The organism is Actinoplanes sp. NPDC000266 (assembly GCF_042899005.1).
Lineage (GTDB): Bacteria > Actinomycetota > Actinomycetes > Mycobacteriales > Micromonosporaceae > Actinoplanes.
The window spans coordinates 1-55,450 of the sequence record NZ_JBIAZI010000024.1 but is presented as its reverse complement, the minus strand read 5'-3'; the positions used below and the strand labels follow the sequence as shown (position 1 = coordinate 55,450).

At 70.8% G+C, this 55,450-nt stretch carries 53 protein-coding genes and 1 pseudogene (1 of these 54 cut by a window edge); 25 read left to right on the top strand and 29 right to left on the bottom strand.

The window, feature by feature from the left end; all coding sequences use genetic code 11:
- Positions 1 to 123, top strand: the end of a protein-coding gene (locus ACFY36_RS50945; RefSeq protein WP_499753168.1) for a flavodoxin family protein. It extends 450 nt beyond the left edge of the window; 123 of the gene's 573 nt are visible here — the last part of the coding sequence; its start codon lies off the left edge, out of view; it ends in the stop codon at positions 121 to 123.
- Here the strand turns inward: ACFY36_RS50945 and ACFY36_RS50940 are convergent.
- From ACFY36_RS50940 to ACFY36_RS50925, 4 genes are all read right to left on the bottom strand, one after another.
- On the bottom strand, positions 120 to 731 hold the full coding sequence (locus ACFY36_RS50940) for a DUF2461 domain-containing protein (RefSeq protein ID WP_499753167.1): 612 nt from the start codon (positions 729 to 731) through the stop codon (positions 120 to 122). The genes ACFY36_RS50945 and ACFY36_RS50940 overlap by 4 nt on opposite strands.
- 12 nt (positions 732 to 743) lie before the next feature.
- The gene (locus tag ACFY36_RS50935) at positions 744 to 1,157 is read right to left on the bottom strand and encodes a hypothetical protein (RefSeq protein ID WP_499753166.1); all 414 of its coding nucleotides are present in this window, start codon (positions 1,155 to 1,157) and stop codon (positions 744 to 746) included.
- Positions 1,158 to 1,188: 31 nt separating this feature from the next.
- Entirely contained in the window at positions 1,189 to 2,094 is a 906-nt protein-coding gene (locus tag ACFY36_RS50930; protein ID WP_499753165.1) for a M48 family metalloprotease, read from the bottom strand.
- Positions 2,095 to 2,228: 134 nt separating this feature from the next.
- The gene (locus tag ACFY36_RS50925; RefSeq protein WP_499753164.1) at positions 2,229 to 3,113 is read right to left on the bottom strand and encodes a hypothetical protein; all 885 of its coding nucleotides are present in this window, start codon (positions 3,111 to 3,113) and stop codon (positions 2,229 to 2,231) included.
- A 114-nt stretch (positions 3,114 to 3,227) separates the two neighbouring features.
- Here ACFY36_RS50925 and ACFY36_RS50920 point away from each other — a divergent pair, with 114 nt between their 5' ends.
- From ACFY36_RS50920 to mctP, 3 genes are all read left to right on the top strand, one after another.
- Entirely contained in the window at positions 3,228 to 4,691 is a 1,464-nt protein-coding gene (locus tag ACFY36_RS50920) for an arabinofuranosidase catalytic domain-containing protein (protein ID WP_499753163.1), read from the top strand.
- Between the two features lie 117 nt (positions 4,692 to 4,808).
- Complete coding sequence (locus ACFY36_RS50915; RefSeq protein WP_499753162.1) at positions 4,809 to 5,042, top strand: DUF3311 domain-containing protein; 234 nt, start codon at positions 4,809 to 4,811, stop codon at positions 5,040 to 5,042.
- The gene (gene mctP / locus ACFY36_RS50910; protein ID WP_499753161.1) at positions 5,039 to 6,664 is read left to right on the top strand and encodes a monocarboxylate uptake permease MctP; all 1,626 of its coding nucleotides are present in this window, start codon (positions 5,039 to 5,041) and stop codon (positions 6,662 to 6,664) included. Before ACFY36_RS50915 ends, mctP begins: the two co-directional genes overlap by 4 nt.
- Positions 6,665 to 6,666: 2 nt before the next feature.
- Here the strand turns inward: mctP and ACFY36_RS50905 are convergent, their stop codons facing one another.
- Positions 6,667 to 8,562, bottom strand: coding sequence for a GAF domain-containing protein (locus tag ACFY36_RS50905; RefSeq protein ID WP_499753181.1), 1,896 nt, complete (start codon positions 8,560 to 8,562; stop codon positions 6,667 to 6,669).
- A 116-nt stretch (positions 8,563 to 8,678) separates the two neighbouring features.
- On the opposite strand from ACFY36_RS50905, the gene ACFY36_RS50900 reads away from it, so the two are divergent.
- Positions 8,679 to 11,720 carry an ATP-binding protein gene (locus tag ACFY36_RS50900; protein ID WP_499753160.1) on the top strand — a complete coding sequence of 1,014 codons (3,042 nt, stop codon included), beginning with the start codon at positions 8,679 to 8,681 and terminating at the stop codon, positions 11,718 to 11,720.
- A 4-nt stretch (positions 11,721 to 11,724) separates the two neighbouring features.
- Here the strand turns inward: ACFY36_RS50900 and ACFY36_RS50895 are convergent, their stop codons facing one another.
- Positions 11,725 to 12,423, bottom strand: a complete 699-nt coding sequence (locus ACFY36_RS50895) for an anti-sigma factor family protein (protein WP_499753159.1) — start codon at positions 12,421 to 12,423, stop codon at positions 11,725 to 11,727.
- A gap of 50 nt (positions 12,424 to 12,473) precedes the next feature.
- Positions 12,474 to 13,421 carry a DUF1996 domain-containing protein gene (locus ACFY36_RS50890; protein WP_499753158.1) on the bottom strand — a complete coding sequence of 316 codons (948 nt, stop codon included), beginning with the start codon at positions 13,419 to 13,421 and terminating at the stop codon, positions 12,474 to 12,476.
- Between the two features lie 135 nt (positions 13,422 to 13,556).
- Here ACFY36_RS50890 and ACFY36_RS50885 point away from each other — a divergent pair, with 135 nt between their 5' ends.
- Together ACFY36_RS50885 and ACFY36_RS50880 are read left to right on the top strand one after the other, a co-directional pair.
- Positions 13,557 to 14,024: a MarR family winged helix-turn-helix transcriptional regulator gene (locus ACFY36_RS50885; RefSeq protein ID WP_499753157.1), complete on the top strand. Its 468-nt coding sequence runs from the start codon at positions 13,557 to 13,559 to the stop codon at positions 14,022 to 14,024.
- Positions 14,021 to 15,625 carry an MFS transporter gene (locus ACFY36_RS50880; protein ID WP_499753156.1) on the top strand — a complete coding sequence of 535 codons (1,605 nt, stop codon included), beginning with the start codon at positions 14,021 to 14,023 and terminating at the stop codon, positions 15,623 to 15,625. The genes ACFY36_RS50885 and ACFY36_RS50880 overlap by 4 nt, the downstream gene beginning before the upstream one ends.
- Before the next feature lies 1 nt (position 15,626).
- Here ACFY36_RS50880 and ACFY36_RS50875 read toward each other — a convergent pair whose 3' ends face one another.
- The 6 genes from ACFY36_RS50875 to ACFY36_RS50850 all read right to left on the bottom strand — a co-directional run bounded on the left by ACFY36_RS50875 (position 15,627) and on the right by ACFY36_RS50850 (position 21,031).
- Positions 15,627 to 16,418, bottom strand: coding sequence for an SDR family NAD(P)-dependent oxidoreductase (locus tag ACFY36_RS50875; protein WP_499753155.1), 792 nt, complete (start codon positions 16,416 to 16,418; stop codon positions 15,627 to 15,629).
- Positions 16,419 to 16,490: 72 nt separating this feature from the next.
- Positions 16,491 to 16,922, bottom strand: coding sequence for a hypothetical protein (locus tag ACFY36_RS50870; protein WP_499753154.1), 432 nt, complete (start codon positions 16,920 to 16,922; stop codon positions 16,491 to 16,493).
- On the bottom strand, positions 16,919 to 18,157 hold the full coding sequence (locus ACFY36_RS50865) for an MFS transporter (RefSeq protein WP_499753153.1): 1,239 nt from the start codon (positions 18,155 to 18,157) through the stop codon (positions 16,919 to 16,921). The genes ACFY36_RS50870 and ACFY36_RS50865 overlap by 4 nt, the downstream gene beginning before the upstream one ends.
- 3 nt (positions 18,158 to 18,160) lie before the next feature.
- Positions 18,161 to 19,573 carry an NAD(P)-binding domain-containing protein gene (locus ACFY36_RS50860; protein ID WP_499753152.1) on the bottom strand — a complete coding sequence of 471 codons (1,413 nt, stop codon included), beginning with the start codon at positions 19,571 to 19,573 and terminating at the stop codon, positions 18,161 to 18,163.
- Positions 19,574 to 19,613: 40 nt separating this feature from the next.
- Positions 19,614 to 20,738: a M28 family metallopeptidase gene (locus ACFY36_RS50855; protein ID WP_499753151.1), complete on the bottom strand. Its 1,125-nt coding sequence runs from the start codon at positions 20,736 to 20,738 to the stop codon at positions 19,614 to 19,616.
- The gene (locus tag ACFY36_RS50850; protein ID WP_499753150.1) at positions 20,735 to 21,031 is read right to left on the bottom strand and encodes a hypothetical protein; all 297 of its coding nucleotides are present in this window, start codon (positions 21,029 to 21,031) and stop codon (positions 20,735 to 20,737) included. Before ACFY36_RS50850 ends, ACFY36_RS50855 begins: the two co-directional genes overlap by 4 nt.
- A 91-nt stretch (positions 21,032 to 21,122) precedes the next feature.
- Here ACFY36_RS50850 and ACFY36_RS50845 point away from each other — a divergent pair, with 91 nt between their 5' ends.
- From ACFY36_RS50845 to ACFY36_RS50830, 4 genes are read left to right on the top strand one after another with little or no spacing between them, the layout of a single operon-like run.
- On the top strand, positions 21,123 to 21,482 hold the full coding sequence (locus ACFY36_RS50845) for an ArsR/SmtB family transcription factor (protein WP_499753149.1): 360 nt from the start codon (positions 21,123 to 21,125) through the stop codon (positions 21,480 to 21,482).
- 22 nt (positions 21,483 to 21,504) lie between these two features.
- Positions 21,505 to 22,170 carry an arsenate reductase/protein-tyrosine-phosphatase family protein gene (locus ACFY36_RS50840; protein ID WP_499753148.1) on the top strand — a complete coding sequence of 222 codons (666 nt, stop codon included), beginning with the start codon at positions 21,505 to 21,507 and terminating at the stop codon, positions 22,168 to 22,170.
- Between the two features lie 8 nt (positions 22,171 to 22,178).
- On the top strand, positions 22,179 to 22,883 hold the full coding sequence (locus ACFY36_RS50835; RefSeq protein WP_499753147.1) for an aquaporin: 705 nt from the start codon (positions 22,179 to 22,181) through the stop codon (positions 22,881 to 22,883).
- Positions 22,880 to 23,281, top strand: coding sequence for an arsenate reductase ArsC (locus ACFY36_RS50830; protein WP_499753146.1), 402 nt, complete (start codon positions 22,880 to 22,882; stop codon positions 23,279 to 23,281). The genes ACFY36_RS50835 and ACFY36_RS50830 overlap by 4 nt, the downstream gene beginning before the upstream one ends.
- A 128-nt stretch (positions 23,282 to 23,409) precedes the next feature.
- On the opposite strand, the gene ACFY36_RS50825 is transcribed toward ACFY36_RS50830, so the two are convergent.
- A complete protein-coding gene (locus tag ACFY36_RS50825; protein WP_499753145.1) occupies positions 23,410 to 24,624 on the bottom strand; it encodes a beta family protein in 1,215 nt (404 codons plus the stop codon).
- Between ACFY36_RS50825 and ACFY36_RS50820 the strand changes: the two are divergent.
- Positions 24,578 to 24,688 (top strand): annotated as a pseudogene (locus tag ACFY36_RS50820) (inositol monophosphatase family protein); the annotation flags it as partial. The gene ACFY36_RS50825 and the pseudogene ACFY36_RS50820 sit on opposite strands and share 47 nt — an antisense overlap.
- Before the next feature lie 127 nt (positions 24,689 to 24,815).
- Here ACFY36_RS50820 and ACFY36_RS50815 read toward each other — a convergent pair.
- Positions 24,816 to 25,247, bottom strand: coding sequence for a MarR family winged helix-turn-helix transcriptional regulator (locus ACFY36_RS50815; RefSeq protein WP_499753144.1), 432 nt, complete (start codon positions 25,245 to 25,247; stop codon positions 24,816 to 24,818).
- A gap of 26 nt (positions 25,248 to 25,273) precedes the next feature.
- Positions 25,274 to 25,699 (bottom strand): universal stress protein, encoded by a 426-nt coding sequence (locus ACFY36_RS50810; protein ID WP_499753143.1) that lies wholly within the window; start codon positions 25,697 to 25,699, stop codon positions 25,274 to 25,276.
- A 74-nt stretch (positions 25,700 to 25,773) separates the two neighbouring features.
- On the opposite strand from ACFY36_RS50810, the gene ACFY36_RS50805 reads away from it, so the two are divergent.
- Entirely contained in the window at positions 25,774 to 26,382 is a 609-nt protein-coding gene (locus ACFY36_RS50805) for a TetR/AcrR family transcriptional regulator (protein ID WP_499753142.1), read from the top strand.
- Positions 26,379 to 27,410: an MBL fold metallo-hydrolase gene (locus ACFY36_RS50800; RefSeq protein WP_499753141.1), complete on the top strand. Its 1,032-nt coding sequence runs from the start codon at positions 26,379 to 26,381 to the stop codon at positions 27,408 to 27,410. Before ACFY36_RS50805 ends, ACFY36_RS50800 begins: the two co-directional genes overlap by 4 nt.
- Here the strand turns inward: ACFY36_RS50800 and ACFY36_RS50795 are convergent.
- Together ACFY36_RS50795 and ACFY36_RS50790 are read right to left on the bottom strand one after the other, a co-directional pair.
- Positions 27,407 to 28,468, bottom strand: a complete 1,062-nt coding sequence (locus ACFY36_RS50795; RefSeq protein ID WP_499753140.1) for a M64 family metallopeptidase — start codon at positions 28,466 to 28,468, stop codon at positions 27,407 to 27,409. The two genes, ACFY36_RS50800 and ACFY36_RS50795, sit on opposite strands and share 4 nt — an antisense overlap.
- On the bottom strand, positions 28,465 to 28,845 hold the full coding sequence (locus ACFY36_RS50790; RefSeq protein WP_499753139.1) for a hypothetical protein: 381 nt from the start codon (positions 28,843 to 28,845) through the stop codon (positions 28,465 to 28,467). Before ACFY36_RS50790 ends, ACFY36_RS50795 begins: the two co-directional genes overlap by 4 nt.
- Before the next feature lie 258 nt (positions 28,846 to 29,103).
- Between ACFY36_RS50790 and ACFY36_RS50785 the strand changes: the two genes are divergently transcribed.
- Both ACFY36_RS50785 and ACFY36_RS50780 read left to right on the top strand, forming a co-directional pair.
- Positions 29,104 to 29,907 (top strand): hypothetical protein, encoded by an 804-nt coding sequence (locus tag ACFY36_RS50785; protein WP_499753138.1) that lies wholly within the window; start codon positions 29,104 to 29,106, stop codon positions 29,905 to 29,907.
- Positions 29,908 to 29,933: 26 nt separating this feature from the next.
- Positions 29,934 to 31,085, top strand: a complete 1,152-nt coding sequence (locus tag ACFY36_RS50780; RefSeq protein WP_499753137.1) for a class I SAM-dependent methyltransferase — start codon at positions 29,934 to 29,936, stop codon at positions 31,083 to 31,085.
- Here the strand turns inward: ACFY36_RS50780 and ACFY36_RS50775 are convergent.
- From ACFY36_RS50775 to ACFY36_RS50760, 4 genes are read right to left on the bottom strand one after another with little or no spacing between them, the layout of a single operon-like run.
- On the bottom strand, positions 31,071 to 31,856 hold the full coding sequence (locus ACFY36_RS50775; protein WP_499753136.1) for a MerR family transcriptional regulator: 786 nt from the start codon (positions 31,854 to 31,856) through the stop codon (positions 31,071 to 31,073). The two genes, ACFY36_RS50780 and ACFY36_RS50775, sit on opposite strands and share 15 nt — an antisense overlap.
- Positions 31,857 to 31,860: 4 nt before the next feature.
- Entirely contained in the window at positions 31,861 to 32,604 is a 744-nt protein-coding gene (locus tag ACFY36_RS50770; RefSeq protein WP_499753135.1) for an ABC transporter permease, read from the bottom strand.
- Between the two features lie 6 nt (positions 32,605 to 32,610).
- Complete coding sequence (locus tag ACFY36_RS50765; protein WP_499753134.1) at positions 32,611 to 33,330, bottom strand: ABC transporter ATP-binding protein; 720 nt, start codon at positions 33,328 to 33,330, stop codon at positions 32,611 to 32,613.
- Between the two features lie 34 nt (positions 33,331 to 33,364).
- Positions 33,365 to 33,820 (bottom strand): MarR family winged helix-turn-helix transcriptional regulator, encoded by a 456-nt coding sequence (locus ACFY36_RS50760; protein ID WP_499753133.1) that lies wholly within the window; start codon positions 33,818 to 33,820, stop codon positions 33,365 to 33,367.
- Between the two features lie 71 nt (positions 33,821 to 33,891).
- On the opposite strand from ACFY36_RS50760, the gene ACFY36_RS50755 reads away from it, so the two are divergent.
- The 6 genes from ACFY36_RS50755 (at position 33,892) to ACFY36_RS50730 (ending at position 42,751) form a co-directional block, all read left to right on the top strand.
- Entirely contained in the window at positions 33,892 to 34,902 is a 1,011-nt protein-coding gene (locus ACFY36_RS50755; protein ID WP_499753132.1) for an LLM class flavin-dependent oxidoreductase, read from the top strand.
- Positions 34,902 to 35,573 (top strand): NADPH-dependent F420 reductase, encoded by a 672-nt coding sequence (locus ACFY36_RS50750; protein ID WP_499753131.1) that lies wholly within the window; start codon positions 34,902 to 34,904, stop codon positions 35,571 to 35,573. The genes ACFY36_RS50755 and ACFY36_RS50750 overlap by 1 nt, the downstream gene beginning before the upstream one ends.
- A 32-nt stretch (positions 35,574 to 35,605) precedes the next feature.
- Positions 35,606 to 36,601, top strand: a complete 996-nt coding sequence (locus ACFY36_RS50745) for a LacI family DNA-binding transcriptional regulator (protein ID WP_499753130.1) — start codon at positions 35,606 to 35,608, stop codon at positions 36,599 to 36,601.
- A 52-nt stretch (positions 36,602 to 36,653) separates the two neighbouring features.
- Entirely contained in the window at positions 36,654 to 38,618 is a 1,965-nt protein-coding gene (locus tag ACFY36_RS50740) for a right-handed parallel beta-helix repeat-containing protein (RefSeq protein ID WP_499753129.1), read from the top strand.
- Positions 38,619 to 38,729: 111 nt separating this feature from the next.
- On the top strand, positions 38,730 to 40,325 hold the full coding sequence (locus tag ACFY36_RS50735) for a protein kinase domain-containing protein (protein ID WP_499753128.1): 1,596 nt from the start codon (positions 38,730 to 38,732) through the stop codon (positions 40,323 to 40,325).
- 71 nt (positions 40,326 to 40,396) lie between these two features.
- Positions 40,397 to 42,751 (top strand): hypothetical protein, encoded by a 2,355-nt coding sequence (locus ACFY36_RS50730; RefSeq protein WP_499753127.1) that lies wholly within the window; start codon positions 40,397 to 40,399, stop codon positions 42,749 to 42,751.
- On the opposite strand, the gene ACFY36_RS50725 is transcribed toward ACFY36_RS50730, so the two are convergent.
- Both ACFY36_RS50725 and ACFY36_RS50720 read right to left on the bottom strand, forming a co-directional pair.
- On the bottom strand, positions 42,736 to 45,471 hold the full coding sequence (locus ACFY36_RS50725; RefSeq protein WP_499753126.1) for a helix-turn-helix transcriptional regulator: 2,736 nt from the start codon (positions 45,469 to 45,471) through the stop codon (positions 42,736 to 42,738). The two genes, ACFY36_RS50730 and ACFY36_RS50725, sit on opposite strands and share 16 nt — an antisense overlap.
- A 52-nt stretch (positions 45,472 to 45,523) precedes the next feature.
- Entirely contained in the window at positions 45,524 to 46,960 is a 1,437-nt protein-coding gene (locus ACFY36_RS50720; RefSeq protein ID WP_499753125.1) for a diguanylate cyclase domain-containing protein, read from the bottom strand.
- A gap of 129 nt (positions 46,961 to 47,089) precedes the next feature.
- Here ACFY36_RS50720 and ACFY36_RS50715 point away from each other — a divergent pair, with 129 nt between their 5' ends.
- Entirely contained in the window at positions 47,090 to 48,313 is a 1,224-nt protein-coding gene (locus ACFY36_RS50715; RefSeq protein WP_499753124.1) for an aminotransferase class I/II-fold pyridoxal phosphate-dependent enzyme, read from the top strand.
- 18 nt (positions 48,314 to 48,331) lie between these two features.
- Complete coding sequence (locus ACFY36_RS50710; RefSeq protein ID WP_499753123.1) at positions 48,332 to 48,982, top strand: pentapeptide repeat-containing protein; 651 nt, start codon at positions 48,332 to 48,334, stop codon at positions 48,980 to 48,982.
- On the opposite strand, the gene ACFY36_RS50705 is transcribed toward ACFY36_RS50710, so the two are convergent.
- The 5 genes from ACFY36_RS50705 to ACFY36_RS50685 form a co-directional block, all read right to left on the bottom strand.
- Positions 48,972 to 49,505 (bottom strand): DUF1269 domain-containing protein, encoded by a 534-nt coding sequence (locus ACFY36_RS50705; RefSeq protein WP_499753122.1) that lies wholly within the window; start codon positions 49,503 to 49,505, stop codon positions 48,972 to 48,974. The two genes, ACFY36_RS50710 and ACFY36_RS50705, sit on opposite strands and share 11 nt — an antisense overlap.
- Positions 49,506 to 49,585: 80 nt before the next feature.
- Positions 49,586 to 52,303, bottom strand: coding sequence for an HD domain-containing protein (locus ACFY36_RS50700; RefSeq protein WP_499753121.1), 2,718 nt, complete (start codon positions 52,301 to 52,303; stop codon positions 49,586 to 49,588).
- A 162-nt stretch (positions 52,304 to 52,465) separates the two neighbouring features.
- Entirely contained in the window at positions 52,466 to 53,182 is a 717-nt protein-coding gene (locus ACFY36_RS50695) for an alpha/beta fold hydrolase (RefSeq protein ID WP_499753180.1), read from the bottom strand.
- A gap of 11 nt (positions 53,183 to 53,193) precedes the next feature.
- Positions 53,194 to 54,000: an SAM-dependent methyltransferase gene (locus ACFY36_RS50690; protein WP_499753120.1), complete on the bottom strand. Its 807-nt coding sequence runs from the start codon at positions 53,998 to 54,000 to the stop codon at positions 53,194 to 53,196.
- Between the two features lie 14 nt (positions 54,001 to 54,014).
- Positions 54,015 to 54,836, bottom strand: coding sequence for an endo alpha-1,4 polygalactosaminidase (locus ACFY36_RS50685; protein WP_499753119.1), 822 nt, complete (start codon positions 54,834 to 54,836; stop codon positions 54,015 to 54,017).
- 31 nt (positions 54,837 to 54,867) lie between these two features.
- On the opposite strand from ACFY36_RS50685, the gene ACFY36_RS50680 reads away from it, so the two are divergent.
- Positions 54,868 to 55,450, top strand: a 583-nt coding sequence (locus ACFY36_RS50680) for an RNA polymerase sigma factor (protein ID WP_499753118.1), incomplete at its 3' end; no start/stop codon positions are given.

Here is a 55,450-nt window from a genome sequence, read left to right as displayed (position 1 = left end):
GCCATGGGAAAGGTCGACTACAAGGACGCCGGCCCGAAGCCGGACACGACCGGCGCCTCCACCAAGTCCCTCGCGGCGAACGTGGCCCACGTGGCCCGGCTGCTGATGGATTCGCCGTATTAGCGGACGTTTCCGTTGAGCCACTCCCGTAACGGCTCGCTGGCGCGGAAGAAGTCGGCGACGCGCTTCTTGGCGGCGGCGGTGCCGAGCCAGGGCGCGGGCTCCCAGTCCTTCCAGGTGGAGAGTCCCTTGTGGCGCAGCAGCTCGATGCGCGGGTGGTCCTTCGGGTAGCCGCGCGGCGCCGTCTTGAGGCTGTCGTGCCCGACGACGCCGACCTTGCCGTTCGCGATGATCTTCGCGAGCTCGGGCCCGGTCAGGTCGTTGGCCACGGCCCGCCGGTAGCGGTCGAGCTGCTCGGGCTCCATGTGGTAGATCCCCGAACCGGCGGCCAGCCCGTCCGCCGACAGCTGGACATACCCGCCGAACTCGAGCCAGGCCCCAAGATGCGTCTTGTACGGGGTTTTGTCCTTACTGAACCGCACATCCCGATAGGGCCGGAAAATCTTGCCCGGGCCGAACTCCGGCTCCAGCTCGTCCAGCAGATCCCGCATGGGACCGCGCACCTGCTGCTCGTAGAACTCCAGGTGCGTGGTCCAGTAGGTCTTGGAGTTGTCGGCGCTCAGCCCGTCGTAGAACTCGAGCGCCTCACTCGGCCAGCCGTGGAAACTCACGGCCCCATTTTTTCACTGAACGAATTTCAAGTGGAAGCTGGGCGCGGTGGTCGTGCCGGCGGCCTCGAAGGAGACCGGCCGCGGGTCGGCGGTCGCACCACCGTTGACGAGGGCCGCGTCGCCCCACGGGCTCACGTTGAAGCCCTTGTGGCTCACGTTGTAGAGACCGAAGAGCCAGATCTTGTACGAGCCCGAGTCGAGCAGGATGCTGTCGGTCCAGCACTGGCCCTGCGGCACCTGGGTGAGCTTGATCGAGCTACCGGTGCTGGTGACCACCTTGGCGTACGCGGTGTAGTTGCCGTGCGCGCACACCTGAATCTTCGCCCGGAGCGTGGCGGTCGCGGCATCCGCCGGTGGCGCGGCGGCGAGCGCCCCGCCGAACAGGGCCGTGGCTACGCCGAGTGAGGCAGTGAGGGAGGTTCGCATACCTTCCCCCACGCAGCGCGAGGGGCGGGGTTCACCGGGCGGCGCTGACGAACAGCTCCACGAGGTCGAGAGTTGCCTCACCCGTCCAGACGATCGAGGCCACGGCGAGGGCGATCGGCACCGCGTAGAGGACGCGCGGCGCCTTTCCCGTGCTCGGCTGCAGAAGCCGCGCGACCCGGCGCGGAATCACCCCACCGGCCGCGGCCGCGTGCAGATGCGCAGGTGTGCGCGGAGACGTCCCGGCCAGGGCGGCGGCCCCGATCGCCCGGGCCACGACATTGCGGCTTCCCAGCTCGGCCGCGGCCCGCTCGTCGGCCGCCCGCTCGATCAGATAGTCGACGTGCCGCCCGACCCACCACAGGGCCGGATGCGCCGCCACCGCCAGATCGGCCGCCCGCGCGAGCCGGTGGTGCCGCTCGGCCAGGTGCGCGTTCTCGTGCGCGAGCAGCGCCTCGAACTGCCGCTCGGTAAGCGCCTCCCGCATACCGGTCGTGACGACCACTCGTCCCGGCCCCGGCCGCCCCGGCACCGCGAACGCCCGCGCCTCGTCGTCGTCGACCATGATCAGCCCACCGGCGCCGCCCCCGGCCGGGATCATGGCCAGCACCCGCCGGTGGCGCCTCAGCCGCCAGACCAGCGCGACGACGGCGTACGCCAGAAGCCCGATGCTCAGCCACGGCACGAAGGGCACCCGCTCGGTGTCCTCGTAGACGACCCGCGTCGACCACCCGAGGGCCGAACCGACCACCGGGATCTCGGCCACCGCGTGCAGCGCGAACAGCACCAGGTTGAACGTGCTGGCCGCCGCCACAGCGAGGGCCGACCAGGCCACGGCACGCGCGGCCGCGAAGGGCGCCAGCCGGTCGGCCAGCCACCGCACCGCCAGCACCACCAGCGGCGGCACGACGATCACGGACCAGATGAAGTGGTCCAACATGACTCCGACTCTACGAGACGCGTCCAGGATCGCGCCCGCGCCCGCCCGGGTAGGCGTGCCAGGAAAGGGCGTTGCCACCCGCCCTCGGCCTGGGCTCCAGCGTCCTGGGCGGAAAGCGGGACGGCCGGGACGCCCTAGCGATCCTCACCTACCGCCTGGACCGCCTGTTCCACCCGTGAGCGGATCCCGGTCATGAACGCGAGGTAATGGTCGCCGCCGTGCACGACCGCCGCCGACTCCACGGCCAGCACGGCCGCGACCAGCGGGTCGGCCGACGAGACGGCGTTGAGCGCGGCCAGCGCGGTCACCTCCTGGACCGGTTCCTCCAGGATGGCGTCGTCGTCGGGGTCACCATCCGGCGCGAAGGCGGGCAGGTGCGGGACGTGGGTCCGGGTGGTCATCTCGTCGGCCACCGAGAACCAGCCGCAGTCCTCGTCGAACGGCGCCGGAAGCGGCCCACCGGCCCGCAGAGCCCTCACGGCCGGCGCGACCGCGGGATGACCGGTCACCCCGGCCCGGGTCACGGCCTGGAGCGCCGCCCCGCGGGCGATGTCGCGCAGGGTGTCGTCGTCGAGCTCGGACAGCGCGACGACCAGGTCGCGGTCGAGAAGGACCAGGCTGGTGGTGTAGCTGTCGGCGGCCCGCAGCCGGGTGTCGGCACCCTCGTCGAGCTGGTCGGTGTCACGGCCGTCGTCCATGCCGCGTGCGCAGTAGCGGACGCGATAGGAGCCGGGCGGCACCGGCAGTTCGACGCCGTCACTCTCCCAGCCGGCCAGCCGGACCCCGTCGGGCGGGGCGGTGAAGGAGACCTCGACGGCTTCCTCCCACTCCTCCCCCAGCGTCGGCTCCGTGGTGTGGACCTCCACGTTCAGGCCCACCTCGCCGAAGCGCAGGCCGGTGACGAGGAACAGCGCTCCGGGTGCGGCCGCGCCGCAGAGGCCGTTGGTCTGGCCGGTGAACCCTCGCCGCTGAGGACGTACATCTGGGCGTAGTCGACTCGCTCCCGATGATCTTGCCATGGAGGCATGGTATTGACATGTATGAATTCAAGGCGTAAACCGTTGTTAACGTTCACAGCCGCGTGACTCCCCGGGTGGCGAGAGCCGCTCCGCGCGTACGCGAAAGGGGTTTCCATGAAACTGTGGCGAACGGTCGCGGTGCTCCTGCTCACCGCCGGTGGGCTGGTGGCCGGGGGTGGCCCGGCCAGCGCGGCCGGCACCGGGCCGTGTGACATCTACGCCGGCGGGGGCACTCCCTGCGTGGCCGCGCACAGCACCACGCGGGCGCTTTTCGGGTCGTACGGCGGATCGCTCTATCAGGTCCGCCGGTGGTCGGACGGCGCCACCTCGAACATCGGGGTGCTCAGCGCCGGCGGCTACGCCAACGCCGCCGCCCAGGACTCGTTCTGCTCCGGGACCTACTGCACGATCGTGCGGATCTACGACCAGACCTCCCGGCACAACGACCTCACCATCGCCCCCGGCGGCGGCGCCAACCCCACCCCGGACCAGGGCGCCAACGCCGCCGCCCTGCCCGTGACCGCCGGCGGGCACAAGGTCTACGGCGTCTACATCTCGGCCGGCAACGGCTACCGCAACAACGCCACCAACGGCATCGCCACCGGCAGCGCGCCCGAGGGTATGTACATGGTGACCGAGGGCACCCATGTCAACGACCGCTGCTGCTTCGACTACGGCAACGCCGAGACCAACAACATGGACACCGGCAACGGCGACATGGACGCCATCTACTTCGGCAATCTCTGCTGGTTCTCGCCCTGCTCGGCCGGGCCGCGGGTCGCCGCCGATCTGGAGAACGGCCTCTTCGCCGGCGGTAACGGGTCGTGGACGGCCAATACCGGGCGGGCCAGCGCCTTCGTCACGGCCGTTCTCAAGAACAACGGCACTTCGACGTACGCCATCAAGGACGGCAACGCCCAGTCGGGCGGCCTGAAGACGCAGTACAACGGCGCGCTGCCGACGCAGTCCGGATACAACCCGATGACCAAGCAGGGCGCGATCATCCTGGGCATCGGCGGCGACAACAGCAACGGCTCGGTCGGCTCGTTCTTCGAAGGTGTCATGACCAGTGGCTATCCCTCGGACGCGACCGAGAACTCCGTACAGGCCAATATCGTCTCCGCCGGTTACAGCAAGAGCGTCACGTTCCCGGTCAACGGGGCCACCTATCGCCTGACCAACCTCGCCGCCGGCAAGGTTCTCGACGCGGTCAACTGCGGCACCGCCAACGGCACCGGCGTGCAGGTGTGGCAGTCGCTGGGCAATACCTGCCAGCAGTGGCGCTTCACCAGTGTGGGCGCTAACAAATGGACGATCACGAATGTGAACAGCGGCAAGGTGCTCGACGCCGTGAACTGCGGCCAGGCCCTGGGTACCGCGGTCAACCTGTGGCAGCCGCTGGGCAACACGTGTCAGCAGTGGGCGGTCATCCCGGCCGGCAACGGGCGGTACGAGCTGGTCGTGGAGAACAGCGGCATGGTTCTCGACGATCAGAACTGCGGCACCGCCAACGGCACGAAGGCCCAGCTCTGGATGTGGCTCAACAACACCTGTCAGCTCTGGGCCATCGCGCCCTGAAATGCCGATCGGTGTGGCGGCGGCGCGGGCCGCGGCCACACCGGTCCGCGCGACGATCCCGGTCGGCGCCCGTGGCAAGATCGCCTCTGAACCAGCATCGACGAGGGGGTTCGGGCGATGGCGGAGCCGGAGACCAGACCGGGGAGCGGGCCGCGCGATGATCGCAGCCCCTGGAACTGGTTGCTTCTCATCCCGATCGTCGTGCCGCTCCTGACCTTTCTCTACAACCGGGACGAACCGCGCCTGTTCGGCTTCCCCGCGTTCTACTGGATCCAGCTCCTCTTCATCCTCCTGGGCGTCGTGGCGACCACTGTCGTCTACCGGGTGACGAAGCGGAGACGGCGCCCATGAGCGACCACATCACCGAGATCGTCATCTTCACCACCCTGTTCCTGCTGGTCAGCGGCATCGGTTTCGTGGCCGCCCGCTGGCGCGCCCCCAAGGACATGGCGCACCTCGACGAGTGGGGCCTGGGCGGGCGCAACTTCGGCGGCTGGATCACCTGGTTCCTCGTCGGCGGTGACCTCTACACGGCGTACACCTTCGTCGCCGTACCCGCGCTGATCTTCGGCGCCGGCGCGGCCGGGTTCTTCGCCATCCCGGACACGATCATCACTTATCCGCTGTTCTTCCTGATCCTCATCCGGCTCTGGTCGGTCTCGCACCGGCACGGCTTCGTGACCCCCGCCGACTTCGTGCGCAGCCGGTTCGACTCCCCCACGCTGGCCCTGCTCGTTGCGATCACCGGCATCGTCGCCACCATGCCGTACATCGCCCTCCAGCTCGTCGGGCTCGAAGCGGTCCTCAAGACCATGGGCGTCACCGGCGACAGCCTCCTCGCCCGGCACGCGCCGATCATCATCGCCTTCGCCATCCTGGCCGCGTACACCTATCAGTCCGGTCTGCGGGCGCCGGCGCTGATCGCCTTTGTCAAGGACGCGCTGATCTACATCGTGATCTTGGCGGCGGTCATCTACCTGCCGTTCAAGCTGGGCGGCTGGGGTGACATCTTCGACGCCGCCGAGGCCAAGTTCACGGCCAGCCCGAACCCCAACGACGGGATCCTCCTCAACGTCAACAATCAGTTGCAGTACGTGACCCTCGCGGTCGGCTCCGGGCTGGCGCTGTTCCTCTACCCGCACAGCATCACCGGCGTGCTGGCCAGCAAGAACCGCAACGTCATCAAGCGGAACATGTCGGCCCTGCCGGCCTACACCTTCCTGCTCGGCCTGCTCGCCCTGCTCGGATACGCGGCCATCGCCTCCAACGTGAAGCCGCTCCCGGGCGCCACCGCCGGCACCGTCGACAGCAACACCGTCGTGCCGCTGCTGTTCGACATGCAGTTCCCGGCCTGGTTCGCCGGCATCGCCTTCGCCGCCATCGGCATCGGCGCGCTCGTCCCGGCCGCCATCATGTCGATCGCCGCGGCCAACCTGTTCACCCGCAACATCTACAAGGAATACCTGCGCAAGGACGCGTCACACGCCGACCAGGCCCGTGCCGCGAAAATCGCCTCGCTGGCCGTGAAGATCGGCGCCGTCGCCTGCATCGCCTTCCTCGATCCGCAGTTCTCCATCGACCTCCAGCTCATCGGCGGCGTGATCATCCTGCAGACCGCCCCCGCGGTGGCCCTGGGCCTGTTCACCCGGTGGCTGCACCGGGGCGCCCTGATCGCCGGCTGGGTGGCCGGCATGAGCCTGTCGATGTGGATGCTGTGGCAGATCCCGAACCCGGCCACCAACCACGCCCACTTCGGCGGATCGGCGTTCCCGCTCGCTCAGTTCGGCCTCGACACCAAGGTGACCATCTACGTCGGCTTCGTCACCGTGATCGTCAACCTGCTCGTCGCGGTCATCGTCACGCTGATCCTCCGGGCCACCAGGACCCCGGCCGGCGTCGACGGCACCACCAAGGACGACTACTTCGCCGACGAGGGCGACCCCACGGCCGTCGAGTCGCTCACGTCCCCATGAAGTCAGGCCGGCGGGTCGAACCGGAACGGCAGATCGGCCACGATCCGCGTGCCCAGACCGGGCGGACTGTGCACGGACAGGGCACCGCCCAGCGCCTCGACGCGGTCCCGAAGGCCGAGCAGCCCCGATCCGCGGACGTCGGCCCCGCCGGCGCCGTCGTCGCGCACTGACAAGTGCAGCGTCTGATCGCGGCGCTCGACCCACACCTCGATCCGCGTGGCCGCCGAGTGTTTGACCGCGTTGGCCAGGGCCTCCGAGACGACGAAATAGGCGGCCGCCTCGATCGGCTCGGCCGGCCGCTCGTCGAGGGCGAGCTTCACGTCGACCGGGATCGCCGAGCGCCCGGCCAGGCCGCGCAGAGCCGCGCTCAGACCGCCACGGGCGAGGACGGCCGGGTGGATGCCGCGCGCCAGCTCCCGCAGTTCGCCGACCGCGGCGGCGAGGCCGGCGGCCACGTTCGCGAGGTCGTCGCGCAGACCGCTCAGCGACGCGGGCAGGGAGGACTGGGCCGACCGCACGGCCAGGGCGAGCGAGACCAGACGTTGCTGGGTGCCGTCGTGCAGGTTCCGCTCGATGGTGCGCCGGGCCTCGTCGGCCGCGGCCACGATCCGCCGCCGCGAGGCCGCCAGCTGCTCGTGGGCCTGGGTGTTGGCCACCGCGGTCGCGACCAGGTCGGTGAAGGTGGCCAGCCGCTCCTCGGTGTCGGCCCGGAAGGGCTCGTCGCCGCGGGTGGCGATGAGCAGCATGCCCCAGGTGTGCCCCTCGACGAGGATCGGCGCCGCGATCGCGGACCTCCAGCCCTCCCGCTTGGCGATCTCGGCCGGATTCCCGGTGGTGGTGTCGTCGTAGCTGGCCACGCGGGCCGGCCGGCCGGTGCGGACCACGGCGCTCACGGCGTTGTGGCCGCCGAGCGTGACCCGGGTGCCGACCGGGAGGCTGTCGGCGTAGGTGCTCCAGCTACCGAGCACCACAGCGGTGCCGTCGCCGTGGCAGCCGGCCACTATCGAGATGTCGGTGCCCAGCAACGTGCCCGCCTCGGCGGCCACGGCGGCGAAGACCTCGCCGGGCGCGGCGCTGTGCGCCACCAGCATCGCGACCCGGCGCAGCGCCGCCCGCTCCTCGGCCATCCGGGCCAGCGCGTGCCGCGCCTCGGCGCCGGCGATCGCTGTCGACATCACATCGGCGAACTGCCCCAGCGACTTCTCGGCGTACGGCGGCAGTGTCCGGCCCGGGGCGGCCGCGGCGGTGAGGATCCCCCACAGCGCACCCTCGGCGAAGACAGGGATGGCCAGCGTCGTGGCGTCGGCCGACGTCTCCGCCCGGCCGCTCCGGGCTACCACGGGAAGGAGCTCCGCACCCAGTGGAGAGCTCGACGAGCCCGAGTGGCCCACGACGGTCGCGCTCTGGTCGCCGGTGAGGCGGGACAGCCGGGTCTCGGCCGCGTCGAGCAGGCGCCCGGCCTCCTCGGCGATGAGGCCGAACAACGCCGAGCGCGGTGGCACCTCGGCCACCAGCGTGGCGATCCGCTGGATGGCGGCCTGCTCCCGCTCGGCTCGGCGCCGATCCGTGACGTCCCGGCCGATGCCGTACGTCTCGTTCCGGCCCGGAAACGGCGTGATGATCCACTCGACGAGGCGGAACGACCCGTCCTTGTGCCGCATCCGGCATTCGCAGGTGAATGAGGCGTCGCGCGGCCGGGCCCGTACGACCTGCTCACGATCGTCCGGGTGGACGAGTTCCAGGTAGGGGCGGGCCAGGGCTTCGGCCGGCGAATAGCCGAGGATGGTCCGCACGGCGGGGCTGACCCGCTTGAAGTAACCGTTGTGACCGGCCAGGACCACCATGTCGGGTGAGAGCTCGGCGAAGCGTTCGTACTCGCGGACCACCCGCCGCGCCATCCAAGTCACGACTCTCTCTACGCAGCCAGGCCCGCCAGGTTCAGACGGCGCCGCCGGAAGGCTGACTACCGGCTGGCAGGAATGCGCCGCTCGTCCGCGACTGACACTCTTGTCGGGTGAATTTGCGCTGCCTGCTCGTCGACGACAACCGGCAATTCCTCATGGCCGCCCGTGACCTGCTGCAACGCGAAGGCTTGACGGTCGTGGGCACGGCCGAGACGATCGCCGGCGCTCTCGAGCGGACGGCGGAGCTGGGCCCCGATGTGGCGCTGGTCGACATCAACCTGGGCAGCGAGAGCGGCTTCGACCTGGCCGCCCGGCTGGCGCCGACCCCAGTGATCATGATCTCCACCCATTCCGGCGAGGACTACGCCGACCTCATCGCGGCCAGCCCGGCGATCGGATTCCTGTCGAAGATCGAGCTGTCCGCGCGGGCGGTCGCGGAACTCGTCGAGGCCGTCGACAAGACCGATCTGGTGGGTCGCCACCGCGAGCAGGACGAGCTCGACGCGCTGCTGGGCGCGGTCCGCTCCGGGCAGAGCCGCGCGCTGGTGCTGCGGGGGCCGGCCGGCGGCGGCAAGACCGCGCTGCTGGAGGTGCTGACCGGCCGGGCCGGCCCGGTCCGCGTGCTGCGCGCGGTCGGCGTCGAGTCCGAGTCGGAGATCGCCTATTCGGCGCTGCTCCAGCTCTGCATGCCGCTGCTCGACCATCTCGACCGGCTCGCGGTCCCCCAGCGCAAGGCCCTGAGCACGGCCTTCGGGCTGGCCGAGGGCCCCGCGCCGGAGCGGCTGCTGGTCGGCGTGGCGGTGCTCGGGCTGCTGGCCGAGGCGGCGGCCGACCAGCCGCTGCTGTGCGTGGTCGACGACGCCCAGTGGATCGACCGGGCGTCCGCGGTGACGCTCGGCTTCGTGGCCCGCCGGCTGTCGGGCGAGTCGGTCGGGCTGGTGCTCGCGGCCCGCGACGCCGCCGGCTTCGAGGGCATCCCCGAGCTGCCGGTCGAGGGCCTGGCCGAGCCGGACGCCCGGGCCCTGCTCGACTCGGTGCTGATCGGGCCGGTCGATCCCCGCGTCCGCGACCGGATCGTGGCCGAGACCCGCGGCAATCCCCTCGCGATCCTCGAGCTGCCGCGCGGGCTCACCCCGGCCGAGTTGGCCTTCGGCTTCGACGGCTACAGCCGGGCGCCGCTGGAGAACCGGGTCGAGGAGGGCTTCCGCCGGCGGATCGCGGCCCTGCCGGCCGAGACCCGCACGGTCCTGCTGGCCGCCGCGGTCGAGCCGGTCGGCGACGCCCAGCTGCTGTGGCGGGCCCTCGACCGGCTCGGTGTCGGCGCCCGGGCGGCCGCGCCGGCCCAGCGCGAGCGGCTCCTCGAGGTCGGCACCCGGGTCCGGTTCCGCCACCCGCTCGTCCGGGCCGCCGCCTGGCATTCCGGCGAGCCGGCCGAGCTGCGCCAGGTCCACGCCGCCCTGGCCGAGGTGACCGACCCGGCCCTCGACCCCGACCGCCGGGCCTGGCACCGCGCCCAGGCCGTGCTCGGGAAGGACGACGAGGTCGCGGCCGAGCTCGAGGGCTCGGCCGACCGGGCCCGGGCCCGCGGCGGCTGGTCGGCCGCCTCGGCCTTCCTCGAACGGGCCGCGTCGCTGGCCACCGACCCGGCCCGGCGCGGGAGCCTGCTCGTGTCGGCGGCCGAGGCGGCGGCGTACGCCGGCTCCTACGACCGGGTGACCGGGCTCCTGTCGGCGGCCGAGATGGCGCCGCTCGACGGCCTGCGGCAGACGCTGGTCTCGCGGCTGCGGGCCGAGGTCGACTTCGCGCTGCGCTCCAAGCGGGAGGCCTTCGCGCCCCTGCTGGCCGCGGCGCAGCGGCTTGCCGCCGCCGACCCGCAGGCCTGCAGGGACACGTTCCTGCTGGCCGTGACGGCCGCCATGCACACCGGCCGGTTCGGCGGCGACGACCTGCGCCGGGCCGCCCTCTCGGCCCGCGAGCTGGCCCCGGCCGGCGAGACGTTTCCCGATCTACTGTTGGCCGGGCTCGTCTCGTGGGTGCTGGACGGGCGTACGCAGTCGCTACCGCTGCTGCACCGTGCCCTCGCCGTCGCCGACTCCCGTTTCATCTGGCTCACCTCGCAGGTCGGTTACGAGGTCTACCGGCTCGACCTGGTCAAGGAGATGAGCGAGGCCGCGATCCGGGCCGCCGTCGAGAGCGGAGCGCTCTCCCTGCTGCCCAACGCGCTCGGGATCCGGGCCAACATCATGATCTACGGCGGCCGGCTGGCCGAGGCGGCCGGCATGATGGACGAGATCGACGAGGTCCTCCGGGCCACCGGGGCGTCGGTCTACCAGTTCGCCCCGCTCGTCCTCGCGGCGTACAAGGGACCGGTCGAAGCGGCCACCGCGCTGTTCGACGAACGCAAGCGCGAGGCGGCCGTCAGCGGCGACGGCCGGCTGCACGCGGTGGCCTGCCACGCGCTCGCCATCCTGCACAACGGAAGCGGCGATCACCGGGCGGCGCTGGCCGCGGCCGAGGAAGCCGTCGCCCACGGCGACTTCGCGCTCGGCAACTGGCCGCTGCACGAGCTCATCGAGGCGGCCGCCCTGGCCGGCCTGCCCGAGGTGGCCGTCGCCGCCCGCGACCGGCTGGCCGCGATCACGGCCGAGACGCCGACCCCGGTGGCGCTGGGCGTTCAGGCCCTCATGGACGCTCTGACGTCGCCCGCGCCGGAGGCCGAGAAGCACTACCGCACCGCGATCGAGCGTCTCACCGCCCAGGAGATGACCGCCGCGGTCGCCCGCTCGCACCTGCTCCTCGGCTCCTACCTGCGCCGCGAGCAGCGCTTCGACGAGGCCCGGGCCGAGCTGCGCGCCGCCCATCACGCCTTCACCGCGATGGGCGCCCCCGGCTACGCCGAGCGGGCCGCCCGCGAACTCGCCCTGATGGGCCAGGCCGTGATCAAGGAGCGGCCTCTCGGCGTACGAGAGCAGTTGACCCCTCAGGAGGCGGCCGTCGCGCAGCTGGCCGCCACCGGCCGGACCAACTCGGAGATCGCCGCCGAGCTGTTCCTGAGCCCCCGCACCGTCGAGTGGCACCTGCGCAAGGTCTTCACCAAGGTCGGCATCACGTCCCGCCGCGACCTGGCCCGGGCATTGCCCCCGGGCCGGTGAGCCGTCAGACGTCGACGCTGGTGAACTGCTTCCCGGCCGTGTTGACGACCCGCACCGACGCGACGTCGGCCGGATCGATCAGCGCACTGCCGTTGAGCGTCGTGCCGCCGGACTCGCCGGCCGGCGACACGATCCAGCTACCGGCCTGGACGGCGTACCCGTCCTTGGCCACCACCTCGAGAACGCACCGCTCACCGGCCGGAATGCCGGACACCGCGGCCGTGACCCGCACCCATCCGGGCGCGGGGGCCACCGCCGCGGTGATCCGGGCTCCGGTGGTGGGGTCCACCGCCGTCCCGGTACGCGTCCCGGGAACGTCGGTGGGAAGAGTGGACGCGATCGGCGGCTGCGCGGTGGGGGTCTCGGGAGCCGTGGCGCGACCGGCGAGCACCCCGGCCCCGATGACCGCGACAGCGACGACCGCGGCGGCCGACGCGAGCAGCGCCGTGTAACGGTGGCGCTGCCCGGACGACTCCTGGCGGACTTGCCGCAGCGTGCGCTGCAACAGGAGGTCACCGCCGTCGGGCGGCCCCTCCATCAGCATGGCCTCGGGCACCGACTCCAGCGCCGTCCGCCAGCCCCGCAACGATTCGACCTCGTCACGACACTGGCCACAGCCGGACAGATGCTCCTCGACCTCCCGGCGCTGCTCCGGGTTGAGCGTCTCGACAAGGTAGCCGGCGAGATCGACGTGCTCGCTCATGTTTCACCTCCCTACAGACGCTAGAGACACGACGTGCGTGCGGCGGAGGTTCATCCTGATCTCGAACCGGTGGTGTCGTCGCACGCCTGTCCCGCGTTCAGGCAGGTCACGACCCTTTTCATCAGGGCGTCGGGCATGAGGTTGACCATGAAACCGTGGTCGGTGAGCGGGCTGTAGCGCTGGCCGTCGAAGGCGTCGACGCGGTAGCGGCGGCCGGCCGGCACCGCGTACGTCATGGAGATCTCGAGGTGGGGAACCGCGAACGTGCCGGCCGGGCATCCGCCGCCGGCGGCCGGGAAGACCATCTGCTGCCGGTGGTTGGGGCTGTCCAGCTGACGGCCGTCCCAGCAGCTCGGGAAATCGAAGATCCTGACCACCTCGGCGCCGTCGTCGCAGATCGGGTACTTCATGGTCGTCCGGCCCGGCGTGTTCGAGCAAGACCAAGAGGACCGGGCAGGACCATTTTTATTGGTGTACGCGTACGCGTCGCCCACAGCCGCAACGAGCAGGCGCGGCATCGCCACGACCGGCCCGCGCGGGTTACCCAGATATCGCATGGTCAGCGAGGTCGGCACCAGCGCCGGGCCGTGGTGGTCCCGGGAGCCGCCGAGCCGCAGCACGGGCCAGAAGTACGTGGACGCGTCGCCGTTCGTACAGCTGGTGGGCTGGCCCGGAAGATCCTCGACGCTGGAGGCGGGCGCGACGGCGAGGTTGCCGACGAAGTCGTGCTCGTGATGGGCCGGGCCGGCGACGCCGGGCGAGACGACCGGATTGCCGGTGTTGCGGTGACCGTTCTCGTTGCGGCCGCAATCCCAGGCGTACGACCCGGTGGAGGCGCCGCTGACCGGCTTCGCCGCCGCCGGCACGCGCGCGGCGTCCGACATGGACGTGTAAAAGGCGCGGTCCTCATCCCGTACGCCCAGAAAAGCCACCGAAACGCTCAGAACGACCACTGCCAGTACGGCCTCGACCGCGAGCCAAGGCCGTCCCATCGACATGTCTCTACGGTACGCAGCGCGCCGTCATGGTCACTGTCCGATGCAGAATTTTCTCGTTGGGAAAACTTGCGCGTTGGGCACGTATTGAGGAAACTTGTCTGTGGCATTCATCGAATCCCCAGAAAGGCTCGTGCCATGGACGGCGCCACGCAGGCGGTAGCCGAACGCCTGCAGGACCTGCTCAAGGTCACCCGGCTGCTCAAGCACCAGCGGTCGGCGGAACGGCCGGCGATCCCGGCCGGACTGGTCGGGCTGCTCGCGCAGATCGACCGCACACCCACCGGCTGTCACGCCCGCGAGCTGGCCATCCACGCCGCGCTCGACCCGTCGACGATCAGCCGGGCCGTGGCCACCCTCGTCACCGACGGCCTGGTGGCCCGCGAACCCGACCCCCACGACGGGCGGGCCAGCGTCCTGGTCGTGACCGAGAAGGGCCACACCGCGATGGAGGAGGCCATGCGGTGGTACGGCAGCCGGATCGAACAGGCACTGGCCGACTGGACCCCGGACGAGATCGCGACGTTCAGCCACGGACTCGAACGCTTCACCAAGGCGCTCGGCGGCGCCACCACCTCGCACGTCACCACGGAGGCCGCGGCATGACCACAGCACCACCCGCACCGTCGAACCACCGGCAGACCCTCGAGGCCCTCAGCGGCCTGCTGCTGGTGCTGTTCGTCGCGATGCTCAGCAGCACGGTCGTCTCGACCGCGCTGCCGAAGATCATCGGCTCGCTCAACGGGTCGCAGACCCAGTACACCTGGGTGGTCACGGCCACCCTGCTCACGGCCACCGCCACCACGCCCATCTGGGGCAAGCTGGCCGACCTGTTCAGCAAGAAGCTGCTGATCCAGCTCTCCATCGTCATCTTCGTGGCCGGCTCGGTGGTGGCCGGCTTCAGCCAGTCGGCCGGCGCGCTGATCGGCGCCCGCGCCTTCCAGGGCATCGGCGTCGGCGGCCTCCAGGCCCTGGTCCAGGTGGCCATCGCCGCGATGATCCCGCCCCGCGAGCGCGGCCGCTACAACGGCTATCTGGGCGGCGTCATGGCCCTGGCCACGGTCGGCGGCCCGCTGCTGGGCGGCCTGATCGTCGACACTTCCTGGCTGGGCTGGCGCTGGTGCTTCTTCATCGGCGTCCCGGTCGCGGTCATCGCGCTGGCGCTGCTCCAGTTCACCCTGAACCTGCCGGTCATCCGCCGCGAGAACGTGAAGATCGACTACCTGGGCGCGACCCTGATCGCGGCCGGCGTGAGCCTGCTGCTCATCTGGATCTCGTTCGTGGACAGCTCGTTCGCCTGGCTCTCGTGGCAGACGTACACCATGGTCGGTGGAACGATCGTGCTGCTCGGCCTGGCCGTGCTCGTGGAGTCGCGGGCCAAGGAGCCGATCGTGCCGCTGCCGATCATCCGCGAGCGCAACACGGCCCTGGCCATCCTGGCCAGCCTCGCGGTCGGCATGGCGATGTTCGGCGGCGCGGTCTTCCTGGGCCAGTACTTCCAGATCGGCCGCGGCTACAGCCCGACCGAGGCCGGCCTGCTGACCATCCCGCTGATGGCCGGCGTGCTCGTCACCTCGATCATCTCGGGCCGCCTCATCACCGCCAGCGGCAAGATCAAGCCGTACATCGTGGCCGGCGCGATCGCGCTGGTCGGCGGCTTCGTGGTGCTCTCCCCCATCGATCACGAGACCCCGCTGTGGTACATGGGTGTCGGCATGTTCCTCGTCGGCGCGGGCGTCGGCATGAGCATGCAGAACCTGGTGCTGGCGGTGCAGAACAGCGTCTCGCTCAAGGACATCGGCGCGGCCAGCTCGACGGTGGCGTTCTTCCGTTCCCTGGGCGGCACGATCGGCGTCTCGGTGCTGGGCGCGGTCCTGGCCCGCCGGGTGACCGACCAGATCACCGAGGGGCTGACGGCGGCCGGCATCCCGGCCGGCGGAAGCGGTGACGGCAGCAGCAGCCTCAACCTGGCCGCTCTGCCCGATCCCATCGTGACCATCGTGCGCGCGGCCTACGGCGACGCCACCGGCCACATCTTCCTGATCTCGGCCGTCATCGGGGTTGTCGGTGTCATCGCCGCCCTCGCCCTGCGCCCGGTCATGCTCCGCACGAGCATCGACCTGCCGGACGAACTGAAGTCGGCCGCGGTGGCCGCGGACGCCATCGACGGCGCGGGCATCGACATCGCCCGCACCCCCGGTCGTTAGTTCACAGAACGGTGGTGAGCACGCCACCGTCGACACGCATGGACGACCCGTTGATCGCGGACGCGACAGGACTGGCCAGGAAGGTCACCGCGTCCGCGATCTCGGCCGGCTCGATGAAACGCCCCAGCAGCGACGTCGGATTGGCCCCGATGATCGCTGCTTTCATCTGCTCCTCGGGAATCGCCTGCCCGCCGGCCAGCGCCTGCACCGTCCCGGCGACGCCGTCGGAGTAGGTGGGGCCGCCCAGCACCGAGTTGACGGTCACGGCGGTGCCCTTGGTGAGCTTGGCCAGTCCGTTGCCCACAGCGAGCATCGCGGTCTTGGACGCGCCGTAGTGGATCATGTCGGCCGGGACGTTGACTCCCGACTCGCTGCTGACGAACACGATCCGGCCCCACCCCCGCTCGAGCATGCCCGGCAGGAGCCGCCGGGCGAGCCGGACCCCGCTGAGCACGTTGACCTCGTGGTAGAGCCGCCAGTCGTCGTCGGAGACGAGCTCGAACGGCTTGAGCTCGAAGAGCCCGACGTTGTTGATCAGAATGTCGACGCTCGGGAGCCGCTCGCACAGCCGGTCGACGTCCTCGCGCACCGCGAAGTCGGCGGCGACGCCGCTGACGGACACCCCGGGCACCTCGAGGCGCAGCGCGTCGACGGCCTTGTCCAACTTCGCCGGGTCGCGTCCGTTGAGAACAACGTCGACGCCTTCACCGGCCAGCGCCTTCGCGGTCGCGTATCCGATGCCCTGGCTGGATCCGCTGATGAAAGCGGTCCGGCCCGCGAGTCGCAGGTCCATTCGTCCTCCTCGTGACTGACCGCGGGCCGTCCGGCCGCGGCAGATTCGATGCTGCCGCCGCCGGATGAGCGTTCAATGAGCGGAGAACCATCCCGGCCCCGGCTCCGTGTCACGGCCGTGACGGCGGTACGCCGGTTCCGTGAACGGCAGGACGAACTGCTGACCCGGCAGGCGCACGGTCACCGGCTGGGCGACGGCGTGCCACTCGCAGGCCCACACCCGGCCGAGAACACGCACCGGTGGGCGGCTGCCGTCCGTCAGCACGACATCGGGCGCCTCCTCGCCGGGAAGCTCTCCGTAGACCATCCACCAGGCGGCGCCGTCCCAGTCGCCCCCGCGTGCATGCGGTTGGGCGGTACCGGTCCACACGGCCCAGTCGTCCTCGTCTCCGCGCTCTGTTTCGCTGAGCTCGCGCCAGAAACCGTCACTCCGCCACTGCAGCAGACGCCCGATCCCCGGCAGCGGCAGCGTACTGATCTGCGGATCGCCCACTGACCCAGTCACGATGCCTCCTCCGGCCGTTTTCGATACGCCCTATTTTGGGCTATTCGCGGCGATCGTGCGGGTCCGTGAACCGCGGCCAGGGCGGCACCGGCGACGAGGCAGACGACCGCGGTCGCGAAGAACACCGGGCCGTATCCGTGGGCCGCGGTGTGGAGGACGGCGGCCGCCAGCGGGGCGGTGGCTTTGGCGATGGTCATGGGGACGACCAGGATGCCGGCGATGGTGGCGTAGCGGCGGGTGTCGTAGCGCTCGGCCAGCAGCATCGGCTTGGCGATGCTGCCGACGCCGAAGCCGAGCCCGAAGCCGATGACGGCGACGACCGCCGGAATCGCATCGTGGCCGACCAGGGGTAGTGCCGCCACGGCGAGGCCCTGGACCGCGAAGATGGCGGTGACGACGCTCGTCGTGCCGAAGCGGCGTTGCAGCCCCGTAGTGACCAGGCGGCCGGTCACCGACAGGACGCCGAACAGGCCGGCGGTGGTGGCGGCGAACGCGGCCGAGTGCCCCCAGCTGATGAGGGCGGCGATCAGATGGACACCGACGACGGCGACGGCGGCGGTATGGGCGGTGAAGCCGGCGCACAGCAGCCAGAAACCACGATCGGCCTTCAGACGTACGGGCTCTGGCCGTTCCCCGGACGACGCGGTCGCGGCTCGCAGGACGAACGCGTGCAGCGGAACGGTGAGCGATGCCTGGATCGCGGCGAGCAAAAGAAGGGCGGTACGCCAGCCGTACGTCTCGACGAGCAGCCCGGTCAGCGGCAGGAAGATCGTGCTGGCGAAGCCGGCCACCACGGTCAGGGCGAGCAGCGCCGACGAGCGGCGCCGCGGGCTGTGCCAGGCGATGATGACCGCGAACGCCGCCTCGTACAGGCACGCCGAGGCGGCGGCGCCGATGCCGATCTGCACGGCGTAGAGCTGCCACAGGCTGCTCACCTGCGACCAGGCGACCAGCAGCAGCGCCCCGGCGGCAGATCCGGCGGTCATCAGGGCCCGGCCGCCGTGCCGGTCGAGCCACCGGCCGACCGGCACGGCCAGCGCGGCCGAGGAGAGCACCGAGGCGGTGAAGCTGCCGGTGACCGCGGTGGTGGAGGCGTGCAGGTCGGCCGAGAGCGGGACGAGGAAGACGGCGAAGGCGTAGTAGAGCGTCCCGTAGCCGACGGTCTGGGTGACCGCGAGCGCGGCGACGATCGCCGTGGCTCGCGGGTCGGCGGCCACCGTCCGGGATGAGGCCACTGCTCAGCCGCAGCAGCCGCCGGGCTGCTCGCCGGACTCCGACGGCACCGTGATCAGGGTCAGCGGGGTGCGCGGCAGGCCGCCCTCGATACCGGTCGCGAGTCCCCGTCCGGCGGGTTCGGCGACGGCCGGCGTGCCGCAGCAGCCTCCGCCGGCGGCGATGGTGTCGTCGCCGATGACGGGGTTGCTGTTGCAGACGCCAGTTTCGGGCAGGTCGAGCTGGACGTCGCGGGCGGCTTCCCAGTCGCCGTCGAGGGCGGCGACGACCGAGCGGGCCTGCTCGTAGCCGGTGGCGAGCAGGAAGGTCGGGGCGCGGCCGTACGACTTGACGCCGATGGCGTAGTAGCCGGGCTCGGGGTGGGCGAGCTCGCCGGCACCGTGCGGCGGGACGGTGCCGCAGGAGTGCTCGTTGGGGTCGATGAGCGGGGCCAGGGCACGGCTGGAACCCATGATCGGGTCGAGGTCGAGGCGCAGCTCGGAGACGAAACTGTGGTCGGGCCGGAACCCGGTCGCCGCGACGACGCGGTCGGCGGTGACGGTGCGGGTGCCGTCGGAGACCGCGATGCCGCCGTCGGCCTCGGGGGTGAGGGCGTCCACGGCGAAGCCGGTGAGCAGCTCGATGCGGCCGGATTCGACGTGCTCACGCAGGCGGCTGCCCAGGGCGCCGCGGGCGGGCAGCGCGTCGGCGGTCTCCCCGCCGTAGCTGCGGGCGGGAGAGGCGGCCCGGATGACCCAGGTGATCGTGGTGCCGGGGGCCTGTTCGGCGAGTTCGGCCAGGGCCAGCAGGGTGTTGGCGGCGGAGTGCCCGGCGCCGGCGACGAGGGTGCGCCGGCCGGCGAACCGGTCGCGGTCCAGGCCCAGGACGTCGGGCAGGGCGTGCTCGAGGTGCTTCGCGGCCTGGGTCTCGCCGTGGGCCGGGATGCCGGAGGCGCCGAGCACGTTGGGGGTGTTCCAGGTGCCGGAGGCGTCGATGACCGCGCGGGCGAGGAGGTCTTCGCCGTCGGCGAGGCGGATCAGGTAAGGGGTGTCCGCGCGGCCGGCGGTACGCAGCCGGTCGAGGCCCTGCCGGGTGACGGCGATGACGCGGGCGTCGTAGCGGACGTGTGCCTTGATGGCGGGCAGGTCGGCGAGCGGCTGGAGGTAGTCGGTGACGAGCTGGCCGCCGGTGGGCAGCTTGTCGTCGTCGGGTCGGACCCAGCCGGCGTCGGTGAGCATGCGGGCGGCCGCGGCGTCGATGTTGAACCGCCATGGCGAGAACAGCCGGACGTGGCCCCACTGGCGAATCGCGGCGGCGGGTCCGTCACCGGCCTCCAGGACCGTGAACGGGATGCCGCGGCCGGCGAGGTGGGCGGCGGCGGCCAGGCCCACGGGCCCGGCGCCGATGACGACGACGGGCAACTGGTCGAGCTGGGTCATGAGTGGACTCCTGTCTGAGATGAAAACGACGTCGCGCCGGTCATTCGCAGCTCCCGATCGCCGCGAGCCAGGCGGTGGCCACGACGAGCTTCGCGACGGCTTGCAGGGTGGCCGCCTCCACACGGTCCGGGGTGTCGGAGGGACTGTGGTAGCCGCCCATACCGGCGCCGACTCCGACCGCGGCGAGCCCGGCGGCCGCGTAACGGCGGTTGTCCGAGGCCACCGGGCCGGCGGCCAGGGGCAGGCCGGTGTGCCGCCCGGCCTGGTCGAGGGCGGCGAGCAGCCGGTGCGCCGGACCGCCCGCTTCCACGGCCGCCGCTTCCCGCCGCACGCCGGCCCCGTCGACGTTGATGACCAGCGGCGCCGCACGGTCGGCGCGTAGCCGCCCGGCGTGGCGGGCGGAGCCGAGCGCGCCGGCCTCCTCGGCGTCGAGCAGGGCCACGGCGAGGCCGGGAAGAACCGGCGCGAGGATCCGGGCCGCCTCCATGACGACGGCCACGCCACTGGCGTTGTCGGCCGCCGAGGGCTGCCGCAGACCGGGCAGGTCGCCGACGCCGTCGTAGTGGGCGGTCAGCAGGATCTCCGGCGTGGCGCCGCCCCAGCGGGCGTGCACGTTGCCGGCCGACGCGTCCAGCCGCCTGATCGGCGCGGTCGCGGCCAAGGAGCCGCCGCCGCGCGGCATCGCGTCGTGGATGTCCGGAGCGAGAACGAGGACGGGCCGAGGACCGGGCGCCGAGCCGGCCAGCATCGTGTAGTGCCAGCCGTCGCCGTCGACGGCCCGGCTGATCAGAAGCCCGAGAGCACCACCGGCCCTTCCGTACGCCTCGAACAGGCTCATCGGCTCGGGGACGAGGAGCCATCGGCCGCCCTGGTCGCCGGCTCCCACGAGGGCTGTCTCGCCGCGCTGAACGAGTGGCTGCTCGGCCGATGCCATGTGCAACGCGAGGTCGCGGCCGAACTCGAGCCGCCGAGGCGTTGCGCCGTCGTGCCAGTCGGCCACCGGAGCGGCGTACACCTCAGGCACCGACGGCACCGTGAACCCGTCGAACCGTACGGCCGCACCCAGATCCGCGAGAGTCTGGCCGAGCCAGGACCTGGCGGCCGCGCCGCCGACCTCCGCCAGGAGCGGGTCGAGGCCGTCACGCGCGACGGTCGGCGTGCTCATCCGCAACATCCCTGACCGGCGGCCGCGGCATCGGCCTTGGCGGAACTGCCGCAGCACGAACCCTCCGCGGCCGCTTCGGCCGCCGTTCCGCAACAAGGCGCCGGCTCGGGAAGCGTCAGGGGCGCCGGCTCGGGAAGCGTCAGGGGCGCCGGCTCGGGAAGCGTCAGGGGCGCCGGCTCGGGAAGCGTCAGGGTGGCGCGCGCCGGGTTGCCGCAACAGCCGCTCGTGCCGGCGACAGCAAGCGCGTCAGCCGGATCGCCGGCGAAGCCGCCGCGGGTGTTCTGGTCGCTCATGGCTCCTCCTCGAGGCCCCGATCGGACTTTGATTCGACGTTTGTCTAAACCGAGACTTGCACACGGTTTCGACATCTGTCAATCTCGAAGAATGTCGAAATCGAGTCAGCCTCTCGCCGTCGCCGATCTGTCCGCGGCGGCGTGCTGCGCCCCGATCGCGCAGGCGCGGATTCCGTCCGAGGCGGCCACAGCGCTGGCGCAGGCGTTCAAGGCGCTCGGCGACCCGATCCGGCTGCAGCTGATGTCGATGATTTCGTCCGCGCCCGGCGGGGAGATCTGCGTCTGTGATCTCACTCCGGCGTTCGACATCTCCGGGCCGACGATCTCCCACCACCTGAAGGTGCTCAAGGAGTCCGGCCTGGTCACCGCACAGCGCCGCGCCAGCTGGGTGTATTACCGGGCCCAGCCCGAGCTCATGCGCCGGCTGTCGGGCCTGCTTGACGCCGGATAAAGGCTCAGTAACTATTGACTCAATGACTGACGAGGTTTCTTCCCTCCAGGCGCGAGCGCGTATCCACGCCGCGCTGGGCGATCCCGCACGGCTGGCGATCGTCGACGCGCTGACCCTCGGCGACGCCTCCCCCGGCGAGATCGGCCACGACCTCGGCCTGCCGACCAACCTGGTCGCCCACCACCTGAAGGTGCTGCAGGCGGCGGGGCTGATCGTGCGTACCCGCTCCGAGGGCGACCGCCGCCGCACCTACCTGCGCCTGCGACCCGAGGCTCTCGCTTCCCTGGCACCGCCGGCGTTGCCGGACGCGGAACGCGTGGTGTTCGTCTGCACCCACAACTCGGCCCGCTCGCAACTGGCCGCGGCCCTGTGGCGCGACCGCGTCGGCGGCCCGGTCGCCTCGGCCGGCACCGAGCCCGCCGCCCGGGTCCACCCGCGGGCGGTCAGGGTCGCCCACCGGCACGGCCTGACCATCGACGCGACCGGCACCGCGGACGTCGCCGACGTCGTCCACGACGGCGACCTCGTCATCGCGGTCTGCGACAACGCGCACGAGGCCGGGCCCGTCCGTCCCCGCCTGCACTGGTCGATCCCCGACCCCGTCCGCGTCGACACCGACGCGGCGTTCGAGGCCGCCTACGCCGATCTGGCCCAGCGCATCGACCGCGTGGCGCCGGCCGTTTCATGACCGCGTCCGTGCGACCCATCGCCGCCGGGCGCCGCCTGCTGGCCGAGTTCGCCGGTACGGCCTTGCTGGTCACCGCCGTCGTCGGCTCCGGCATCATGGCCACCACGTTGTCGCCCGGCGACGTCGGCCTGCAACTGCTGGAGAACTCGGTCGCCACCGCGTTCGCGCTCGGCGCCCTGATCCTGACCTTCGGCCCGGTCTCCGGCGCCCACTTCAACCCGGTCGTCTCGGCCGCCGACTGGTTCCTCGGCCGCCGGACCGGCACCGGGCTGTCCGGCACCGACCTCGCGGGCTACGTGCTCGCGCAGATCCTGGGCGCGATCGCCGGCTCGGTGCTGGCCAACCTGATGTTCGATCTGGACCCGGTCACCCTTTCCGGCAAGGAACGGTCCGCCGGTCACCTGTGGCTGGGCGAGATCGTCGCCACCACCGGCCTCCTTCTGCTGATCTTCGCGCTGGCCCGCTCGGGCCGTGCCGCCGTCGCGCCGGCCGCGGTCGGCGCCTACATCGGCGCCGCGTACTGGTTCACCAGCAGCACCAGCTTCGCCAACCCGGCCGTCACCATCGGCCGCGCCTTCACCGACACCTTCGCCGGCATCGCACCCGCCTCCGTGCCCGGCTTCGTCGTCGCCCAGTTCATCGGCCTGCTCATCGGCATCGGCCTGCTGCTCGTCCTCTATCCCGGCGTGGAACAAGAAGGAAGACCGTCATGAGCGACAAGCCCAGCGTCCTGTTCGTCTGCGTGCACAACGCCGGCCGCTCCCAGATGGCCGCCGGCTGGCTGCGCCACCTCGCCGGTGACGCCGTCGAGGTCCGCTCGGCCGGCTCCGCCCCGGCCGATCAGATCAACCCGGCCGCCGTCGAGGCCATGCGCGAGGTCGGCATCGACATCACCGGCCAGAAACCCAAGATCCTCGAGTACGACACCGCGCAGTCCTCCGACGTCATAGTCACCATGGGCTGCGGCGACGCCTGCCCGTACTTCCCCGGAAAGCGTTACGAGGACTGGAAGCTCGAAGACCCGGCCGGCAAGGGCGTCGAGTCCGTCCGCCCGATCCGCGACGAGATCAAAGCCCGCGTCGAGGCGCTGCTGGCCCGCCTGGCCCTCTGATCCGAAGTCAAATGACTGGCAGTCATTCGCACACTGAGCGACTGTCCGGTTCACACCACAAGCGGCAATCTGGATGGCCGTTGGTCAGCAGCGATGGGGGGACGATTGGCGAAGCGCGGCCGAAGGAGTCAGCCGCCGAGCTCATCAGGCGAATCTTCGAGCATCCTCAGCACGTGGGTCAGATGGTGTGCTGTACCCCAGGCCCGCCATCCTGCCGCGTTCCCGGGGCCTCCGACCATGGCGGCCCGTTGCGCGATCTCGGCATCACCCCAGGAGTACGAGGGGCCTTCTGCCGGCCAGTGGTCCGCCGCCACCAGCGAAGCGCAAAGGTCGTACATACTCCCGTAGCCGTTGCCGTCTCGCGCCCATCGGTATATCCACCACACGTCCTTGTCGGTGTACCGAAGGTTGGGAGGCGGAGGCCACCCCTTGACGTTCATCTTGGGATGGGCGATGCCGTAGTCCCCGAAGACGATGTCAGGTTCTCGAAGGCGTCTCCAGAGAGCCAGGTCGCGTCTAGGCACGGGGGTCGCAATGTTGTACGGAATGTCGCCGATCGATTCCGGCATTGCGCCTGAAACCACCGTGATGGCTTCCCACGGGTAGCGCCGTGCCCAGACCAGGCACTTTCGTGCCAGCGCTTCGATTCTGCCGATGTCGCGTTCTGAGCGAACGTCGAAAAAATCAAGAATAAGTACTGACTTCTCGATGGTCGCCCCAGCCCGTCGGCAGAGCTTGGCCAGCGACGCTTCGGCTTCATCCTCGTCAGGATCGGAGATGTCGCCGCCGAGCCGGATGACCGCCCGCCCATCATGCAGCTCCGCAGCCTGTCGCGCCTCGGTCAAACGGCGCGCGGAGTCACTCAAATGCAGAACCGGCCGGATAGGGACACCCCAGTCGGCGAAATCGTCGGCGATAGCCCGCAGCGGCCCTCGCCAGGCTCCGTCCGGATCCTCCAGGTAGCGAGCGTCGACCGCTACGGACATACCCCGCGGTATTACGTTACGGGCTCTCTCGGCGAAGCTGTGGGCATCCTTGATCGGATCTCCCCTCGTGGGCGGGACCTCAAAGACCGGCATCACCCTTGCTGCCAGCACTTCTGGCAGATGGTCGATGGCTTTGAGTTCACCCTCCCGGCCTTTGAGTATGGGCATGTAGACCACGGCACACCCTTCGCTGGCCATCCACGCTTGTCGCTCAATAATGCACTCTAGGTAGCGATGCAACAACATTGAGTACTCGTACCGCAGCGCGGACGGTAGCCAATGGCGCGTTCGCATGCACGGGTCGGCTGCCATCGACCTGGCGTGGCTGGCCGCCGGCAAAATCGACGCCGTCGTCATGCTGGCCAACAAACCCTGGGACACCGCGGCCGGAGTCGTCATCGCCCGCGAAACAGGCGCGCTGATGGTCGACCGCGACGGATCAGCTCACACCTTCAAGTCATCCGCCACCATCACGGCGAGCCGAACCTTCTTTCCGCGATCACGATCTCATTCGCGAAGCGGCATAGGTCGGAGGCACGGAACCGTGGTCAGAAGCGGTGGGTCGACTCGGCCAGGCGGGTCAAGGCCGGCAAGGCCTGGACGATGGCGTCGCGGTCGGGCTTGTCCAAGTCGTCGAAGAGCTTGTCGATGGTGGCGGCGTAGTGGGCGTGGGTGCGCTCGACCAGCTCTCGGCCGGCCGTCGTGGTCTCGACCAGGACGCCTCGGCCGTCGGTGGGGTCGGGGACTCGCTTGACCAGGGCGGCCCGCTCCATGCGGCCGACCAGCTGGGTCATGCCGGGCTGGGAGGCGCGCTCCTGGCGGGCCAGGTCGGTCAGGCGGATCGGGCCCTCGCGGCCCAGCCGCCGCAGCACGGAGAGCGCCACCGGGCTGGGGTTGTCCGGTCCTTCGAGCTGGCGCAGGAAGCGCACCAGCTGGCCGAGCACCGGCAGCAACTGGGATCCGCGGCTGGGAGATTCCATAACTACATTATGCACGGCGTGTCGAATCAGGGGACGACCGTGACGGGCCAGCGCCCACAGCGTACGAGCTTGACGGCCAGCGAGCCCGCGATGCGATGCAGCACCTTAGCCGACCTGCCCACGATCACGGCGTCGGCCCTGACCTCCCTGGCGGCGGCGATCAACTCCGCGTACGGCTCGCCCGTGCGCACCATGAAGCTCGCCTCGACGCCGAGCTCGGGCAGATGGGCCCGGAAGGCCGCCCGCAGCTCGCGCTCGATCTCGTCCTGGGCCTCGAAAGCGGTGGCCGCGGCGGCGCCGCTGTCGTCGCCGAGCGGGATCATCGCGGGCGGGCCCTTGCGCACGTAGACCGCGAGGAGACGGCTCCCCTGACGCCGGGCCAGTCCGGCCGCGTAGGCGGCGGCACGCAGGGACGACGTCGACCCGTCGACGCCGACCAGGATCGCACTCATCTCAGCTCCTGGGACGGTGAACACCGGCAAGGTTATCCTGACGGAAACCGTTCAGCAATGAGCCGGGGAGTGACGTGACCACCTCTTCTTCGCCGGGGCGCCCCCGCGACCCCGAGGTCGACCGCCGGATCGCCCGCGCCGCGCTCGACGTCTTCGGCGACACCGGCTGGGCCGGCTTCGCCATGGAGACCGTGGCCCGCCGCGCCGGGGTCGGCAAAGCCTCGCTCTATCTGCGCTGGAGCAGCAAACAGGCGCTGCTCACGGACGCGCTGGGCGAGGGCCTGCCCCGGATCAGCGATGTCGACACCGGCACGCTGCACGGTGACCTGGTCGAGCTGGCCACCCAGATGCTCGGCCTCTACGCGGGACCGTCGAGCCGGGCCGCGCTGCGCCTGTCGGTCGAGGCCGGAACGATCCCCGGCGTGGCCGAGCACTATGAGGCGCTGCGGCAGGCACAGATCCTGGCCGCGCGGGCCGTCGTGCGGCGGGGCATCGCCCGGGGCGAGCTGCCGGCCACCGCTTCGGTCTCGATGCTGCTCGAGACGCTGCTGGGCGGGGCGATGATGCACGCGCTGACCACGCCGCCGGAGAGGCGGGCCGCGCTGGCGAAGGACACGGCGGCGCACGCCCGGCGGCTGGTCGACTTCCTGATGCACTCGGTGACCGCGGGCGTCCGCGCATGATCGTCACCGGAACCGCCCAGCACCGGGCGTGGCAGGAGCGCGTCCTTCCGCCGGTCGAGCAGGTGCGCCCGGGCCTGTGGTCGATCCCGGTGCCGATCCCGGACAACCCGCTGCGCTACACGATCAGTTACGCCTTCACCGGCGAGGACGACGGTGTCCTGCTGATCGACCCGGGCTGGGACTCATCCTCGGGCCGCGCCGCGCTCACCGCGGGGCTGGGCGAGGCCGGCGCCGGCATCGGCGAGGTGACCGGCGTCGTCGTGACCCACGTGCATCCCGATCACCACGGGCTCAGCGGCTGGCTGCGTACACAAGGGGCCTGGATCGGCATGCACCCGGCCGAGGCGGCCACGCTGCCCAGCCGCTTGTGGAGCGACCGCCGCCCCGAGCAGGACCGGGCGTGGCTGCGGCGCAACGGCGTGCCCGCGGCCGAGGTCGCCGGGCTGGCTGTCAGCCCGGAGCGCATGCGCGGCCTGCTGTCCATGGCCGAGCCCGACCGCGCGATCGAGGACGGCGACCTGCTGCCGCTGACCCGCCGCTCGGTGCGGGCGGTGTGGACACCCGGGCACACGCCCGGCCACCTGTGCCTGCACGACGCGGCCGCCGGCGTCCTGCTCACCGGCGATCACCTGCTCCCCCGGATCAGTCCCACGGTCGCGGTGCATCCGGCGAACGAGGGCGATCCGCTGACCCCGTACCTGGAATCGCTGGAACAGACCGGCAAGTTCGCCGCCGAGGAGGCTCTGCCCGCCCACGAATACCGCTTCCGGGGCATCGACGCCCGGGCCGCGGCGATGATCGGGCATCACGGCGACCGCAACCGGGAGATCCTGCGCGCCCTCGACACCCAGGGGACGGCCACCGCCTGGGAGATCGCGGCCGCCCTGACCTGGTCGCGTGGCTGGGACAGCCTGCGCGGCCTGATGCGCCGGATGGCCCTGGGCGAGACCCTGGCCCACCTGCACCACCTGGCCACCGTGGGCGCCGTTCGCCGCGCGGCGGAAGAGCCGACGAGGTGGGCCCGCTAAGGGATCGGGCCGGTTCGCAGCTGCATGGTGACCTCACTGCCGTAACGGACCGTGCGGCCCGCGGCCGGGGACTGTCGCCACACCCAGGCCGACGGGCCGGTCGGGCCGGTGAACCTCGGCACCAGGCCGGCGGCCACGACGCGCTGGTGGGCGATGGTGCGGCGCGCCTCCTGGACGAACGGAACCGTGACCGGGGTGAAGGGCAGCAGGACGCGGCGGATCTGCTGGGCGCAGACCGCGCAGAACTCCTGGTCGATGTCGCGCATCCGGCAGTCGAACTGCGGGCGGAAGGCGCCGCAGTGGTAGTAGTGCGCGCCCTCGTACAGGCCGACGGTCGCGGCCGGGAGCGGGTTCGGCTGCGGGTCGCACTGCGAGCAGTCGGCGTTGCGGGTGGTCGGTATCGGCGTCGCCGCCGCGACCAGCGACCGCCACTTCAGCGTGGCCCGGTTGGTGTTCACGGTGACGTTCGGCTCGCCCGGCTCCACCGCCGGATGCCGGTTGCGGTCGGTGTCCACGCCGCAGCCGAGGTAGTACTCGTACTCGTCGGCCAGGCCGAACGCCCCGTGGCCCATCTCGTGCAGGGCGATCTGCTCGGCCCCCGTGGCCAGGGAATATGCGGCCGCGGCGCCACCCGAACCGCCGTACACCTGGGAATTGACGATGACCACGACGGCGTGGAACTGCGGCACCTGCTGTCCCGCGACGGAGAGCGCGGTCCCCTGATTGACGGTGAGCAGGCGGCGGGTGCCGTTGTTGCAGAAGGCGGCGTCGAAGTACGTCCGGGCGGTGGTGCCCGGCCCTCCGCACGCGGCCGGGTCGTCGGCGCCGCTGTCGGTGGAGGTCACGTCGACGCGGTAGAGGTTAAGGCCGGACCAGACGCTGTCGAAGGGGCGGGTGCCCTCGAGCCGGACGCAGAGGCGGTTGGCGTCCTGGTGGTACTGGGTGATCTGGTTGGCGCGGTAGCCGTCGCCGAGGATGACCAGGTTCCAGCGCTCGGTGGGCGGGCCATGATCGATGATGCGGGTGACGCCGAGCACCTGACCGTCGGCGGTGGTCATGACTCGTCCCGCACCGGCACCCGCGCGATCTCGCGCACCCGCCGCGTCTCGTCCGGGCCGCCGGGATCGTCGACCAGGGCCAGATGATCGGCCTCGGGCAGATCGGGGACGAGAACGGTGAAGACGCCGGTGGGCCGCTCGACCGCCATCCGCTCGACCGTCCGGCCCGGCTCGGGCGAGAACACCTCGACGCCGTCCGGGATCGGTGGCAGGGCACGGCGTTCGAGGACTCCCCCGTCGGCCGTACGGAGCTCGGCCCGCAGACCGGCTCCGGCCTCGCCGACGGCCGGGATCGTCATCTCGACCCGCTGCCGGGAGACGACGCGCACGTCGTCACCGTCGTAGGAGAACACGAGGCGCAGCGCCGGCTCAGTCATGTGCGGACCGTACGCCCGGGGCCGGCCCGGCACACCACTTCTGTCGCTGATCACGCATGCGGCGATTTGTGCGTTTGTGCGGCGAGTACTAGACACGGAGGCCTATCCCTTCCGGCTCCGTGAAGGCCGTGCGACGGTGCGTGATCGGCGATTATTTCGGTATCCGGGATGACCTGCGGAATTGCATTTTCCGGTGATCAGGAAAGGCGTCCTGACTAGTCAGGTACGCCTATTGACCCTGCGTGCATGATGTTTGGCGTGGCAACGGAATCGCGTGTGGGGCGACGACGCCGGGCGGCCCCGGTGACCTATGACAGCCGGCCGGTGAATCCGCGCGAGTTCATACCCGTGGCGGCCCGGCCGTCACATGCGGCGCCGATTTATCCCGGCGATCTGCCCGAGCGCGGCGAGGCCATTCAGGCGCTCACCCGCGAGGTGCTGATCCGGCGGTCGCTCGAGGTGTCGCCGACCGCCTTCATCACGATCATCAGCATCATCCAGGGTGTGGCGCTGGGACTGCTCGCACAGAACGCGTTCGCCCGCCCCGGGCTGCTCGTCGCCGTGCAGGCCGTGACCATGCTCCTCGTTCTGGTCACGGTTTTCTATTTCTACTTGACGATCAGCATTCTGCTGCGCTGGGCACCCTCCTTTCTCGACTGCCTGCTGCCGTTCGGCATCGCCGGGCTGGAGATACCGGGCGCGTTCTTCCTCGGCAATACCCGCGCGTGGAATCTGTGGCTCGGCGCGTTCTGGTTCGGCACGTTCATCGGTTTGTGGATCACCAAGAAATGGTCGCCGCCGTCGCACTTCGGCGAGGAGATCGACGCTCACCGCACGCTGCACGACATGCTGCACGAGTTGCGGCTGACCGCCGGGACGGGCGCGCTCGCCGTGGGCTGGTGCGGCCTGTTCGCTCTGCTGATGCCGGCCGGTCAGCTGTTCTGGGGCCTCCTCGGGGCCGGGATGGTGCTGGCCACGGTGACCATGGTGGTCGCGCGCACCGAGCTGCGGTCCTCGCAGATCCACGCCCACTACGGCGTCAATCGGCCACCGTTCAATTGAGACGGAAATCGTGTAATGATCGCGGCATGAGGCGGCGAGGCATAGCCGACGTCATCGGCCGGCGTTACGACGAGTTCTTCCGCGAGCGCACCCCCGTGCCGTTCGAGGTCCTGGACCGCGACGGCACCACACACAGTTTCGGCGTCGGCGGCGACGCTCCCCCGCGCTACACGGTCATCGTGCGCGACGACGAGGGCCGCGACGCGCTGACCTCCCTCGACCAACTTCAGGTCGCGCTGGCGTACCTCCGAGGTCATCTCGACGTCGACGGTGATCTGGCCGCGGCGCTGAGCATGCGCCAGTTCTTCTCCGACATCCATCCGGTCGCCTTCCTCGGGCGCTGGATGCCGTCGCTGTGGCACGGCAAGACGGAGCACGACAACCGCGCCATCTCGCAGCACTACGACGAGGATTCCGAGTTCTTCCTGACCTTCCTCGACACCCGGCACCGCTGCTACACGCAGGGCGTGTTCGCCGCCGACGACGAGCCGCTCGAGGAGGCGGTGACCCGCAAGCTCGACATCGCGCTCGACGCCATCCAGGTCAAGCCGGGCGACCGGGTGCTGGAGGTGGGCGGCGGCTGGGGCGCCTTCTCGGAGCACGCGGCCCGGCGCGGCATCGACGTCACGACGGTCACGCTCGCGGCCGAGTCGGAGCGCTTCCTCAAGGACCTGTTCGACCGCGAGCAACTGCCAGTCACCGTGGTCCGCGAGCACATCCTGCGCTATCAGAACGACCGCCCCTTCGACGCGATCGTGAACATGGGCGTCACGGAACACCTTCCGGACTACCGAGCAACCCTTCAGACGTACGCCCGATTGCTGCGTCCCGAGGGCAGGGTCTATCTCGACGCTCTGGCCATGCGGCGCAAACACACTGCTTCAACCTTCTTCAAGCAGTACGTCTACCCGGGCCGTTCGGCGCCGCTGCTGCTGCACTCCTATCTCCGGCACGTCGCGCACTCGCCGTTCGAGCTGCTCACCGTCGAGGACGACCGGCACAACTACTTCCTGACGTGCCGGGCCTGGGCCCAGCGCCTCGACGCCCGCCGCGAGGAGATCGTGGCGCGGTGGGGCGACGAGCTCTACCGCCGCTTCCGCATCTTCCTGTGGGGGTCGGCGTCGGGCTTCGACACGCGCATGGTGCAGGCCTACCGCTGGACCCTACGGCTCACCTAGCGAGCCCAGACGTTCGAGACGGGTCCACCGGGCCCAGCCCCGCTCGCGCATCAGCGCCAGCAGCCGGGTCACCCGGGGATCCGTCTCGACGGCGAGGGCGTCGAGCAGGTCGAACGGCGTGTCGTCGATGGACTCGTTGCCGTCGGCCAGGCCGGCCGCGTACGCCTGCTCGGAGAGCTCGGCCAGCAGATCGGCGATCTCCACCAGGCGGGGGTCGCCGTCGTCCCCGTCGTCGTCGTCGAAGACCTCCGACAGGAGCCGGTAGAGCCGGACCATCCGCGGGTTCTCGAGCTCGGCCAGCTTGGCCGGGATCCACTCCGCGATCTCGCCGGGCCAGCGCGCGGCCATGAGGATCCACCCGTCCCGCTCGGCCGCGATCAGCCCCGGCGACGCGCCCAGCTGCCGGAGGCGGTCGAGATAGCCGACCACCACCTCCGGCAGCACCAGGCTGTCGCCGGCGGCGAGCTGCGCGATCTGCTTGCGGCTGCTTTCCAGCCGTACGATCTCGTCGCGCAGCCGGTCGTCGATCGCGCCGACCTGTCCGGCGAACGTCGCCGCGTCGGCGTCGAGCATGCCGCGGATGTGCGAGAGGGGCACGCCGGCGTTCGCGAGAGTACGGATCTTGATGAGGGCGACGACGGCCTTGGCGCCGTACCGGCGGTAGCCCGACGCGTCGCGGTCCGGCTCGGGCAGGAGCCCGACGTGGTGGTAGTGCCGCACGGCGCGCACGGTGACGCCGGCGTAGTCCGCCAGCTGGCCGATCGTCAGCATGCCCTCACCTCCTGCGGCGGTAGATCCGGTTCGAGACGGCGTACGCGACCACCAGGATGCCAGCACACCAGGCGAGCGCGGTCCAGATGCCGGAGCCGACCGGTTGCCGGGTGAACAGGTCACGCAGGGTGTCGACGATGGAGGTCACCGGCTGGTTCTCGGCGAAGGCGCGTACCGGCCCCGGCATCGTGGCGGTGGGCACGAACGCCGAGCTGATGAAGGGCAGGAAGATCAGGGGGTACGCGAACGCGCTGGCCCCGTCGACACTCTTGGCGGTGAGGCCGGGAATGACGGCCAGCCAGGTCAGAGCCAGTGTGAACAGCACCAGGATGCCGGTGACGGCGAGCCAGGCGCCCAACCCGGCGCTCGTACGGAAGCCCATGACCAGAGCGACCCCGACGACCAGCGCCACCGAGATCAAATTGGCCAGCAGCGAGGTCAGCACATGCGCCCAGAGCAGGCCCGAGCGGGCGATGGGCATCGACTGGAAGCGTTCGAGGATGCCGCTCTGAAGGTCGGTGAAGAGCCGGAAAGCGGTGTACGAGATGCCGGACGCGATGGTGATGAGCAGGATGCCGGGGAGCAGGTAGTTCACGTACGCGACCGAGCCGGTGTCGATCGCGCCGCCGAACACGTAGACGAACAGCAGCATGATGGCGATCGGTGTGATCGCGGTGGTGACGATGGTGTCGAAGCTGCGGGTGACGTGGCGCAGGGTCCGCCCGGTGAGCACTACGGTGTCGTACATCGTCGCTCAGCCCTTCCCCCGGACGACGGCCAGGAAGGCGTCCTCCAGGGTGGGATGCAGTTCCTTGACCTCGGCCGGCGTGCCGTCGACGGCGATCCGGCCCTCGTGCAGGATCGCGATCCGGTCGGCCAGTTGCTCGGCCTCGTCCAGGTACTGCGTGGTCAGCAGAACCGTCGTTCCGCCCGCGGCGAGCTCCTTGACGGCCTGCCACACCTCGAGGCGCGCCTCCGGGTCGAGCCCGGTCGTCGGCTCGTCGAGGAACACGACGGGCGGGCTCCCGATCAGGCTCATCGCGAGGTCGAGGCGGCGGCGCATCCCTCCGGACCAGGTCGCCAGACGGCGGTCGCCCGCCTCGGCCAGGCCGAAACGGGTGAGCAGGTCGTCCGCGATGCCGCCGGCTTCCTTGAGGCGCCGCAGCCGGGCGATCAGGACGAGGTTCTCGCGGCCGGTGAGGATCTCGTCGACGGCCGCGAACTGCCCGGTCAGGCTGATCGACGCGCGGACGTCGGCGGGCCGCGCGGCGACGTCGAAGCCGTTCACGCGGGCGGCGCCACCGTCCGCCTTGGCCAGTGTGGAGAGGATCCGCACCACCGTGGTCTTGCCCGCTCCGTTCGAGCCGAGCAGGGCGTGGATGCTGCCCCGCGCGACGTCGAGGTCCACGCCGCGCAGCACGCGCAACCGCCCGTACGACTTCTCCAAGCCCTGTATCTCTATCGCCGTGGTCATGGCAGCAGTGTCGAAGGTTGACGCTGCGTCAGGGTCAAGCCCGATCGAGGCGGGCCCGCAACGCGGCGGCGATCTCGGCGGCGGCGGTGATCTGGTCAGGGGTGAGCGCGTCGACGAAGAGCTCGCGGATGGCCTTCAGATGGGGAACGGTGGCCGCGTCGAAGGCCTCCCTGCCGGCGGTGGTCGGCCTCACGAACGCGCCGCGGTTGTCGGTGGCGCAGTCCTCGCGCTGGATCAGCCCGCGGCGCTCCATCCGGCCGAGGTGGTGGGAGAGGCGGCTGCGTTCCCAGCCGATGTGGGCCGCAAGATCCGACGAGCGCATTTCCGACATCTCACTCAGTGCCAGCATCACCGAGTAGTCACCCGGGGAAAGGCCGGTCTCGTCGTGCAGGCGGCCGCCGATGCGGGATCGGAGCACCTCGGTGGTCTCGATGAAGTCGCGCCACGCGCTGAGTTGCTCCCGGGTGGGGAGGCGGCGAGAGCCGGGCATAAATCTCAACCTCCGATAGTTGACGTGTCCAGCATAAGCGATTGACACGTCAATTATTCCTGGGAGCAGTCATGATCCTCGGTCTGGACAACTTCGGCGACGTACCCGCCGGCCTGACCCACGCGGCCGCCATCCGGCAGGTCGCCGACGAGGCCGTGATGGCCGACGAGCTGGGCGTGGACGCCATCGCGCTCGGCGAGCACCACCGGCCCGAATACTCCATCTCCACCCCGGAGACGGTTCTCGCGGGCATCGCCGGCCGGACGAAGCGCATCAAGCTCGGCTCCGGCGTGACCGTGCTCAGCTCGGACGACCCGGTGCGCGTGTTCCAGCGCTTCGCCACCGTCGACGCGCTGTCGAACGGCCGGGCCGAGGTCATCCTGGGCCGCGGCTCCTTCACCGAGTCGTTCCCGCTGTTCGGCTACGACCTGAGCGACTACGACGTGCTGTTCGAGGAGAAGCTCGACCTGTTCGTCAAGCTGCTCGACGAGAAGCCGGTGACCTGGTCCGGCACGACCCGGGCGCCGCTGGTCGACGCCGACGTCTTCCCCAAGACCGAGTCGGGCCGGCTGGCCACGTGGGTCGGTGTCGGCGGCTCCCCGCAGTCCGTCGTCCGTACGGCCAAGCACGGTCTTCCGCTCATGCTGGCCATCATCGGCGGGCAGCCGGAGCGCTTCGCCCCGTACGTCGATCTCTACCGGCGCGCGGCCGAGCAGCTCGGCACCGTGGCCCACCCGGTCGGCATGCACTCCCCCGGCTTCGTCGCCGACACCGACGAGCAGGCCAGGGAGAAGTTCTACCCGTACTACAAGGAGCAGCGGGACCGGATCGGCGCCCTGCGCGGCTGGCCGCCCCTGCGCCGGGCCGAGTTCGACGCCGAGGTCGAGCACGGTTCGCTGTACGTCGGATCGCCGGATACGGTTGCCCGCAAGATCGCCCACGCGGTGAAGGCCCTCGACGTCGGCCGCTTCGACCTGATCTACACGGTCGGGGCCCAGCCGGTGGAGGACCGTTCGCGCGCCGTCGAGCTGTTCGGCTCGAAGGTCGCGCCCATGGTCCGCGACATGATTTCGGAGAACTGATGACGACCGTAGGCATCCTCGGGGCCGGCAAGCTCGGCACGGTGCTGGCCCGGCTGGCCGTGTCACACGGCTACGACGTGCTCGTGGCCGGCTCGGGCGACCCCGAGAAGATCGCGCTGATCGTGAAGATCATCACGCCCGGCGCGCGGGCCGTGAGCGCGGCCGAGGCGGCGTCGCGGGCCGACATCGTGATCCTGGCCCTGCCGCTCGGCAAGTACGAGACGCTGCCGGTGGAGGCGCTGCGCGGCAAGACCGTCGTCGACGCCATGAACTACTGGTGGGAGGTGGACGGGATCCGCGACGACCTGACGGATCCGCGCACCTCCTCCAGCGAGATCGTGCAGGCCTTCCTGCCGGACTCGCGCGTGGTGAAGGCGTTCAACCACATGGGCTACCACGACGTGGAGGGCGAGTCCCGCAAGGCGGGCACGCCCGGCCGCAAGGCGATCGCCCTCGCCGGCGACAACCCGTCGGCCGTGGCCGAGGTGGCCGGGTTCATCGACACGCTCGGCTTCGACCCGGTCAACGCCGGGTCGCTCGCGGAGGGCGTACGGATGGAGCCCGGAACCGAGCTCTTCGGGGCCAACACCGACGCCGGCGAGGTGACAGCCATGCTGGCCCGCTTCGAGGAGTCGGAGAGGGGCCGGGCCGTCATCGCCGCCCGGCGTTGACGGAGGCTTCGCAACGTTGCGATAGTTTTCGAATGAGTGGAGATCAGCGGCGGGCCACCCTGGCGGCGGTGGCCCGTGAGGCCGGCGTCTCGGTGCCGACCGTCTCGAAGGTGGTCAACGGGCGGACCGACGTGGCGCCCGAGACCCGGGCCCGCATCGCGGCCCTGCTGACGCGGCACGGCTACGTGGGGCGGGCCCAGACGGCGGCGGCGGCCGGGGTCCGCACGGTCGACCTGGTCTTCGACGGCATGGAGACGCCGAACAACCTGAAGATCCTCAAGGGCGCGCTCAGCGCCGCCGCCGAAGAGGACGTCGACGTCGTGGTGGGGCTCGCGCCGGCCCGCCCGCAGGGCGCTCACCGTGAGGGCATCGTTCTGGTCACCTCGAGCATCACCGCCGCGCAGTGGCAGCACTTCAGCAAGCGCGGCATCCCGATCGTCACCATCGACCCGCACGACGTGCCGTCGGCGGAAGTTCCGAGCGTCGGCGCCACCAACTTCCAGGGCGGCATGGAGGCCACGGCCCACCTCACCGGGCTCGGCCACCGGCGGGTCGGCTTCATCGAGGGACCGCCCGAGCGCGGGGTCAGCATCGCCCGCCTGCACGGCTATCAGGCCGCGCTGTCGCAGGCCGGCGTCGCGCACGACCCCGGCCTGGTCCGGGCCGGCCCGTTCACCTTCGACGCCGCCTTCACGGCCGGCATCTCCCTGCTGACCTCGGAGAACCGGCCGACGGCGATCTTCGCCTGCAACGACACCCTCGCCCTGGGCGCGATGGAGGCGGCCCGCACGCTGGGCCTGCGCATCCCGGAGGACGTCAGCGTCGTCGGCTTCGACGACATGCCGGTCACCCAGTGGTCGGCGCCCCCGCTGACGACCGTGCGGCAGCCGTTCGCCGAGATGGGCCGGGTGGCCATGCGGCGGCTGCTGCGCCTGGCCGCCGGGGAGTCGCTGGACTCGCCGCGCGTCGAGCTTGCGACCGAGCTGATCGTCCGGAAGTCGACCTCGAAACTTTCGAGCATTGACTGACAATGTTTCGCAAAGTTACGTTGGGCCGGTCCTCCTTCACGAAAGGCCTGACATGACGCTCCTCCATGTGGCGACGACCGGTTCCGACGATGCCGAGGGCTCGGAGAAGCAGCCCCTCCGGACCATCAACCGGGCCGCCGAGCTCGCCCGCCCCGGCGACACCGTGATCGTGCACGCCGGTGAGTACCGGGAATGGGTCACGCCCCGCCGCGGCGGCCTCAGCGACGCGCGGCGCATCACCTACACGGCCGCCGAGGGCGAGCACGTGGTGATCAAGGGCTCCGAGCGGATCACGAACTGGGTCCAGGAATCCGGCTCGGTGTGGCGCGCCGAGGTCCCCAACTCGCTTTTCGGGCAATTCAATCCGTACGCCGAGGAAGTGGCCGGTGACTGGATCGTCTACCCGGCCGGCGCGCCCCACAAGCACCTGGGCGACGTCTACCTGAACGGCCTTTCGTTCTATGAGGCCGGCACCCGCGACGAAGTGAACAACCCGCCGCGCCGCGAGACGGTCCTGGACAACTGGACCGCGGTCGACGACAAGGTCCGCAACGTCGAACAGACCCAGCTCGTCTGGTTCGCGACCGTCGGCGCCGAGACCACCACGATCTGGGCGAACTTCCAGGGCGCCGACCCGAACGCCGAGCTGGCCGAGATCAACGTACGGCGGTCGGTCTTCTACCCGCTCGTGCCGCACCTGAACTACATCACCGTGCGCGGCTTCGAGCTTGCCCAGGCGGCCACCCCGTGGACCCCGCCCACCGCCGACCAGCCCGGCCTCATCGGCCCGAACTGGGCCAAGGGCTGGATCATCGAGGACAACGTCATCCACGACGCCAAGACCTCGGCCGTCTCGCTCGGCAAGGAGGCCTCGACCGGCCACAACTACGCCACCGAGCGCCGCGACAAGCCCGGATATCAGTACCAGCTCGAATCGGTCTTCTCGGCCCGGCAGATCGGGTGGGACAAGGAGCACATCGGCTCGCACGTCGTGCGCCGCAACACCATCTACGACTGCGGCCAGAACGGCGTCGTCGGCCACCTCGGCTGCGTCTTCTCGACCATCGAGGACAACCACATCTACAACATCGCGCTCAAGCGCGAGTACTACGGCTACGAGATCGGCGGCATCAAGCTGCACGCCGCAATCGACGTGCAGATCCGGCACAACCGCATCCACGACACGTCACTGGGCATCTGGCTCGACTGGCAGACCCAGGGCACCCGGGTCACCCGCAACGTGTTCTACGCCAACAACCGCGACCTGTTCATCGAGGTCAGCCACGGCCCCTTCCTGGTCGACCACAACGTGCTGGCCTCCCGCGCGTCGTACGAGTCGTTCAGCCAGGGCGGCGCGTTCGTCGGCAACCTGTTCGCCGGCACCGTGCGGCTGGAGGCGGTCATGGACCGGGCCACGCCGTACCACCAGCCGCACAGCACCCAGGTCGCCGGCTACGCGTACATCCGCGGCGGCGACGACCGTTACGTCGGCAACGTCTTCCTGGGCGGGGAGCTTGCGCAGGCGTACGGCCAGGGCGGCGACGGCAAGGCGGTTCCGTCGTACGGCCTGACGGGTTACGACGCGCATCCGGCGTCGTTCGCCGAGTACCTCCAGCGGATCGAGGAGCAGCCGCCGGGCGACCACCAGCGGTACCTCGACGTGCTCCAGGCCGTCTACGCCCAGGGGAACGTCTACGCCACAGGCGCGAAGCCGTTCGCGGGCGAGACCGGCCCGCACGAGATCGGCGACGCCACCTTCCGCGTGGTCGAGGAAGGCGACGAGGTCTACCTCGAGACCGACCTGCCGGCCGCCTTCGACCAGGCCGGCTTCGTCACGGTCGGCGGCGGCGACTTCGAGCGCGTCCGCTTCGCCGACGCCGACTTCGAGGAGCCCGACGGCACCCCGGCGGTCATCGACGCCGACCTGACCGGCGACCGGCGACCGGCCGGCGCGGCCGCGGCCGCCGGGCCGCTGTCGAAGCTCGCCTCGGGCAAGTCTCGCACCCGCATCTGGTGATTCTCACGGCCCGGGGGCTTCGGCTCCCGGGCCGGCTTCCTCCGGACTGAACTCCGCGCCGATCCATCCGTTGTCGGGATGTCCCCTGCGCGCATCGTCCGGAAAGAAGTCATGACCCAGCCTCCGATCGACATTTTGGCCGGCCGTTACAAGCTCTCCAGCCCGTTGGGGCAGGGCGGGATGGGCAAGGTCTGGAAGGCCCACGACGAGCTGCTCGACCGCGACGTGGCGCTCAAGGAGATCGCACCGGACGGAGTGAGCGCGGACGAGCTGGGCGACCTCCGCGAGCGGGCCATCCGCGAGGCGCGGGCCATCGCCCGGATCGACCATCCCCACGTCGTGCGCATCTTCGACGTGGTGGAGCACGAGGGCTCGCCCTGGATCGTGATGGAGCTGGTCCGGGCCCGGTCGCTGTTCGACGTGGTCAGCCAGGACGGGCCGCTGGAGCCGGAGCGGGCGGCCCGGATCGGCCTCGACGTGCTGGGGGCGTTGCAGGCCGCGCACCGGGCCGGAATTCTGCACCGCGACGTGAAGCCGGCCAACGTGCTGGTCGGCGCGAACGGCCGGGTCGTGCTGACCGACTTCGGCCTGGCCATGACGGCCGGCGACTCGGCCATGACCCGGACCGGGGTGATGCTGGGTTCCCCGTCGTACCTGGCGCCGGAGCGGGCCCGCGACGAACCGGCGTCGGCCAAGTCCGACCTGTGGTCGCTGGGCGCGACGCTGTACGCCGCGGTCGAGGGCCGCCCGCCGTACCAGCGGTCCTCACCCATGACGACGCTGGCCGCCCTGATGGTCGATCCGCCGACGGCACCCGAGCGCGCGGGGGTCCTCGAACCGGTCCTGGAAGCGTTGCTGGAGAAGGATCCGGCCGCCCGGGCCACCGCCGAAGAGACGGCGGAGCTGCTGCGGTACGTCCTGTCGCAGCCGCACACGCCGCCGCCGGTCGTGATCCCGGAGCCTCCAGTGGCTCCCGAGACCCGCCGCCGGCCGAGGAGCGTCGTCGTGGGGCTGCCGGTGATCGCCACCGCGGTCGCGGCGGCGTCGATCATCGCGGTGGTGGCCACTCGGGGCGCCGGCGAGCCGGTGGCGCAGTCGGCGCCGATCGGGGAGCCCTCCGCCGTGCCGCCAGTTGCCGCCTCGGCGCCCGTTCGGCCCGTGCCCGTGCTGTCGCCCTCGGTGAAAGCCGCCTCCGCCCTCAGCCGGCGCCCCAGCGCGGCGCCGTCGAAACCGGCTCGGGTGAGCGCCCAAGCCTCCCCGGCCAAGCCGCCCGCTCCGGCCAGGACCACCACGGCGGCCACGGCGGCCACGGCGGCCGCGCCCACTCCGGTCCGGGTGAGCTTCGAGGCCGAGTCGTACACCGACAACAGCGGCACCGAGGACTCGTTCCCGGACGGGGCCAGCGGCGGCCGGGTGGTCGGCAAGACCGACAACGGCGACTACGTGGGCTACGGAAACCGCTCCGTGGCGGGCATGCGGCGGGTGAGCCTGCGCTACGCCGCCGGCGACGACGACACCGATGTCGAGCTGCGGGCCGGGTCGGCCACCGGCGCCGTGCTGGCCCGGATCACGTTGGCCCGCACCGCCGGCTTCTCCACGTTCGCGACCACCACGGCCACGTTCACCGCGAGCGGCTCGGGAGCACCGTACCTGGTATTCCTCGGCCCCAAGGCCTCCGACATCGACGTGGTGACCCTGTCGTCGTGAGCCGTGCGGCTGACCGCTAATGTTCCGGGCCGCTGGTTGGTAGGCGTACACGGGGAAAGAGAAACAACTACATGACATTGCTCGCGGAGGAGCTCGCACCTACTCCCCTGCCCGCGCTGACGCCGGATCGGCCGCCGGCCCGGCGCCGCCTGCCGTCGGCCGGCTGGATCCCGTTCCTCATCGTCGTCGTGGCCGTCGCGCTGACGCTGAGCCACTACGGCGTCACGACCGTGGACATCGCCAAGTTCGCCGGCTACACGCTGTTCGCCAACACGCTGCCCGGTCTGCTGATCTGGCGGGCGGTGCGCGGACAGTCCGGCTACCTGCCCCTGGACGCGGCCTTCGGCACGGTCGCCGGCTTCACCGTCGAGTTGCCCCTCTACATGCTTCTCCGGCAGTTCGACGTGCCGTACACCGTGGGAATCTGGCCCTTGGTGGTGTTGATCCTCTTCCTCGCGGCGCCCCGGCTGCGGCGCCACTGGCGAGGCGGCGGCATGCGCATGCCGCTCGGCGTCTCGTGGACCGTCGCCGTCAGTCTCCTGTGGATTCTCGCGCTGACCGCGTTCTCCATCTTCCGCGCCAACAGCCTGACCGAGCCGCTCAACGGGACCATGAGCGTGGACTTCCCGTTCCAGTTCGCGCTGGCCGGCGAGTTCAAGCATCCGGTGCCGCTGAGCACGCCGTGGCTGACCGGCACCGGCCTGAACTACCACTGGTACGTCTACGCGCACGGCGCCGCCGCGAGCTGGCTCACCGGCATCGAGCCCCAGACACTGATCCTGCGCCTGCTGCCGCTTCCCATGGTGGCCGCCTTCCTCCTGGTCGTGGTGGCCGCGGTCCGGCAGATCACCGGCCGTTTCTGGCCGGCCTCGGTGGCCGTGCTGCTGATGCTGGCCGGTGTCGCGGCCAACCCGTTCTCCTGGACGGGCGCCCCGCTGCTCAGCGGCATCATCACCACCAATCTGTGGGTGAGCCCGACGCAGACGTACGCGGCGCTGTTCTTCGCCGCCGTCGTCTTCCAGCTGGCCGTCATCTTCCGGTCGGACCGGAAAGCGTTGCGGCGCCCCATGCCCTGGGTGGTGCTGACCGTGCTGCTGGGCGCGCTGGCCGGGGCCAAGGCCACGTTCATCCCGATGGTGCTGTGCGGTCTGCTGCTTGCCGTGGTCCTGCGCGGCCTGTCCGCCCGTAAGCTCGGCCCGGAGCTGCCCGCGCTCGGGATCACCCTGCTGTGGTTCGCGTTCGCGCAGTTCGTGCTCTACGGATCGGGCTCGCAGGGCGCCGAGATCATTCCATTCCAGACGGTCAAGTGGAGCCCGGCCGGCCAGGCCGTGATGGGCCTTCCCGACGAGGCCGACCAGTGGGCGCCGCTGCTGGCCCTCACCGGTTTCGGCATCCTGGGCCCGGCGTTCGGCTGGGCCGGGATGGCCGGCCTGCTGCGCCGCGAGTGGCGGGCCGAGCCGATCGTGCACGTCATGCTGGGCTTCGCGGCGGCCGGCACCGGCGGCATGTGGCTGGTCGCGCATCCAGGCCTGAGCCAGACGTACTTCGCCCAGTCGGCCACGCCCTATCTGGCGATGGCCTCGGCCGTCGGCCTCGCCTCGCTCGTCCCGGCCGGGCGCCGGCTGCCGAAGAGGTTCCTTTGGCTGAGTCTGTACGCGGTGACGGCCGCCGTCGCGGGTCTGGTCGTGATCCGGTCGACGGCCGGGGCGGTCGCTCCGGCCACGGCCTTCGGCGGATATCCGCTGGCGAACGTCGTCATGGCGTACACCTGGCTGGTCCTGCTCGTCGCCGTCATCGCCGTGACCGTGGTCCTCATCGCCTGGCCGCTGCGGCTGGCCCGGCGGCTCACCGTGGGGGTGCTGGCCCTGTCCGTGGTGAGCACCGCGGTGGCCAGCGGCCTCATCGGCAGCACCGACTATCTGGTCACGTCGGCGACCTCGGCCGCGCCGCCGAAGGTCGGCACCTTCCCGCCGGGCGCGATGGAGGCGGGCCGCTGGCTGCGCGACCATTCGGGCCCGCGCGACGTGGTGGCCACCAACAGCCATTGCCGCCAGGGCATCGCGGGGTGCGACAGCCGCGATTTCTGGCTGGCCGCCTACTCGGAACGCCAGATCGTCGTCGAGGGCTGGAGTTACACCGAGCCGGCCTTCGCCACCGGTGGCCTGTGGGACGGCACCCTGTCCCGATCCCCGTTCTGGGACCAGGATCTGCTGGCCGCGAACGACGCCATGTTCTCCGCCCCGACCGCCGAGAACGTCGCGTCGTTCACCGAGGCCCACCACGTCCGCTGGCTGGTGTCCGTCAGATGGACGCAGGACCCCACCGACATCGGCCGCACCCGTTTCGTCGAAGCCGATCCGGCGCTCGGCGGGTTCGCGACCGAGCGCTTCCGGGCCGGCGACATCGTCGTCTACGAGGTCTCCTGACGCCGGGCCAGCTCCGCGAGCTCGGCCCGCCCGGCCGTGCCGGTCTTGCGGAGCATGTTCGAGACGTGCACGCTGATCGTCTTCTCGCTCAGCACGAGCGCCCGGGCGATCTCGGCGTAGGTGCGGCCCGCCACGACGTGGGCCAGGACCTCACGTTCGCGCGCGGTCAGCCCGGGGATCGCGTCGCCACCGGCCGGCGCCGGCGCGCGCACGGCCGCCAGTGACACGTGGGCGTTGCGGGCGAGCAGATCCAGGTTCGCCAGCAGCGGCACGGCCTCCAGATCGGCCGCCAGCGCGTGCGCGCTCCGCAGCGCGGCCATGCCCCGCTTGCGGTCCGCCCGCCCACGCAGGGCCGTCTGGGCCTCACGCCATCGGCAGTACGCCTCGTCCCACGGCAGTGTGGCGGCACGGCACGCCTCGGCGGCCTCGTGCCAGGCGGCGAGCTCGACGGGGTCACGCCGGGCCCGTGCCGTCTCGGCATCGGTCATGCTCTGCAGGGCGGCGACCAGCCGTGCGTCGAAGTCCGTGACCACACCCCCGTCGATGACCACGACGGGATGCCGCTCCCGCAGATCGCGCAGGCGATCGAGCTCGCCGGACGGGCCGGCGCCGCGGTCGCGACAGGCCTGGGCCCGGTCGGCCAGCGCCCGCGCGGCCATCGGAAGCAAGGTCTCCGCGTCGAGCGGCGGCGGCGTCAGGGCGAGGCCGTGCAGCGCGTGCGCCAGCGCCCGCTCGGTGTCGCCGGCGGCCACGGCGAGCTCGGCCCGGACCGCGTCGAACGGGAACGGCCGGAACCCGGCCGCGTCGGCGATCAGCTCCTCGGCGCGCTGGGCGTGCGCCTCGGCCTCGGCCATCCGCCCCTGGCGGCAGGCGAGCAGGGCCGCGGTGTGCCGGCCCCGCGCGTCGGCCAGCGGGCTGGGCCGGGCGCCGAGCGCCACCCGCAGCCGCTCGGCGCAACCTCGCCAGTCACCGATGATCAGCAGGTGCTGCGCCTCGAGCGAGCAGACCTCGGACACCTGGGCGTGCGGGGCACCCGCCTCTTCGAGCACCCGGCGGCACTCCCGGAGCACGCCGACGATCGCCCGTACGCTCGGCCCGTCGGTGTTGTTGACGATCCAATAGACGGCCTCGACCGCCTTCATGAAATCGCGGTGGCTCATCGCCAGCGCGAAGGCCTCCCGGGCGGCCGCGACCCCGGCCGCCAACTCGGTGCCGACGGCGTGGGCCTGCGACACGGCGACCAGCCCTTCCATGACCGCGTCCGGCCAGCCGCCCGCGCGGGCCAGCCGCAGCGCCTCGGCGGCCGTTCCGGCGCCGTCGTCCACGCCGTGCCACAACTGGGCGTAGGCCAGCGCCGCGAGCGCCAGCGCGTGTTCACGGCTGCGTGGTTCCGCCGCCGAGAGACGCGCCGCCTCCCGCGCGTCCGCCGGCGCGACGAAGCCGCGACCGGCGGACGACCACCGCTTGGTCCGCCCGGCCAGCAGCTCCGCCGCCACCAGCGGCTGTGCCGTCCGATCGACACGCTGGAGCAGCTCGTCGATCGCCTCCAGCTCATCCGCGGCCAGCCCGGCCGCGTGGGTGGCGCGCCGGATCCGATGCAGCAGTTCGTCCGCCTGCCCACCGGAGCCGGGCGGCTGCAGCCGCAGGGCGCGCCGCAGCAGGCGGATCGTCTCGGCCCCTCCCCCGGCCTCGTCGGCGGCGGCCAAGGCCCACTCGTACGCCTGGGCGGTCATCCCGGCCGCGAAGTAGTGGTCGGCGCGGGCGATCGGGTCGCCGGCGGCCTCGGCGAACGCGGCGTGCCGGGCCCGGCGCTCCTCCGGCAGCAGGCCCTCGACCAGCACCTCGGCCAGCAGCGGGTGGGCGAACCAGTAGGCGCCGCCGGTGGTGGCGGTCAGCACGCCGGCGTCCACGGCCTTCCGCAGCAGCGGCAACGACGACGGCCCGCCGGCGGGGGTGGGACGGCCGGCGATCGCGATCGCGGTGGTCAGCTCACGGGCCGGGGCGGACAGATCGCGCCATGTGCGGGCGAGCGCGCCCCGCAGTTCGTCCGGCAGGTGCGGAGGCAGGCGGCGCGCGTCCGGGTCGAGGCCCCGGACGAGCAGCTTGGTCAGGTACGGGTTGCCGGCGCTGCGGGCGAACACGTCGTCCACCAGCGATTCGTGCGGCGGGCGGCCCAGCAGGGCGGTCATCTGCTCGTGGGTCTCGGGGCGGTCCAGGCGGCCGAGCGTCCTCTCGCGTACCCCCGGAAGCCGGCGGACGTCGGCCAGCCATCGGTGCAGACGGCCCTCCTCGCCCGTCCGGAGGGTGGCGAAGACGGCCAGGCGCCGGTTCGCGCGGCCGGCGATGACGTAGAGGAGGACGTCGAGGGAACTCTGGTCGGCCCATTGCAGGTCGTCCACGGCCAGCACGACCGGTTCGCGTTCGGTCAGCCGGTCGAGCCAGGTGTCGAACGCGAGGACCGCGTCCGCGGCGTCCAGCGACGGCGGATCGGGGGCCGTGCGCAGCCCCGTACGCAAGGGAAGAAGTGGCACTGTGAGGGAGCTCAGCGGGAGGCAGGGCGCCCAGATGACGCGAACGGCGGTGGCCTCGCAGGCGTCGCGGAGCAGAGTCGTCTTGCCGGCGCCCGCCTCGCCCGAGACCAGCATGGTGCCGGAGTGGCCACGGGTGCCGCCGTCGATCGCCGCGAGCACGGCGGCGGCGTCGGCCGCCCGGCTCCCCATGGCCCGAGCATCCTCGCCCGGCTCCTTTCCGCCAAGCCCCCTGCGGCAAGGGTCAGGCGCCGTCTCGGTGGACGCGGTTGCGGCCGCCGGCCTTCGCCGCGTACATCGCCGAGTCGGCCCGGCGGAGCTCGCCGTCCGGGTCGGCGCCGGTGGCGGCCGCGATGACACCGATGCTGGCGCCGATGTAGACCGGGCGGGCCGGGGTGTCGAACGGCTCGGCCAGCGCGTCCAGGATGCGGGCGGCCACCTTGTCGGCCGTCGCGTCGTCGGTCCAGGGCAGGATCACCGCGAACTCGTCGCCGCCGAGGCGGGCCACCACGTCACCGGCCCGGATCACCCCGTTGATGCGCTCGGCCACGGCCACCAGCACCGCGTCGCCCGCCTCGTGGCCGAACGTGTCGTTCACCGGCTTGAAGCCGTCCAGGTCGATGTAGAGCAGCGCCGTCGGCCCGACCGAGTCGTGCAGCGCCGAACCCCAGCGGTCGTGGAAGCGGCGCCGGTTGGCCAGCCCGGTCAGCTGGTCGGTCGTGGCCTGCTCCTCGACCTGGCGCAGGGCGCCCGACAGCAGCCGCACCAGGCCGTCCAGGCGAGCGATGACCAGCAGGAACAGGACCACGCTGCCGACCACGATCACCGGGACGTCGATCGTGCGGTCGGTCAGCCACTGGATGGCCAGCACCGCCGGCGCGGTCAGGCTCGCCACCGCCAGCCCGATCACCCGCAGCCGGGGCGCCTCGCCCTGTCCCACCGGCGGGCTCTTGCGCGACAGCGCGGCCACCGACGGGTGCAGGGCCGCCGCGCCGCCCAGCGCCTGCATGGCCAGCCAGCCCAGGTCGACGATGCCACCCGGCTCGTAGGAGCCCATCAGGCCGAGCACGGTGTACGCCGTGTCCGCCAGCAGCAGCGACAGAATGCTCCCGACGAGCAGGAAGAACGCCGGCGGCCGGTCGCCCCGCCCGGTGACCAGGCGGGCGAGCACGGCCAGCACCAGCAGGTCCAGCGCCGGGTAGGCCAGCGACACCGCGCGCTCGAGCGCGTTGAGCGTCTCGTCGCGCACGTACGGAACGATGAGGAAGACCCAGGCCAGCATGGCCGCGCCGGTCGAGAGGACCAGGGCGTCGAGCAGCCCCGGCCGGTCCTTGCCGGGCCGGCGGGCCCGCACCAGGCCGACCACCGCGATGGCCAGCAGGGCCGCGAAGCTCAGGTAGAACCCGTCGGCCGGGCCCGGGAACATGTCGCCGCCGGTGACGAACACCTGGATCCAGTAGACGAGCTCGCCCAGCGCGAAGCACGCCCGGGCGGCCGCCATGAGGTACCAGGGCCAGCGCACGGCCGGCTTGTTGATGCGGACGCCGATCAGGATCGCCGCCGAGGACGACAGCCCCAGCACGCTGACCACGGCGCTCTGCACGGCCTCGAACGGCACGAGGTAGTAGACGGCCGCCAGCACCGCGCAGACCGCCAGATAGACCTTCCAGGCCTTCGTCACGACGGGGACATCGGCCGCGGGCGCGGGCCCTTGAGGCGAGTGCCGGTCAGACGTTTTCAGGTTGATCGACGATCACCCGGGTAGGTGCCAGAGTGATCAGAATCGCGAAAGGGGTTCACAGTGCCGGCAATGACTCACGACATCGAGGACCTTCGTCAGAACAGCCGCATGTACGACGCCGTCATCTCCGAGATCGACGGGCGCCGCATCCGGATCGGCCAGGACTGGCTGGTCGACTGGGCGTCCTGCAACTATCTCGGCTTCGACCTCGACGAAGAGGTCATCCAGGCGGTCGAGCCGCAGCTGCGTCGCTGGGGCACCCACCCGAGCTGGTCACGCATGCTGGGCAGCCCGAAGATCTACCCCGACCTCGAGGAACGCCTCACCGAGCTGCTCGGCGCCGAGGACGTGCTGCTGCTGCCGACCATCTCGCAGATCCACCTGGGCGTCATCCCCGCCCTGATCGGCCAGGGCACGGTCATCATGGAGAGCCGCGCCCACCGCACGATCTACGACGGCTGCGTGTTCGCCCGTGGCCAGGGCGCGACGATGAAACGTTTCCGCAGCGGTGACGTCGAGGAGCTCACCCGCCTGCTCCAGGAGGCCACCGCCCGCCCGATCATGGTCTGCATGGACGGCGTCAACAGCATGACGGGTGACGTTCCGGATCTGCGCGTATACGCGAAACTGTGCAGGGAGTACGACGCCACGCTGTACGTCGACGACGCGCACGGCATGGGCGTGATCGGCGAGCGCGGCCCCGACGAGACCTCGCCCTACGGCATGCGCGGCAACGCGATCGTCCGGCACTTCGGCGAGACGTACGACAACGTCATCCTGGTCGGGGGGTTCTCCAAGGCGTACTCGTCGCTGCTGGCCTTCCTCGCCCTGCCGACGGCGGTGAAGAACCAGCTCAAGGTGGCCGCGCCGACCTATCTCTACTCGGGCCCGTCGCCGGTGGCCTCGCTGGCGACGGTCTGGGCCGGCCTCGACGTCAACGAGAAGCGCGGCGACGACCTGCGCGGCCACCTCTACCAACTCACCCACCAGCTGCTTTCCCACGTACGGGGCATGGGCGTGCACACCCTCAACGTCGACGACACCCCGGTCGTCGAGATCCCGATCTCCCCCGAGCACGACCTGATCGCCGTCTCGGAGCGGCTGTGGGCCGCCGGCCAGTACGTGACGCTGGCCCCGTACCCCGGCGTCCCGCGCGACGAGATCGGCTTCCGTGTGCAGCTCACGGCCGCACACACTTCGGAACAGGTCGCCGATTTGAATCAGATTCTCACCGAGCTAGCACAGGACGGCGCGCTCCGCCCCGCGATCCCCGGGCAACGCCGCCACGCCTGACGAGGCAGGATGCGGGTCATGCCGGTGATCCAAGACCTCAGTTCCCTGCCGTACGCCGAATATCTGCGCCCGCTCGACGAGGAGCTGAGCCACGACGGCGACCACAGCGAGATCCACCTGGACGCGGTGGAACTGGACGAGGTCGCGGCCGCCGGCTCCCGCTTCTCGGAGAGCGCGATGACCGCGGTCACCTTCACCGGCGGCACGTACGACAAGGTGCGCCTGGACGACGTGTGGCTCTCCCGGTGCCGCTGGATCGGCGGCACCTGGGGAGAGGCCCAGCTGCTCAACGTGACGATCCTGGACAGCGCCATAGCCGGCGTGCAGGCCTACGGCTCGCAGTGGCGCCGCGTGGCCGTGCAAGGCAGCAAGATCGACAGCCTGAACCTGCGCGGCGCCAAACTCCAGGACGTCGAGTTCCGCGACTGCGACCTGTCCGAGGTCGACTTCGGCGGCGCCACCCTGATCAACGTGACGTTCCCGGGCTCGGCCGTCCGCCGGGCCCGCTTCGACAAGGTGACGGTGAAGAAGCTCGACTTCCGCGGCGCCCGCGAGCTGGACGTGGCCCAGGGCTGGGACGCCCTCCGGGGAGCCGTCATCGACCACAACCAGCTGGCCGAGGCGGCTCCCGCCCTGGCTCAGGTCCTGGGCATCGTCGTCAAGAGTTAGCGGCCGCCTTGGCGTCCTGCTCGATCTCGGCGGTGTCGGCCCTGAGCTGCCGGGACTCGACCTTCGCGGCGTTCTTCAGGGCCCGCTCGACCTTGGCACCCATGTCGGAGACGGCGACGACGACAAGCCCGGCCTGCCCTTCGTCGAGGTGTTCGCCCAGCTCTTTGAGGTCGGACCGGCTCAGCCCGGCCGCGGCGTGCCCGGCCAGCGCACCGAGCACAGCCCCACCACCGGTCGTGGCAGCGAGGAGCCCACCACCGAGCGCGGCGAACGGGAAGAGCGCCACGACAAGCCCGGTAGCAAGCCCGACCCCGCCACCGAGCACCCCACCGACCCGGGTCGGAGTCTCGTGCCGCTTCACAATCTTCGACTTGCCATCGGCCCGCCGCTCGATGACAGCAGCGTCATACGCGTCGATCAGATCAGCTTTCCGGTGCAGCTCCTTGACCACGTCATAGTCCGCCTCGGCCTGCGCCACCGAGGGGTAGACACCGACGTACACCATGAACGTATCGATGGCCATCGCCTTCTCCTTCCGGATCGGTCCCGCCTTGACGGTGGCGTAACCGCTCCGGCGAAACCTCATCCCTGAGGAATGACCACTCAGCGGCCGGGGCGCCGTAGCCGGATCATCTCGACACGCTCGACGCCACCACCTACGACAGGCACCTCGGGCCGGGCGTCGCCGTTGTCCTGCGGGTGTAAGGGCTCCATGAGATCGAGCAGGTCCGGAATATCTATCCCCCATTCTCCGGAAATCGCTCGGATCACCAATCCCGCCGATCCGAAGTTGCCGGTGCCGTACCACCACACGCGGGCATCCCATCCGGATCCGGTCAGCTGGGCATCGGCGAACCGCTCGTCCTTCGGCGACGGGAAGATCTCCTCCGGGAAGAGCCACTCAGGATAGAGATCGAGGACGAGGCAGTCGTCGCCGAAACTCAGTTCTCGGTGAGTACGCGACATGAACCACGGCCGGCCGTTCTCCCGATAGTGCACGAAGAAGGCGCCCGAGACCAGGAGGATCACATCGCGGTCGGCCACCCAGCGGCGCGTGGCTGGAAGGTCCAGCGCACCGGCGGTGGTCAGCGCGCAGGGAAGCCCTTCGGCCGTCGCGCCGAGGGCTCTCGCCACGCCACCAAGAACGTGCGCGACTTCAGTGTCCATGCCTTGGAGCAAAGCGGCCTGGGACTCGACCCACGCGATCAGCAGCGCGATACTGACGTCAGGAAATGCGTTCAGTCGATCCGCGGTCAGAGGGAGTCCGGAGAAGACCCCCATCGACTCCTTCAGTGTCGCGGCGCGGAGCCCTCCGACGTAGATGTGTGACTCGATGACGATGTACAGGCCGAGATCTTCGGTACCTTCCCAGACCGAGGTCATCATCGCGCGCCCCGCGACTCGGCCGGCTTTGTCGCGTAAAGCCTGAGCGCGCTGCAGGAATCGCTTGCAGTACACATCGAGCGCGACCCGAATCTTGTAGCTGTCGTCCGGACGGCGGTACACACGGTCGAATAGTTCCGTCTCGGAGATCGACATCCAGTCGTCGGCGGAGATCTCCCGCTTGGGCCATGCGTCATCCGGTCCCTGCACGTCGATGTTCACCCGGGCCAGAGCGCACAGCGGGCGCACCAGGGCGTGCAGATGCTCGGTGTGGCTGAGTTGGCGGCTGCGGTTCCGGAAGAGTCCGTTCACCGATCGCGGGTCCTCACGAAGCCGGATGGTCACGACCGTGCCGGCTGTGCGGAGCCGCTCGTCCGGCTCGGCCGTTCGCAGCAGCGGGCGTGCCGCCAGGCCATCGGTGAACTCGAGCAGGTGAGTGTCTCTGGGCGCCTCGTCGAGGGCGAGACTGCGCACGCCGACCTCGTCCGCGACCATGAAGACCGCGAAGAACCCGATGCCATAGCGGCCGGCCGGCTCGAAGCCGACCAGGTCGGGGTGCTCGACCAGCAGGTCCGTGGAGCGCCATCGGGAGTTCCCGAAATCGGTCAGGGACGACACCATCGCCTCGCGCCGCATTCCGATGCCTTCGTCGGCGACGGTGAGCCACCACGACCCATCGTTCTGGGAGAGCCGGATGGTCACCGTGCCCGGTTCGGTCTTGTCCCGCAGCGCTCGCGCGAGCGTTGCGTCGGAGGCGTTCGCCACCAATTCACGCAGTGCTATCTCCGGGCGCCTCCCGTAGAGCTTGTCGCCACCGAGATTGCCCACCACGTTGCTGACTTCAGTAACCCGGATATGCGCGTCGATCGGATGCCAGCGGTCGGTACGCAGATATCTGGCGAGCCGGTCGGGGCTGTCGGCCCCGGCCACGGAACGCACCTGAAACCTCGGGCGCCCCAGATCTGCGAGAAGGGCGTCCACGCGCCGCAGCTCATGGTCGATCATTTTGATCATCTCGTACGCGAGCCACCACGACGGCGCTTCACTGCCCGTGAACCGCCGAGTCGAGGTGTAGGCGAGACGGTCCTGTTGGACGTCGGGACGCATCAGACGTTCCTGGAACTCCCAGTGTTGCGCCGCGACTCCGGCCGGACGGCGGAATGCGTGCAGAAGGCACGGCGCACGCCTGCTGTCTATGTGAGCGACGTCGGCGAGCCGCAGAATGCAAGCGATCTTGAGCTTGTCGACCGCCCACTCCCGAGGATGGTCTGGACGGCAACTCCGAGGGACATCGAATTCATGCAGCCTGTCCACGTCCCACCAATGGCTCGCCGCGATCTCACCGATCATGTCGCCGTAGTCGAGCCGGAGGCTCAGATCCGGCAGCAGGTAGAACGCGCTCCCATCAGAGGCTGTGAACTGCGTTCGCAGAAGATCCTGTGCACGCTCGGCATGATGGCGGCGGAGCAACTCGGTGATGGCTTCCGATCGAGCACGCTCGGCGATCGCCTCCAAGTCGCCCGACGGCTCCAGTTGCTGGATGCGATCGGTCGCTGAGGCTAGAAGACCAGCGTAAGACGGATTGGCTGTCACCTCGTCGACGCCACCGGGATACGCGCAGAGGCCCATTCCAAGATCATGCATGAGAAAGGCTCCGCCCAGTACGAACGCCTCGGCCGGATTCACCTCGAAGCCATCACCGCAAATGATCGAGGCGGTGTCCCACAATGCGTCGATATGCGCAATGGAATGATCAGTGAACATCGGCATCGACAGCGCGATCTCGCTCGCCAACGGCTTGACTGTCTCCCGGAACTGCCGGTACGCGTTCCGGAGCTTCTCGCGTTGACCGTGCCAGGGATCATCCGCAATCTCACCGAGGGTCCTGCGCCACAGCGGGGTGGCCTCGTAGAAACCTTGCGCGAAGCCGCCGGACAATGCCACTCCTCGTCAGCCGCGGATAGACCGACTTTATGGGACAGGCGGCACGGAACACAGTCACCATGGCCGAACGGCTGACCGATTCTGGCTAGCGCACCACCACGTTGCCGTAGTCGTCGAAGACGATCTCGGCGCCTGGGTGGAAGTCGCAGCCGCCGGTCATGGACGTTCTCTCAGGAAGGCGTCGATCGTCGGGGCCAGGCCGGCGGCGAACTCGTCGAAGAAGCCGTGGCGGCCGCTCTCGTGGAGGTGAAGCGTGGCGTTCGGTATGCGGTCGGCCAGCAGTGGGGCGTTGGCCGCCGGGACCATCAGGTCGTCGGTGCCGTGCAGGATCAGGGTCGGTGCCTCGATCTGCGGGAGCACCTCCCAGGCGTCGTGGCGGTTGCTCGCCCTCAAGTGGGCCCGGGCCTCGGCCGGGGTCATCGTGGGGTCGCCGAACAGGTGGCTGTGGCCGGACCACGACGGGGTGTAGAAGAGCTCGCGCAGCGTGTCTCGGCGGGCGGTGGCCAAGCGCTGGCGGATTTCGTTCGAACGCTCAAAAGCGTGCACGCCGCCGGGCGAAGTGCACGCGAGGACCAGGCGCGCGACCAGCGACGGGTGGCGGGCCGCCAGGAACTGGGCCACCCGGCCGCCCATCGATGTGCCGTAGACGAAAGAACGGCGGCCGGCCAGTACGCGTGCCGCGTCCTCCGCGAAGAGCGCTGTCGACCAGTCCTCGACCGGGCCTCGGCTGTCGCCCGTACCCCGGTAATCGAACGTGATGACGCGGAAGCGGGACTCGAAGCGCGAACGGATGCCCGTCCACCAGTCGTGCGAGTTCGCCTGCCCGGACAACAGGAGCAGGGGCGGGCCCTGGCCGCTCTCCTGAACGGCCAGGGGGAACTCGGTCAGGGCTTGCGGCCCACGGCGGTCCAGACGTTGATGTCGGAACGCTCGGGGATCTCGGCGCCCGGCGCGGGACGCCACTCGCTGGCCGGGACCACGCCCGGCTCGACCAGCTCCAGGCCGTCGAACAGGGCCGTGAACTCGTCTTTCGGGCGGGTCCAGACGTCGGACTTGCCGCTTTCCACCAGCTGACGATAGAGCGCCTGCTGCTCGGGCGTGCCGAAATCGGAGGTCGCGTGGGTGGCCACCAGGTAGCTGCCCGAGGGCAGGGCGTCGAGCAGCTGGCGCACGATCGGCTGGGCGGCGCCGTCGCCGTGGATGAAGTGCAGGACGGCGATCAGCATCAGGCCGACCGGCTGCTTCAGGTCGAGGGTCTCCTCGATGGCCGGGTCGGCCAGGATCCGGGCCGGGTCGTTCAGATCGGCCTCGATGTACGCCGTACGGCCCTCCGGGCTGCTGTTCAGCAACGCGCGGGCGTGCACCATGACGAGCGGGTCGTTGTCGACGTAGACGATCTTCGCGTCGGGGGCGTGGCGCTGGGCCACCTCGTGGGTGTTGTCGGCGGTGGGCAGGCCGGTGCCGATGTCGAGGAACTGCCGGACGCCGGCCTCCTCGGCCAGGAAGCGCGTGGCGCGCTGAAGCATGGCGCGGTTGGCCACGGCGCCGAGGCGCACCTTGGGGAAGAGGCGTTCGAGCTCATCGCCCGAGGCGCGGTCGGCGGCGAAGTTGTCCTTGCCACCGAGCCAGTAGTTGTAGCGCCGGGCGGGGTGGGCGACGTTGGGGTCGATGCCGGAGGCGACGGGATCCACAGGGGAACAATAGGTCAGCAGGATTCGTAGTGATACCCCGCCTCGCCCTGTGGGACGACATCGCGATCGCGCAGGATGACGGATATGCGCGCCCCGTGATCCCGGCACGCCTGACGGTAGGCGTCGATGCCGTTGTCGGTGTATTCGACCTCGTACACCTGGTCGCCGTAACGCTCGAGATACTCACCGCATTCGTCGTAGACCGCGCATTCCTCGGTCACCGCGAAGTCGAACCCGATGCTCCGGCCGTCGAAGCCGGCGGCGTTCTTCTGCCCGACGGCCAGGCCGCTTCCGTGCGCCTTCGAAACCAGAATTCGGGCGTACGCCACGGCGTGCTCCTCCGTCAGCAGACCCCCGGACCGGCTGTACGAGTCGAGGTTGTCCGGCTCGACCGCGCGGAACCCGCTCTTCGCGCAGCCGTCGAACCAGCCACCGGCGATCTCGCCGAGCGCCGCCCGCTTGGCCGGTGTGGAGATGTCGAGGAGGTATTCGCCCGGCCAGTCCGGGTCTTCCTTCTTCAGGACGAGGTCGGGGTGCTCCGCCTGCCACCAGTCGTTCTCGCCCGGCTGGGTCTGGTAGGCGTTCACGTAACAGATGCCGTAGACACCGGGCACGGCCGCCGCGGTCCGGTCCCGGTCGACGATCCGCACCCCGGCCGCGGGCTGATAGGCGCCCCCGAGCTGATAGTCGAAGCGCCCGTTGGCCGGCGGCGCGGCCCAGTCCCGCGCGGCCGAGCTCGGCCCGGCGCCCGGCTCGGCGGAGGGCTCGGGGCCGCCACATCCGGCAACCGCCAGAACAGCGGCGGCCGCCACCACCGCCGCCGAGATCCGTCGCATTTCTCTACGGTAGGCGGTCACGATGTGCGTGGTGGCGGACAAGGGCAGAGACGTGAGAGCAGGAACCGAACACGAGGAACGTTTCCGCCGCGTCTACGACAGCACCTTCGAGTTGCTGCTGGCCTACGCCCTGCGGCGTGTCGAGCAACCCGCGGACGCGGCCGATGTGGTGGCCGAGACGTACCTCATCGCGTGGCGGCGGGACCGTGAGCTGCCCGGCGGCGACGCGGCCAAACTCTGGCTCTACGGCGTGGCCCGCAAGGTGCTGGCCAACCACCACCGCGGTGGCGTGCGCCGCCAGCAGCTCGGCGAACGCCTGCGGCAACGGGTGCGGGAGGCGATGGCTCCCGACCCGGGCCATGAGGTGCCCGAGCGCCTGACCGTCCGGGCGGCGCTCGCGCAGCTCGCCGAGATCGATCGTGAGGTTCTGATGCTGACCTTCTGGGAGGGCCTGGAGCCGCGCGAGGCGGCCGAGGTCCTCGGCGTCAGCGCCACTGTCGCGGGGGGGGGGGGGGGGGGGGGGCCGCCCCCCGGCCCGGGCCCGCGGGGGGCGGGCCCCGCCCCGGCGGGCCCCGGGGGGGGGGGGGGGGCGCCGCGCCCCCACCACACACACC

What these genes read in the sequence shown, in the direction of transcription:
- ACFY36_RS50830 (WP_499753146.1), top strand. Translation starts at nt 22,880, where the DNA reads ATGAGCGACAAGCCCAGCGTCCTGTTCGTCTGCGTGCACAACGCCGGC.
- ACFY36_RS50885 (WP_499753157.1), top strand. Translation starts at nt 13,557, where the DNA reads ATGGACGGCGCCACGCAGGCGGTAGCCGAACGCCTGCAGGACCTGCTC.
- ACFY36_RS50915 (WP_499753162.1), top strand. Translation starts at nt 4,809, where the DNA reads ATGGCGGAGCCGGAGACCAGACCGGGGAGCGGGCCGCGCGATGATCGC.
- ACFY36_RS50840 (WP_499753148.1), top strand. Translation starts at nt 21,505, where the DNA reads ATGACTGACGAGGTTTCTTCCCTCCAGGCGCGAGCGCGTATCCACGCC.
- ACFY36_RS50925 (WP_499753164.1), bottom strand. Translation starts at nt 3,113, where the DNA reads ATGGCAAGATCATCGGGAGCGAGTCGACTACGCCCAGATGTACGTCCT.
- ACFY36_RS50710 (WP_499753123.1), top strand. Translation starts at nt 48,332, where the DNA reads ATGCCGGTGATCCAAGACCTCAGTTCCCTGCCGTACGCCGAATATCTG.
- ACFY36_RS50740 (WP_499753129.1), top strand. Translation starts at nt 36,654, where the DNA reads ATGACGCTCCTCCATGTGGCGACGACCGGTTCCGACGATGCCGAGGGC.
- ACFY36_RS50880 (WP_499753156.1), top strand. Translation starts at nt 14,021, where the DNA reads ATGACCACAGCACCACCCGCACCGTCGAACCACCGGCAGACCCTCGAG.
- ACFY36_RS50860 (WP_499753152.1), bottom strand. Translation starts at nt 19,573, where the DNA reads ATGACCCAGCTCGACCAGTTGCCCGTCGTCGTCATCGGCGCCGGGCCC.
- ACFY36_RS50815 (WP_499753144.1), bottom strand. Translation starts at nt 25,247, where the DNA reads ATGGAATCTCCCAGCCGCGGATCCCAGTTGCTGCCGGTGCTCGGCCAG.
- ACFY36_RS50765 (WP_499753134.1), bottom strand. Translation starts at nt 33,330, where the DNA reads ATGACCACGGCGATAGAGATACAGGGCTTGGAGAAGTCGTACGGGCGG.
- ACFY36_RS50780 (WP_499753137.1), top strand. Translation starts at nt 29,934, where the DNA reads ATGAGGCGGCGAGGCATAGCCGACGTCATCGGCCGGCGTTACGACGAG.
- ACFY36_RS50800 (WP_499753141.1), top strand. Translation starts at nt 26,379, where the DNA reads ATGATCGTCACCGGAACCGCCCAGCACCGGGCGTGGCAGGAGCGCGTC.
- ACFY36_RS50825 (WP_499753145.1), bottom strand. Translation starts at nt 24,624, where the DNA reads ATGACGACGGCGTCGATTTTGCCGGCGGCCAGCCACGCCAGGTCGATG.
- ACFY36_RS50760 (WP_499753133.1), bottom strand. Translation starts at nt 33,820, where the DNA reads ATGCCCGGCTCTCGCCGCCTCCCCACCCGGGAGCAACTCAGCGCGTGG.
- ACFY36_RS50705 (WP_499753122.1), bottom strand. Translation starts at nt 49,505, where the DNA reads ATGGCCATCGATACGTTCATGGTGTACGTCGGTGTCTACCCCTCGGTG.
- ACFY36_RS50770 (WP_499753135.1), bottom strand. Translation starts at nt 32,604, where the DNA reads ATGTACGACACCGTAGTGCTCACCGGGCGGACCCTGCGCCACGTCACC.
- ACFY36_RS50750 (WP_499753131.1), top strand. Translation starts at nt 34,902, where the DNA reads ATGACGACCGTAGGCATCCTCGGGGCCGGCAAGCTCGGCACGGTGCTG.
- ACFY36_RS50810 (WP_499753143.1), bottom strand. Translation starts at nt 25,699, where the DNA reads ATGAGTGCGATCCTGGTCGGCGTCGACGGGTCGACGTCGTCCCTGCGT.
- ACFY36_RS50850 (WP_499753150.1), bottom strand. Translation starts at nt 21,031, where the DNA reads ATGAGCGACCAGAACACCCGCGGCGGCTTCGCCGGCGATCCGGCTGAC.
- ACFY36_RS50790 (WP_499753139.1), bottom strand. Translation starts at nt 28,845, where the DNA reads ATGACTGAGCCGGCGCTGCGCCTCGTGTTCTCCTACGACGGTGACGAC.
- ACFY36_RS50755 (WP_499753132.1), top strand. Translation starts at nt 33,892, where the DNA reads ATGATCCTCGGTCTGGACAACTTCGGCGACGTACCCGCCGGCCTGACC.
- ACFY36_RS50725 (WP_499753126.1), bottom strand. Translation starts at nt 45,471, where the DNA reads ATGGGGAGCCGGGCGGCCGACGCCGCCGCCGTGCTCGCGGCGATCGAC.
- ACFY36_RS50775 (WP_499753136.1), bottom strand. Translation starts at nt 31,856, where the DNA reads ATGCTGACGATCGGCCAGCTGGCGGACTACGCCGGCGTCACCGTGCGC.
- ACFY36_RS50730 (WP_499753127.1), top strand. Translation starts at nt 40,397, where the DNA reads ATGACATTGCTCGCGGAGGAGCTCGCACCTACTCCCCTGCCCGCGCTG.
- mctP (WP_499753161.1), top strand. Translation starts at nt 5,039, where the DNA reads ATGAGCGACCACATCACCGAGATCGTCATCTTCACCACCCTGTTCCTG.
- ACFY36_RS50875 (WP_499753155.1), bottom strand. Translation starts at nt 16,418, where the DNA reads ATGGACCTGCGACTCGCGGGCCGGACCGCTTTCATCAGCGGATCCAGC.
- ACFY36_RS50845 (WP_499753149.1), top strand. Translation starts at nt 21,123, where the DNA reads ATGTCGAAATCGAGTCAGCCTCTCGCCGTCGCCGATCTGTCCGCGGCG.
- ACFY36_RS50905 (WP_499753181.1), bottom strand. Translation starts at nt 8,562, where the DNA reads ATGGCGCGGCGGGTGGTCCGCGAGTACGAACGCTTCGCCGAGCTCTCA.
- ACFY36_RS50715 (WP_499753124.1), top strand. Translation starts at nt 47,090, where the DNA reads ATGACTCACGACATCGAGGACCTTCGTCAGAACAGCCGCATGTACGAC.
- ACFY36_RS50855 (WP_499753151.1), bottom strand. Translation starts at nt 20,738, where the DNA reads ATGAGCACGCCGACCGTCGCGCGTGACGGCCTCGACCCGCTCCTGGCG.
- ACFY36_RS50685 (WP_499753119.1), bottom strand. Translation starts at nt 54,836, where the DNA reads ATGCGACGGATCTCGGCGGCGGTGGTGGCGGCCGCCGCTGTTCTGGCG.
- ACFY36_RS50930 (WP_499753165.1), bottom strand. Translation starts at nt 2,094, where the DNA reads ATGTTGGACCACTTCATCTGGTCCGTGATCGTCGTGCCGCCGCTGGTG.
- ACFY36_RS50895 (WP_499753159.1), bottom strand. Translation starts at nt 12,423, where the DNA reads ATGAGCGAGCACGTCGATCTCGCCGGCTACCTTGTCGAGACGCTCAAC.
- ACFY36_RS50795 (WP_499753140.1), bottom strand. Translation starts at nt 28,468, where the DNA reads ATGACCACCGCCGACGGTCAGGTGCTCGGCGTCACCCGCATCATCGAT.
- ACFY36_RS50920 (WP_499753163.1), top strand. Translation starts at nt 3,228, where the DNA reads ATGAAACTGTGGCGAACGGTCGCGGTGCTCCTGCTCACCGCCGGTGGG.
- ACFY36_RS50745 (WP_499753130.1), top strand. Translation starts at nt 35,606, where the DNA reads ATGAGTGGAGATCAGCGGCGGGCCACCCTGGCGGCGGTGGCCCGTGAG.
- ACFY36_RS50890 (WP_499753158.1), bottom strand. Translation starts at nt 13,421, where the DNA reads ATGTCGATGGGACGGCCTTGGCTCGCGGTCGAGGCCGTACTGGCAGTG.
- ACFY36_RS50935 (WP_499753166.1), bottom strand. Translation starts at nt 1,157, where the DNA reads ATGCGAACCTCCCTCACTGCCTCACTCGGCGTAGCCACGGCCCTGTTC.
- ACFY36_RS50735 (WP_499753128.1), top strand. Translation starts at nt 38,730, where the DNA reads ATGACCCAGCCTCCGATCGACATTTTGGCCGGCCGTTACAAGCTCTCC.